Annotated in this window: 31 protein-coding genes and 2 pseudogenes; 23 read left to right on the top strand and 10 right to left on the bottom strand. The window is 70.8% G+C overall.

The features are described from left to right. The 4 genes and pseudogenes from G6045_RS11965 to pepN all read left to right on the top strand — a co-directional run. Positions 1–1,416: pseudogene (locus G6045_RS11965) on the top strand (hypothetical protein); the annotation flags it as partial. 157 nt (positions 1,417–1,573) lie between these two features. Further along, complete coding sequence (locus tag G6045_RS11970; RefSeq protein WP_165331870.1) at positions 1,574–3,064, top strand: MFS transporter; 1,491 nt, start codon at positions 1,574–1,576, stop codon at positions 3,062–3,064. A 157-nt stretch (positions 3,065–3,221) separates the two neighbouring features. Then, positions 3,222–4,241: an aspartate-semialdehyde dehydrogenase gene (locus G6045_RS11975; RefSeq protein WP_165331871.1), complete on the top strand. Its 1,020-nt coding sequence runs from the start codon at positions 3,222–3,224 to the stop codon at positions 4,239–4,241. Between the two features lie 132 nt (positions 4,242–4,373). Further along, entirely contained in the window at positions 4,374–6,950 is a 2,577-nt protein-coding gene (gene pepN / locus G6045_RS11980) for an aminopeptidase N (protein ID WP_165331872.1), read from the top strand. A gap of 115 nt (positions 6,951–7,065) precedes the next feature. Here pepN and G6045_RS11985 read toward each other — a convergent pair whose 3' ends face one another. The 8 genes from G6045_RS11985 to G6045_RS12020 all read right to left on the bottom strand — a co-directional run bounded on the left by G6045_RS11985 (position 7,066) and on the right by G6045_RS12020 (position 16,422). Then, positions 7,066–10,137: a lectin-like domain-containing protein gene (locus tag G6045_RS11985; protein WP_165331873.1), complete on the bottom strand. Its 3,072-nt coding sequence runs from the start codon at positions 10,135–10,137 to the stop codon at positions 7,066–7,068. Positions 10,138–10,400: 263 nt separating this feature from the next. Then, positions 10,401–10,958 (bottom strand): hypothetical protein, encoded by a 558-nt coding sequence (locus tag G6045_RS11990; protein ID WP_165331874.1) that lies wholly within the window; start codon positions 10,956–10,958, stop codon positions 10,401–10,403. A 320-nt stretch (positions 10,959–11,278) separates the two neighbouring features. Then, a complete protein-coding gene (locus G6045_RS11995; protein WP_165331875.1) occupies positions 11,279–12,178 on the bottom strand; it encodes a LysR family transcriptional regulator in 900 nt (299 codons plus the stop codon). Between the two features lie 30 nt (positions 12,179–12,208). Beyond that, entirely contained in the window at positions 12,209–12,568 is a 360-nt protein-coding gene (locus tag G6045_RS12000) for a VOC family protein (protein ID WP_165331876.1), read from the bottom strand. Positions 12,569–12,578: 10 nt separating this feature from the next. Beyond that, entirely contained in the window at positions 12,579–13,535 is a 957-nt protein-coding gene (locus G6045_RS12005; protein ID WP_165331877.1) for a DMT family transporter, read from the bottom strand. A gap of 212 nt (positions 13,536–13,747) precedes the next feature. Continuing rightward, the gene (locus tag G6045_RS12010; protein WP_165331878.1) at positions 13,748–13,981 is read right to left on the bottom strand and encodes a hypothetical protein; all 234 of its coding nucleotides are present in this window, start codon (positions 13,979–13,981) and stop codon (positions 13,748–13,750) included. Positions 13,982–14,082: 101 nt separating this feature from the next. Then, positions 14,083–16,134: a 4-alpha-glucanotransferase gene (gene malQ / locus G6045_RS12015; protein ID WP_165331879.1), complete on the bottom strand. Its 2,052-nt coding sequence runs from the start codon at positions 16,132–16,134 to the stop codon at positions 14,083–14,085. A 48-nt stretch (positions 16,135–16,182) separates the two neighbouring features. Beyond that, entirely contained in the window at positions 16,183–16,422 is a 240-nt protein-coding gene (locus G6045_RS12020; protein ID WP_328707736.1) for a hypothetical protein, read from the bottom strand. A gap of 346 nt (positions 16,423–16,768) precedes the next feature. Between G6045_RS12020 and G6045_RS12025 the strand changes: the two genes are divergently transcribed. The 4 genes from G6045_RS12025 to G6045_RS12040 all read left to right on the top strand — a co-directional run bounded on the left by G6045_RS12025 (position 16,769) and on the right by G6045_RS12040 (position 22,587). Beyond that, the gene (locus tag G6045_RS12025; RefSeq protein WP_328707737.1) at positions 16,769–19,756 is read left to right on the top strand and encodes a beta-N-acetylglucosaminidase domain-containing protein; all 2,988 of its coding nucleotides are present in this window, start codon (positions 16,769–16,771) and stop codon (positions 19,754–19,756) included. A 122-nt stretch (positions 19,757–19,878) separates the two neighbouring features. Next, positions 19,879–20,427 (top strand): PadR family transcriptional regulator, encoded by a 549-nt coding sequence (locus G6045_RS12030; RefSeq protein WP_165331881.1) that lies wholly within the window; start codon positions 19,879–19,881, stop codon positions 20,425–20,427. Further along, positions 20,424–21,152, top strand: coding sequence for an ABC transporter ATP-binding protein (locus G6045_RS12035; protein WP_165331882.1), 729 nt, complete (start codon positions 20,424–20,426; stop codon positions 21,150–21,152). The genes G6045_RS12030 and G6045_RS12035 overlap by 4 nt, the downstream gene beginning before the upstream one ends. Continuing rightward, positions 21,145–22,587 (top strand): ABC transporter permease, encoded by a 1,443-nt coding sequence (locus G6045_RS12040; RefSeq protein WP_235967824.1) that lies wholly within the window; start codon positions 21,145–21,147, stop codon positions 22,585–22,587. The genes G6045_RS12035 and G6045_RS12040 overlap by 8 nt, the downstream gene beginning before the upstream one ends. An 82-nt stretch (positions 22,588–22,669) precedes the next feature. On the opposite strand, the gene G6045_RS12045 is transcribed toward G6045_RS12040, so the two are convergent. Next, entirely contained in the window at positions 22,670–23,206 is a 537-nt protein-coding gene (locus G6045_RS12045; protein WP_165331883.1) for an HNH endonuclease, read from the bottom strand. A gap of 268 nt (positions 23,207–23,474) precedes the next feature. Here G6045_RS12045 and G6045_RS12050 point away from each other — a divergent pair, with 268 nt between their 5' ends. The 8 genes from G6045_RS12050 to G6045_RS12085 all read left to right on the top strand — a co-directional run bounded on the left by G6045_RS12050 (position 23,475) and on the right by G6045_RS12085 (position 32,618). Then, positions 23,475–24,536 (top strand): mechanosensitive ion channel family protein, encoded by a 1,062-nt coding sequence (locus tag G6045_RS12050; RefSeq protein ID WP_328707738.1) that lies wholly within the window; start codon positions 23,475–23,477, stop codon positions 24,534–24,536. Positions 24,537–24,789: 253 nt separating this feature from the next. After that, positions 24,790–26,010, top strand: a complete 1,221-nt coding sequence (locus tag G6045_RS12055; protein WP_165331885.1) for an ROK family transcriptional regulator — start codon at positions 24,790–24,792, stop codon at positions 26,008–26,010. A gap of 113 nt (positions 26,011–26,123) precedes the next feature. After that, a complete protein-coding gene (locus G6045_RS12060; protein ID WP_165331886.1) occupies positions 26,124–27,455 on the top strand; it encodes an ABC transporter substrate-binding protein in 1,332 nt (443 codons plus the stop codon). 5 nt (positions 27,456–27,460) lie between these two features. Then, positions 27,461–28,435 carry a carbohydrate ABC transporter permease gene (locus tag G6045_RS12065; RefSeq protein ID WP_165331887.1) on the top strand — a complete coding sequence of 325 codons (975 nt, stop codon included), beginning with the start codon at positions 27,461–27,463 and terminating at the stop codon, positions 28,433–28,435. 1 nt (position 28,436) lies between these two features. Beyond that, positions 28,437–29,342, top strand: coding sequence for a carbohydrate ABC transporter permease (locus tag G6045_RS12070; protein ID WP_165331888.1), 906 nt, complete (start codon positions 28,437–28,439; stop codon positions 29,340–29,342). Between the two features lie 5 nt (positions 29,343–29,347). Then, positions 29,348–30,613 (top strand): 6-phospho-beta-glucosidase, encoded by a 1,266-nt coding sequence (locus G6045_RS12075; protein ID WP_165331889.1) that lies wholly within the window; start codon positions 29,348–29,350, stop codon positions 30,611–30,613. Continuing rightward, entirely contained in the window at positions 30,604–31,629 is a 1,026-nt protein-coding gene (locus G6045_RS12080; protein WP_165331890.1) for an N-acetylglucosamine kinase, read from the top strand. Before G6045_RS12075 ends, G6045_RS12080 begins: the two co-directional genes overlap by 10 nt. Positions 31,630–31,796: 167 nt before the next feature. Beyond that, entirely contained in the window at positions 31,797–32,618 is an 822-nt protein-coding gene (locus tag G6045_RS12085; RefSeq protein ID WP_165331891.1) for an NAD(P)H-binding protein, read from the top strand. Positions 32,619–32,679: 61 nt separating this feature from the next. Here G6045_RS12085 and G6045_RS12090 read toward each other — a convergent pair whose 3' ends face one another. Further along, entirely contained in the window at positions 32,680–36,393 is a 3,714-nt protein-coding gene (locus G6045_RS12090) for a S8 family peptidase (RefSeq protein ID WP_165331892.1), read from the bottom strand. Between the two features lie 402 nt (positions 36,394–36,795). On the opposite strand from G6045_RS12090, the gene G6045_RS12095 reads away from it, so the two are divergent. The 7 genes and pseudogenes from G6045_RS12095 to G6045_RS41410 form a co-directional block, all read left to right on the top strand. Next, positions 36,796–38,250, top strand: coding sequence for a hypothetical protein (locus tag G6045_RS12095; protein WP_165331893.1), 1,455 nt, complete (start codon positions 36,796–36,798; stop codon positions 38,248–38,250). Positions 38,251–38,312: 62 nt separating this feature from the next. Beyond that, positions 38,313–39,359: a glutamate ABC transporter substrate-binding protein gene (locus tag G6045_RS12100; protein ID WP_165331898.1), complete on the top strand. Its 1,047-nt coding sequence runs from the start codon at positions 38,313–38,315 to the stop codon at positions 39,357–39,359. Between the two features lie 78 nt (positions 39,360–39,437). Further along, on the top strand, positions 39,438–40,757 hold the full coding sequence (locus tag G6045_RS12105) for a coiled-coil domain-containing protein (RefSeq protein WP_165331894.1): 1,320 nt from the start codon (positions 39,438–39,440) through the stop codon (positions 40,755–40,757). Positions 40,758–40,759: 2 nt separating this feature from the next. Then, a complete protein-coding gene (locus G6045_RS12110) occupies positions 40,760–43,453 on the top strand; it encodes a tetratricopeptide repeat protein (protein WP_328707739.1) in 2,694 nt (897 codons plus the stop codon). Positions 43,454–43,466: 13 nt separating this feature from the next. After that, complete coding sequence (locus tag G6045_RS12115) at positions 43,467–44,783, top strand: PP2C family protein-serine/threonine phosphatase (RefSeq protein ID WP_165331900.1); 1,317 nt, start codon at positions 43,467–43,469, stop codon at positions 44,781–44,783. Between the two features lie 124 nt (positions 44,784–44,907). Further along, positions 44,908–46,245: a vWA domain-containing protein gene (locus tag G6045_RS12120; protein ID WP_165331895.1), complete on the top strand. Its 1,338-nt coding sequence runs from the start codon at positions 44,908–44,910 to the stop codon at positions 46,243–46,245. 151 nt (positions 46,246–46,396) lie between these two features. Beyond that, positions 46,397–46,503 (top strand): annotated as a pseudogene (locus G6045_RS41410) (FHA domain-containing protein); the annotation flags it as partial.

The raw sequence follows: 46,503 nt of genomic DNA on the forward strand, positions 1-46,503 counted from the left end.
CCCCAGGACGCCCGCCCCGTCTCCTTCGGCCCGGAGTTCCCCGTGTACGTGCAGCGCGGGCGCGGGCAGGGCGTCGTGTCGGTGGACGGGCTGCCCGAGGGGCCGGTCCTGGTCGAGCTGTGGCACCAGGGCGAGGGCTACACCTGCGTCTACACGCTCAACCGCCGCAACAAGGACGACGATCTCCTCTTCAACACCACGCTCGTGGACCTGCGCGGCAGCGCCGCCGTCCACCACAAGGGCAACCGTCCGCTGCGGCTGCGGGTCGACGCCGACAACGACTGGACTGTGCAGATCCGCCCCGTGTCGGTGGCCCGTGAGCTCGGCGAGGGCCTGCAGGGACGCGGCCCCGAGGTCCTCACGTACCGCGGAATGCTCGCGGATCTCGACGTGAGCTTCGCCGGCGACGAGGACGGTGACGACGACGGCGGCTCCATGTCGATCTACACCTCACCGGCCGGCACCGTGCACGAGGACAAGCGCGACATGCTGATGTACGAGGTAGGCCGCCTGAACCAGACCTTCCCGCTCACCGAGGGCCCGCTGATCCTGCTCATCGAGGCGGACGGCGCCTGGTCGCTGCGCGCCCGCCCGGTGCCCACCCCGGATCCGGTCATCGCCCAGCGGACCGGGATGTACGAGGGGCGCGGCGAGCAGACGGTGACGCTGGTCAACCCGACCCCGGGACGGCCCTGTCTGCTCGACTACACGATCGTCTCCGAGGACAGCTGGGGATACCGGACCGAGCTGCTCGACGAGTACGACGAGGCCGAGACCTTCCTCGAGGGCTCCCAGGACGGGGACACCGGCCGGGTCGTCGCGTTCCGCGAGGGGCAGACGGAGATACGGATACGGATCAAGGGGGCGGGCGACTGGAGCCTGCGCCCGCTGCCGCTGGAGCACGCGCCGCCGTTGCAGGGCCCGGTCGCGGGCGTGGGCCGCGCGGTGTTCCGGCACACGGGTGCGCCCATGATGCTGACGCTGGAGCGCACCTCCAGGGACGAGACTCCCCTGGTGGTGAACTCGATCCAGACCGGCGGGCGTACGGCGATCACCGCACAGGCCGGCAACGGGCGGCGGCCCGTCACCGGACCGGTCTGGGTGCAGAACGGCGAGTGCTACATCAGCGTGCGCACCCCGGGTGAGACGGCCTGGAAGCTCACCCCGGCCGCCGCGCAGTCCGCCGAGCCCTTCGACCGCAAGATCGAGGGGCGTGGTTACACGCTCGTGTACTACTCCGGTCCCGGAGCGGATCTGGTCTTCAAGGGGGACGGCGGGGCGATCGGCGCGGTCTGGCGGCTCGACGCCTCGTTCGAGCCGGTGGACCGCCTCCAAGTGGGACCGGGAAAGTTCCGCGCCGCGGGCCCCGGCTTCCTACAGGTGCGGATCGCGGGCAAATGGGAGCTGTCGGTGTAGCACCGAAGTCCGCACACCCGCGGACCGGTGGACCAAAGCCCCTGGTGATCAAGGACGGACGTCCTGCTCACCAGGGGCTTTTGCCGGGAGCGTACGGCCTTTCGGATGCCTCAGCCTGGGCAGATAAGCGCCGAATAACCCTTGCTGGAGCACCCGCATGTCTGCACCGGTGGACACCCCACCCGAAGCCGAGGAGCAGCCGCTCCACTCGAACCCCGGCTCGAGCCATCACTTCCTGCGCCGCGCGGCCCTGCGCCGCCGCAACCCCAAGCTGCGCGAGACCGATGTCACCGTGACGCCCGAGCCGGCGGTGAAGCGCGCCGTGAAGGCGACGATGCTCGGCAACGCCATGGAGTGGTTCGACTTCGGCGTCTACGCGTATCTCGCCGTCACCATCGGCAAGGTCTTCTTCCCGTCCGGGAACGACACCGCGCAGGTCCTCTCGTCCCTGGCGACGTTCGCCGCGGCCTTCCTCGTCCGCCCGCTCGGCGGCATGGTGTTCGGCCCGCTCGGCGACCGGATCGGCCGCAAGAAGGTCCTCGCCCTGACGATGATCATGATGTCGACCGCGACCTTCGCGATCGGCGTGCTCCCTGGTTACGCCACGGTGGGCCTGTGGGCGCCGGCGCTGCTGATCTTCTTCCGTATGGTGCAGGGCTTCTCCACCGGTGGTGAGTACGGCGGCGCGGCCACCTTCATCGCCGAGTACGCCCCGGACAAGCGGCGCGGGTTCTTCGGCAGCTTCCTGGAGTTCGGCACGCTGATCGGCTACACGTTCGCGGCCGTGCTCGTCACCGTCCTGCAGACCGTGCTGAGCGACGCGCAGATGCTCGACTGGGGCTGGCGCATCCCGTTCATGGTCGCCGCCCCGATGGGTCTGGTCGGTCTCTATCTGCGGATGAGGCTGGAGGAGACCCCGGCGTTCCAGCAGATGGAGGACGAGTCCTCGGCGGGCGGCGGTCCGCAGGAGCGGGTGCCGTTCCTCCAGCGGTTCGCCGGTCTGTGGCCCGCGATCGCCGTGTGTATCGCGCTGGTCGCCGCGTACAACGTCGCGGACTACATCCTGCTTTCGTACATGCCGACGTATCTGCAGAACACCGTCGGCTACTCGGGGACCGCCGGCCTGATGGCGATCGTGATCGTGATGCTGATCCTGATGGCGCTGATCAACGCGGTCGGGCGGCTCTCCGACAGCATCGGCCGCAAGCCGCTGCTGCTCGCGGGGTCGATCGGCTTCCTGGTGCTGCCCGTGCCGGCCTTCCTCCTGATCGGCACCGGTCACTGGATCTCGGTCTTCGCGGGCCTCATGCTGCTCGGTCTGCCGCTGCTCTGCCTGCTCGCCACGATGTCCTCGGTGCTGCCCGCGCTGTTCCCCACGGCGCTGCGGTACGGCGCGCTCGCGATCGCCTTCAACATCTCCGTGTCCCTGTTCGGCGGTACCGCGCCGCTGGCCGTGGAGGCGCTGGTCAGCGCGACCGGGAACGATCTGATGCCCGCGTACTACGTGATGGCCTTCGCCGTGGTCGGCATCATCGCGGTGGCGACCCTGAAGGAGTCGGCGGGCAAGCCGCTCGAGGGTTCGCCGCCCTCGGTGGCCACCCGTGAGGAGGCCAGGGAGCTGGTGCAGGCGCAGTACGACCGCGCCTGAGCCCGGTGCGCGGTCCGGCGGAGATGTCCGCCGGACCGCGCACCCCGTCTCGCTTCCTGGGCAAACGATTGGACACGAGTGCCCCACGTCACCGCATGATGGGACCGTCCCCAGGGCAGGCGCACGGAGCCAGAGCGCCACAGCAGAAGGAGTCACCGTGAGGGTCGGAATCGTCGGAGCCACCGGTCAGGTCGGCACAGTCATGCGCAGGATCCTCGTGGAGCGAAAGTTCCCGGTGGACGAGCTGCGTCTGTTCGCCTCCGCCCGCAGCGCCGGCAAGACCCTCGACGGCGTCACGATCGAGGACGCCGCCACGGCCGACTACTCCGGCCTGGACATCGTGCTCTTCTCCGCGGGCGGCGCCACCTCCAAGGCCCTCGCCGAGAAGGTCGCCGGACAGGGCGCCGTCGTGATCGACAACTCCAGCGCCTGGCGCAAGGACCCCGAGGTCCCGCTCGTCGTGTCCGAGGTCAACCCGCACGCGATCGCGAACCGCCCCAAGGGCATCATCGCCAACCCGAACTGCACGACGATGGCCGCGATGCCGGTCCTCAAGCCGCTGCACGAGGAGGCGGGCCTCACCGCGCTGATCGCCACCACCTACCAGGCCGTCTCCGGCTCCGGTCTCGCCGGCGTGGCCGAGCTGCACGGCCAGGTGCAGAAGGTCGCCGCCGAGGCCGACAAGCTCACGCACGACGGCTCCGCCGTGGACTTCCCCGAGCCGGACGTCTACAAGCGCCCCATCGCCTTCAACGTGCTTCCGCTCGCCGGCAGCATCGTCGACGACGGTCTGAACGAGACCGACGAGGAGCAGAAGCTCCGCAACGAGTCCCGCAAGATCCTCGAGATCCCGGAGCTCAAGGTCTCCGGCACCTGCGTACGCGTCCCGGTCTTCTCCGGCCACTCGCTCCAGGTGAACCTCCGCTTCGAGCGCCCCCTCTCCCCCGAGCGCGCCACCGAGATCCTCGGCTCCGCCCCCGGCGTCGAACTCTCCGAGATCCCGACCCCGCTGCAGGCCGCAGGGCAGGACGTCTCGTACGTCGGCCGCATCCGGAGCGACGAGACCGCCGAGAACGCCCTCTCGCTCTTCCTCTCCGGTGACAACCTCCGCAAGGGCGCGGCGCTCAACGCCGTCCAGATCGCGGAGCTGGTCGCCGAGGAGCTCGGCGCCAAGTAGCACAGAGCGGTTCGAAAGAGGCGGTCACCCAGTGTGGTGACCGCCCTTTTCGCGTACGGCGATAACGCGATGCCCACCCCCGTATCCGCGTGGAAGGATGGCCGAAAAGTCGGATACCTAGGAGATGACCGCGTGCCAGGCACCAATCTGACCCGTGAAGAGGCGCAGCAGCGGGCCAAGCTGCTCACCGTTGACTCGTACGAGATCGATCTCGACCTCTCCGGAGCGCAGGAGGGCGGCACGTACCCGTCGGTGACGACGGTGCGTTTCGAGTGCGCCGAGCAGAACGCCGAGTCCTTCATCGACCTCGTCGCCGACGCCGTCCACGAGGTGGTCCTGAACGGCAAGTCGCTGGACGTGGCCGCCGTCTTCCGTGACTCGCGGATCGCGCTGAAGCATCTGCAGCAGGGCGGGAACGTCCTCAAGGTCGTCGCCGACTGCGCGTACACCAACACCGGTGAGGGACTGCACCGGTTCGTCGACCCGGTCGACGACCAGGCGTATCTGTACACGCAGTTCGAGGTGCCGGACGCCCGCCGGGTGTTCGCGAACTTCGAGCAGCCGGACCTCAAGGCCACCTTCCAGTTCACGGTGAAGGCGCCCAGCGGCTGGACCGTCATCTCGAACTCCCCGACGCCGGAGCCCAAGGACGACGTCTGGACGTTCGCGCCGACGCCGCGGATCTCCACGTACATCACGGCGCTGATCGTGGGCCCGTACCACGCGGTGCACGCGACCTACGAGCGCGACGGACAGTCCGTGCCGCTGGGCATCTACTGCCGGCCCTCGCTCGCCGAGTTCCTCGACGCCGACGCGATCTTCGACGTCACGCGGCAGGGCTTCGACTGGTTCCAGGAGAAGTTCGACTACGCGTACCCCTTCGAGAAGTACGACCAGCTCTTCGTGCCCGAGTTCAACGCGGGCGCGATGGAGAACGCGGGCGCGGTGACCATCCGCGACCAGTACGTGTTCCGCTCCAAGGTGACGGACGCCGCGTACGAGGTGCGGGCCGAGACGATCCTGCACGAGCTCGCCCACATGTGGTTCGGCGACCTCGTGACCATGGAGTGGTGGAACGACCTCTGGCTCAACGAGTCCTTCGCCACGTACACCTCCATCGCCTGCCAGGCGTACGCGGAGGGCTCGAAGTGGCCGCACTCGTGGACCACGTTCGCCAACTCCATGAAGACCTGGGCGTACCGGCAGGACCAGCTGCCCTCGACCCACCCGATCATGGCGGACATCCGCGACCTCGACGACGTGCTCGTGAACTTCGACGGGATCACGTACGCCAAGGGCGCCAGCGTGCTCAAGCAGCTGGTCGCGTACGTCGGGATGGACGAGTTCTTCACCGGAGTGCAGGCGTACTTCAAGCGCCACGCGTTCGGGAACACCCGGCTCAGCGATCTGCTCGGCGCCCTGGAGGAGACCAGCGGACGCGACCTGAGCGCCTGGTCGAAGCTGTGGCTGCAGACCGCGGGCATCAACATCCTGCGGCCGCAGATCGAGACCGACGCGAACGGGAACATCACCGCCTTCGCCGTACGCCAGGAGGCCCCCGCGCTGCCCGCCGGCGCCAAGGGTGAGCCCACCCTGCGTCCGCACCGGATCGCGATCGGCCTGTACGACCTCGATGACGCGTCCGGCAAGCTGGTCCGCTCCGACCGCATCGAGCTGGACGTCGACGGCGAGATCACCGAGGTGCCCGAGCTCGTCGGCCGCCACCGTCCCGCGGTGATCCTGCTCAACGACGACGACCTGTCGTACGCGAAGGTCCGTCTCGACCCCGAGTCCCTTCGCCATGTCACCCAGCACCTGGGCGACTTCGAGGCCTCGCTGCCGCGCGCCCTGTGCTGGGCCTCGGCCTGGGACATGACCCGCGACGGCGAGCTGCCGACCCGCGACTACCTGTCCCTGGTGCTCTCCGGCGTCGGCAAGGAGTCCGACATCGGCGTGGTGCAGTCGCTGCACCGGCAGGTCAAGCTGGCGCTCGACCTGTACGCGGCACCGGACTTCCGCGAGGCCGGGCTCGCCCGCTGGACCGAGGCGGCCCTCACGCACCTGCGGTCCGCCGAACCGGGCAGCGACCACCAGCTGGCGTGGGCGCGGGCATTCGCGGCGACGGCCCGTACCGAGGAGCAACTGGATCTGCTGGGGGGCCTGTTGGAGGGCACCGAGACGGTCGAGGGCCTCGCGGTCGACACCGAGCTGCGCTGGGCGTTCGTGCAGCGGCTCGCGGCCACCGGGCGGTACGAGGAGGCGGAGATCGCCGCCGAGTACGCGCGCGACAAGACCGCGGCCGGCGAGCGGCACGCCGCCAGCGCGCGGGCCTCGCGTCCGACGCCTGAGGCGAAGGCCGAGGCGTGGGCTTCGGTCGTCGACTCGGACAAGCTGCCCAACGCGCTCCAGGAAGCGGTGATCGGGGGCTTCGTGCAGAGCGACCAGCGGGAGCTGCTCGCCCCGTACACGGGGAAGTTCTTCGCGGCGGTCAAGGATGTGTGGGCGTCGCGCTCGCACGAGATGGCGCAGCAGATCGCGGTGGGCCTCTACCCGGCGTTCCAGGTCGAGCAGGCGACGCTGGACGCCACGGACGCCTGGGTCGCCGAGGCCGAGCCCAACGCGGCGCTCGGCCGGCTCGTCTCGGAGTCGCGCGCGGGTGTCGAGCGGGCCCTGAAGGCGCAGGCGGCGGACGCGCGGGCCGCGTCCTGATCGCCTAGCGCACAGCACAGCGCCCGGTCCCTCCAAGAGGGGCCGGGCGCTGCGTTGTCCGGCCGGCTCCGGCCTCCCGCGTACGGGAGACCGGAGACCGGTCAGGGGCGGTGGATCAGCCGACGCTCACGCTGTTCCAGGTGCCCGTGGCGTCCGTGTACCCGCCGAGGAAGCAGGCGGGGACGGCCGTCACCAGGTTGGACGCGATGTCCCAGTCCGCGGTGGCGTGCACCTTCATGCCCTTGTACTGGCCCGCGGTGACGATGCCGTCGAAGTTGGCGCCCGTGAGCGTCAGCTTCGAGGTGCCCATGACCGTGCTCTGGACCGTACGGCCGTTGATCAGCCAGGTCATGGTGCCGGTCATCTCGGCGTTCGGGAGGCCGAGCGAGGGCAGACACGAACCCTTGCCGGACCCCTCGAAGTTGACCTCCACATAGGCGGGGGTCCGCTTGGAGTCGACCGACTTGCAGCCGGCGCTGGTGCCGGAGCCGGTGAAGCTCTGGAGCTTGTCGCCCATGGTCAGACCCGGCTTGATGCTGAGCGACGCGAGGCCGCCGTAGCAGTGGACGCCGGGACCGCCCGCACCGTCGTTCGGGGTGATCTCGAAGGTGTGCTTGACCGGGTCGGTGGTCTTGTCACCATCGGTGACAACTCCGGCCTGGCCCTCAAGCGTGCCCTCGGCGCCTTCCGCGACCTCGGTCGTGACCTTGATCGACGGGTACTGGCTGCCGGGCTGCAGGGCGTCGGCGCCCGTACCGGGACGGGTGCAGGTGACCGTCTGGCCGGCGATCTTGCACTCCCAGCCGGGGCCGACCGCGGTCCTCGGGGTGACGCCCTCGGGGAACGTCTCCGTGACGGTGACCGTGTCATGCGTCGGACCGGCGTCGGCGGCGTTGCTGACGTCGACCAGGAACGTGGCCGGCTTGCCGGCCACCACCTCGCCCTCGGGCTTGGTGGCCACGGACAGGTCGGGCTCCTTCGTGGAGACCGGGGTGACCGTGACGGTGTCCTTGACCGGCGCCTTGGGCTCGGCGCCCGGGGTGCTCGCACCGGTGGTGCCGGTCAGGTCGCCCTTGGCGCCCTTGTCGACCTCGGTGGCGACGTGGATCGGCGGGAACTGCTCGCCCGGCTTCAGGGTGTCGGGCCGGGTGCAGGTGACCTTCTGGCCCTCGATCTTGCAGGTCCAGCCGTCGCCCGACGCCGTGACCGGCTTGATGCCGTCGGGGAAGGTCCGCTCGACCGTGGTCGGGCCCGTGGTGGGTCCGGCGTCGGGCGCGTCGGCCACCGCGATCACGAAGTTCGCGGGCTTGCCGGCGACGACATCGCCGTCGGGCTTGGTGACCACCGTCAGGTTCGGGTCCTTGACGGCCGGCTTGACCGTGGTGGTGTCCTTGACCGGAGTCGGGTTCGGCATGTCCGGCGTCGCGACGACCGTGGCACCGGTCAGGTCACCGGAGGCGTCGTCGGCGACCTCGGTCTTCACGATGATCGGCGGGGCCGACTCACCGGGCTTGAGCACCGGCTTGTCACCGGGCCTGGTGCACTTGACCTCCTGGCCCTCGACCTTGCAGTCCCAGCCGTCACCCGCGGCGGACACGGGCTTGATCCCCTCGGGGAAGCTGCGGACCAGGGCGATGGTGTCGCCGGTACGGGTCGGCCCGGCCTGGGGCTTGTTGGTGACGTCGATCTGGTACTCGGCCGGCTCGCCGGCCTGCACCTCGCCGCGGGGCTTGGTGACGACCGTCAGGTCCGGACCCTTGGCCGGGATGACGTCGACCTTGTTGGTGTCCGGCTTGGTGTTCATGTCGTTCGGCGTCGTGGCGTCCGAGATGATCGGCTGCTCGCCCTTGACCGTGGGTGCGACATCGGTGGTCACGGTGACCGGCGGAGCCGACTCACCGGGCTTGAGCACCGGGCCCGGACGTGTGCAGGTGACCGTCTGGCCCTCGACCTTGCAGTCCCAGCCGTCGCCCGACGCGGTCTTGGGCACGATGCCGGCGGGGAAGGTCTGCGTGGTCGTGATCGGGCCCGTGGTCGGACCGCCCAGCTTGTCGTTGCTGGTCGTCATCGTGAACTTGGCCGGCTCGCCGGCCTTCACGGTGCCGTCCGGCACGACCTTCGTGAACAGGTTCGGGTCCAGGGTCTCGATCTTGCCGTTCCAGATCTCGTGGATCTGGGTCGAGGCGCCGGTGGACGCGGAGAAGCCGATGCGCAGCTTGTCCGGGACGGGCGGCTGGCCCTCGATGGTGTCGAGGTCGACCGGCGGGATGACCTCACGCAGCGGCGTACCGTCGTGGAAGTCGACCTGGACGCGCATGACGCCCTCGTGCGACAGCTCGACGATGGCGGTGCGCTTGGCCTCCTCGCGGGTCTTCGCCTCCGAGAGCGCGAAGCGGCGGCCCGACTGGTACGAGGCGACGAAGGGGTTGTTGAGAGCCGCGCCCGCGGCATCCTTCTCGGCGCCGCGGATGGTGACGGAGTTGGGCTTGGCGGCGGCGGGACCGCCCTTGTGGTAGTCCGGCATCCAGTCGCGGGTGAAGTTGCCGTAGACGTCGAAGCCGATGCCGAGGTAGCCGCCCGGCAGCTTGGAGTAGCCGAGACCGGCGCCGTTCTTGCCCGCGTGCTCGGGCAGCGGCTTGCTGCCGTCCATGAGCATCAGGGCGAGGCCGTCGGCGGCCTGTGCGGTCGCCGGTTTGTACATCGCGAAGTCGACGGTCCAGCGCAGACCGGCTCGCGCGTCGAAGGTACGCGTGGTCATCACGTACCCGTTCTGCATCTTCTTGTTCGAGGTCAGCCGCAGCGCGCCCTGGCCGGGCTTGTCCGGCGTGGTGGGCATGCCCGGGTGGGTCTGGCAGCCGCGCAGCGGAGCGACCGTCGCATCGCCGACGGGTCCTGCGGGCCCTGCCGTGCCGTCGCCCTTGTCCACGGGGGTCATGGGCGCGGCGGTGAGACAGGCCCAGCCGGTCGGGTCGCCCTTGAGGTACGGGCCCGCGTACCAGAGCGACTCGTCCTTGACCCGCTCGCCCGAGAAGGGCTCACTGCCGATCTCGGCCGCCGCAGCGGGCGCGGCCGTCGTCAGGGACAGCCCTCCTGCGGCCAGTACGGCGGCGACTCCGAGCGCGGTGGCGCGCCAAGGGGGTCGGAGCCTTCCTGTCCGCCGTCTGGAGCGGACTGCGTTATCTGCCATGGTGCTCTCCTCCCGGAGCGCGGCAGATCAGTCACCCGCGCCCGGACTATCACTGTGTGTAGTTTCATGACTTCGCAACGTAGTCATGCTTGCGATCATCGGACCACCGGCCGTCGGTTTCCGCGCGCCCAAAGGGCCAACAGAATTAAGCCGTTGACGTCTGCGCACGCCAACGGCTCCCCCGTTCACGCGAGTTGGGAACGCGCAGAGGCCTGGCGCCGGTCGGACGACCGGCGCCAGGCCTCTGCGTCTCGGCTCGGAGATCAGCCGATGTTCAGGGAGTCCCAGGTACCGATGGCGTTCGTGTAGCCGCCGAGGAAGCAGCCGCCGGCAGCGGCGATGAGGTCGAAGTCCCAGCTGGCCGTGGCGTTGACCTTCTTGCCCTTGAACGGGCCGTCGGTCACGACGCCGGTGAAGTTGGCGCCGGTCCAGGTGAGCTTGGAGGTGCCGGTGACGTTGCTGACCTTGTTCTCGACGTCGGGGCCGCCGCCGTTCCACGTGATGCGGCCGTTCAGGTCGGCGTTGGGGATACCGAACTCGGGCACGCACGCACCCTTGCCGTTGCCCTCGAAGAAGACGATGGCGGAGGTGACCGCCTTGCCGGAACCGACGTTCTTGCAGCCGGTCGTGACACCCTCACCGGTCCACGTCTGCTGCTTGGAGCCGATGATCGTCAGACCCGGCTTGGCGCTGAGCTGAGCGTTGCCGCCGGTGCACCGGACGCCGAGCGGCTCGTCGGCGGAGGCCGCCGTCGGAGCGAGCGCCACCATCAGGGCGGCGGCGGGGAGGGCTACGGCGGCCTTCTTGAGAAGTGCGTGCATCAGGTTTCCTTGGTGTGTGCTGTGAAGCGTGGCGGGGTGGCCATGGCGACCACGCATCAGTGTTTGCACACGGTGACCAAAGGTTCGCGGTGTGTGATCTGAGCGGGTGACGGGCCCATGACGGGGCGGCCGTCCGCAGGGCCCGAGGGGCACCGCGGGGCGCTCGCCGGTATACCGCAACGAAATCCGGGAGCCCGTGAACACCCCGCGAAATGGGCCGGGTTGAGCCGCGGCCCCGCCGGTGCCGGACGGCCGGAGGTGACCGATCCGGGTCCGCGCGCCCGTCCGACTCCACGATCACGGTGAGTGACGGACACGCGTCACTCTCTGTGCGCCGCCTCCTTGAGCGCGTCGAGCACCCGCGCCAGCGCGGGCCCGGACTCCGCGCCCTTGCGTACGGCGGCCACGACATGGCGCCGGGGCTGGTCCCCGCCGATGCTCACGCGGACCACGCCGTCCGCCGTGGACGCCGCCATCCGCGGCACCAGGGCGACCCCCATACCGGCCGAGACCATGGCGAGGATCGCGGTCCAGCCCGCCGCGCTGTGCGCCTGCTCGGGGACAAAACCGGCTGCCTCGCAGGCCGCCGTGGTGATCTGCGACCAGGGCCCGCTGCCGCCGAAGATCCAGGCCTCACCGGACAGGTCGGCGAGACGCACGCTCTTGCGCCCCGCGAGCCGGTGGTCCTCGGGCAGCGCCACGTCGAGCGGATCGGCGAGCAGCGGGACCCGGGTGAACTTCGGGTCCCGGGCGGTCGGCGCATGCGCGGCCAGTGACAGGGCGAGATCGACCTCGCCGGTGGAGAGCAGCTCGTACGCCTCGGCGGCCTCCGCCTCCCGCACCCGTACGTCCAGAGCGGGCGCGTCCTCACGCAGCTGCCGTACGGCCGGTACGACCAGAGCGGGCACCGCGGTCGAGAACGCACCGATCCGCACCTCGCCGGCCTCGCCGCGCACATAGCCGGCCAACTCGGCGTCGGCGCGCTCCAGTTGGGCGAAGACGGCGTCCGCGTGCCGCAGCACCAGATGCGCCGCGTCGGTCAGGCGCACCCGCCGGCCCTGCGCCTCGAGCAGCGGTACGCCGACCTGCTTGGCCAGATTGGCCAGCTGCTGCGAGACGGCCGAAGGGGTCATCAGGAGCGCCTGCGCGGTCGCGGTGACGGTGCCGCGCTCGCTGAGGGTGCGCAGGATCTGCAGCTTCTTGATGTCCCACTCGGTCATGTCCCGCAACTTATCCCCGCGGCTCCCGACTCACTTGTGGTGGGTCACCACATTCACGACCTTGCCGTCCGGATCCCGGACGAAGAAGCGCCGTACGCCCCACGCTTCGTTCTGCAGCGGATGGACGATCTCCGCGCCGGCCGCGCGCATCGCCGCGTACGCGGCGTCGACGGCCGCGCCGTCCGGCAGCTCGATGCTCATGTCGGGGACCACCGGGGCGGAGGCGTCCTCGGTGATCAGGACGACCTGGGCGGTGGGATTGGAGGGCGAGGCCATGATGACGGCCCAGCCCAGGTCCATGACCTCGGCAAGGCCGAGCGTCGCATAGAACGCTCGGCTCTTGTCGGGGTCCTGGGTGCGGACATCGGGGGTGATCCGGCGAATCGTCATGCCCGGCACGTTACTTGCGGGCCCTGACACTCCGGCCGACCGAACCGAGGACCACGCCGCCCAGGATCAGGACCATGCACAGGATCTGCATCGGGCCGGTCGGCTCGCCCAGGATCGCGTAGGAGAGGATCGCGACGAAGACGGGCTGCAGGTAGTAGACGAGCCCCGCGCGGCCGGCGCCGATCAGCGAGATCGCCTTGTTCCAGGTGAAGAAGGCGATCGCGGAGGAGAAGACTCCGGCGTACAGGAGCGGCGAGACGGAGCCGACGGTCGGCGTGAAGCCGCCCTGCAGGACCAGGCTGGCGACGAAGGCGGGCGACAGGATCACGGCGCCGAGCGCGAAGCTCGTGAACAGGAAGGCCAGAGAGCCCAGTTCGGCCGGACGGCGGCGAAGCAGTGCGCTGTACGAGGCGAAGCTGAGGGCCGCGGCCAGCATCCACAGGTCCCCGGGGGCGAAGTCCGGGGCGAGCTTGCCCTTGCTGACCAGGAGCAGGACGCCGACGCAGGCGATCAGCATGCCGGCCACGCGCCGGGCGCCGAGCCGTGCGCCGCCGAGCTTCTCGTAGACCGTCATCACGACCGGCGACGCGGCCATGATCATGCCCATGTTCCCGGCCGAGGTGGAGATGCCTGCCTGGTAGACGAGGGTGTTGTAGACGGTGATGCCGAGCAGTGAGGCGAGTCCGACGAAGCGCCAGTGCTTGACGATGATGTGCCGCTCGCGCCAGGCGTGCCGGGCCGCGAAGGGGGCGGCGGCGGTCAGGGCGACGATCCAGCGCCAGTAGGCGTGCTGGATCGGAGGCACCGTGTCGGCGAGGGCCCGCGCGCCGATGAAGCTTCCCGACCAGACGACCGTCGCGACGAGCGCGAGCAGCAGCCCGAGCGTCGCGGTACCGGCCACGCGCCCCTTCGGCTTCGTCGGCGTCGCGGTCGCCTCGGGGGTGCGTACTCGGTCGAGGACTGCCATCGGTATCCCTTGCCCAACTGCCCTGGTGGGGGCGCTTGTCGTGTGCGTTCGGGATCTACAGTGGCAGGAGGGCGCTACTTAGGTCCATCGAAAAGAATCGATGGTTCTATGAAGCTGAACTGAACGTTCGGGGAGCCGGTGCGCGGGCACGCGAAAGCGCCTCCTGGTTCCGCGCGGAGGCGGAACCGGGAGGCGCTCTCGAAGGTTTCGGGTCAGCCCTGCTGCTTGCGGGACTTGTCCGTGACCATGACCAGGCCGGCGATGACCAGGAACAGGGCGACCGGGGCCACGACGAACAGTCCGAGGGTCTCCACCACGGAGAGACCGGAACCCGGGTCGTCACCGTCGTCGCGGGTCAGCGCGAGCGCGGGGGACGACATCAGCAGCATCATCAGCGTCGTACCGGCTGCTACGGCGCCGGCGCGCAGGGCGTTCTTCTTGTCCACGGTGCCAACCTAGCGAATGGGTTCGGGGCGCGCGCGCCCGGGGTGCCCACCCGCGCGCGTCGGGGTACCCCACCCGCGCGCGTACGGGGCGGCCACCAGGGTCACGACTCGGCCCGCACCGCCGCCATGAACGCGTGCAGCCGCGCCGAGGCCGCCAGCTCCTCCAGGGTGACCACCCGGCCGTCCGGCCCGGTGACCGGGATACGCCAGTTCGGGTACTCCGCCCAGGTGCCGGGCACGTTCTGCGGCCGCCGGTCCCCCACCGCGTCCGGCAGCCAGATGCCGGTCAGACGGGCGGGCGTGCGGCGCAGCAGCCGGTAGAGGGCCTGGACATCGGTCTCCTCGGGGCCTTCGGCCGGCAGTCCGAGCTCGGCGGCGAGCGCCAGCCATTCGCGGACGTCCGCGGCCTCGGCCGCGAGCTCGGCGTCGAGCGGCCCGGAGAGCAGGCCGAGGCGGTGACGGAGACGGACGTGGTCGCCCGTGAGCTTGGCCGCCGTGGACGGCAGATCGTGGGTGGTGACCGTGGCCAGGCAGTCCGCGCGCCAGCGCTCGGGCGGCAGGGGGCGGCTGCCGTGGTCCCAGTCGCGCTCGAACCAGAGCACCGAGGTGCCGAGGATGCCGCGCGCGGCCAGCTCCTCCCGTACGCCGCGCTCGACCGTGCCGAGGTCCTCGCCGATGACGACGGCGCCCGCCCGGTGCGCTTCGAGGACGAGCAGCGCGAGCAGCGCCTCGGCGTCGTAGCGGACGTACGCGCCGTCGGTGGGCGGGTGGCCCTCGGGGATCCACCAGAGCCGGAACAGACCCATGACGTGGTCGATACGGAGGGCTCCCGCGTGCGCGAACAGCCCGCGCAGGAGCGCGCGGAACGGCGCGTAGCCGCACTGCGCGAGCCGGTCGGGGCGCCAGGGCGGCAGACCCCAGTCCTGGCCGCGGGAGTTGAAGGCGTCCGGTGGTGCGCCGACCGAGGTGCCGGCCGCGTACAGGTCCCCGTGCGCCCAGGTGTCCGCGCCGTCGGGGTGCACGCCGACGGCGAGGTCGTGGATGAGGCCGAGCGCCATGCCCGCGTCGCGTGCGGCAGCGGCGGCGGCGCCGAGCTGGGTGTCGGTGAGCCAGATCAGGCGGCTGTGGTAGTCGATGCGGTCCATCAGCTCGTGCGCGGCCCGTGCGGTGGCGGCCGACCCGGGGTCGCGGAGCTCTTCGGGCCAGGCGCGCCAGTCGGGTCCGTGGCGTTCGGCGAGGGCGTACCAGGTGGCGTGCCGCTCCAGGTCGGCGCCGCCCTCGGCCAGGAACGCACAGTACGCGGCGCGCCGTCCCGGTCCGAGCGGTACGGCCCGGATCAGTTCCAGGGCCTGGGACTTGAGATCCCACACGGCGTCCCGGTCGATCAGCGCGCCCTTGCCGAGCACCGACTCCCGTAATTGCGCGGCCTGTTGAGCCAGAGCCGCGGCCCGTTCGCGGTCCTCGGGTGCGAGATGGGCGTACTCCGGTATGTCCTCGATCCGCAGATGGACGGGGTCGGGGAAGCGCCGCGATGAGGGCCGGTACGGGGAGGGGTCCGTGGAGCCGCCGGGCGCGCCGGGGACGGCGGCGTGCAGGGGGTTGACCTGGAGGAAGTCGACGCCCAGGTCGCGGCCCGACCATGCGGCGAGCTCGGCGAGGTCGCCGAGGTCGCCCATCCCCCAGGAGCGCTGCGAGAGCAGGGAGTAGAGCTGGACGAGCAGGCCGTGACTGCGCCCCGGCGGTGCGGGGGCGCGGCCGGGGGCGACGATCAGGTGACTGGCGGAGGCGCGGCGGCCGTCGGGGGTCTCCGCGTACAACCGATGGACGCCGTACGGGAGTTGGGGCAGCTCGCCGGACCAGGACCACTCGAGGGACTCACCGCCCTCCTCGGGGGTGAGCACCATCCGTGTGCCGTGCGGCAGCGATCCGAAGGCCTGCGAACCGGCGACGACGGTGTCGGGCAGAGCGCGCTTCTGCCGCCGTTGCTGCGCCTCGAAGACCGCGCCGTCGATCGCCGCGCCAGTGGAGGTGTCCACGCCGAACGCCGTGAGCGCCGCCCGTAGCGCCGCCGGGGACACCGGCCGGCGCTCACCGGGCGCGGGCTCGTAGAAGGAGTCGATGCCGTACAGCACTGCGAGCTGGGCCAGGGACATCGGCTCCCCTTCGGTCGTATGCGGCCGGATACGAAGAGGTGCGGGGGTTCAGAGGAAGGAGGCCGTGCCGAACGCGGTGGGTTCGCTGGTCAACGGGGCCTCGTCGGCGAGCGGCGGCTCGCTGGTCAGCGGCGCCTCGTCGGCCAGGGGTGGTTCGCTGGTGAGGGGGGCTTCCACGGAGAACGAGCCGTAGAGCACGGAGTCCGGGTCGGAGACCCGCGACAGGTCCGGCAGGTCCGGCAGTTCCGCGTGTTTGGACAGGGCGTCGAACAACAGCTGAGCGCTCACCCAGAGCCTCCTTGTGTGGGGGACGGTCCCCGTCGATCCACCGCTCGGGTCGTACCCGGCCGGTGTGATCGGCAGACGGACAGCCCTACCCAGCGTTTTCGGTGCCATGCGCCGAACGTGGCGCTGCTCACATTCTGCGGATCGACGGCGAGTTGACCAGCCCATGAGCGCCGACTGCGACAGAACGGAAAAACCCGGCGGGGCAAAACCGGCACAACGGCCACTCGCATTGACACTGTCACCACTGCGGTGGTGGGCTCGACACCATCCGGAATCCCCGCGTCGAGGGCCGTGCGAAGCGGCTGTCGGGGTCGTGTGGGAACCAAGGAGAAGGGCGGGAGAAGCCGTGCTGGTCCGGGGTCGTAAGCGTGCGGCCGCGCTCGCTGCCGCGGTCATCGGGGGTCTGCTCGGCGGTGCGCCGGGTGCCTACGCCGAGCCGCCCGAGCCGGGTCTCACCGCACCCGAGCGCGAGAACGACGGGGCGCTCCCTTCCGTATGGCCCCGTCCGCAGTCGTTGCGGTCCGCCGGAGCTCCCGTGCCCGTGGGCGAGCGGGTGTTCCTGCTCGTGGACGAAGCCGCCGATCCGTATGCGGTCGAGGCGCTGCGCACCCTGCTGCGGGACGCCGGCGCGCGGCAGATCAGCGAGGTGCGTGACGCGGCCGAGGTGTCAGGGCCGGGGCTGCTCGTGCGCGCCGGCCAGGAGCAGGGGCGCACCACCCCGCCCGCCGCTCTGCCCTCGCGCTCGCCCCGTTCCGGAACGGACGGCGCGCTGCGGGCCCTGAAGGTGGCCGAGCGCGGCGATCTGCCGTCCGGCGGCTATCGCATCGGGGTCGGCCGGGTCGACGGCCGGGACACGGTGGCGCTCGCGGGCGTCGGCGAGGACGGCCTCTTCCACGCCGTACAGACCCTGCGGCAGCTCGTGGTGGACGGGCAGTTCGCGGGGGTGCGCGTACGGGACTGGCCGGCTTCGGCGGTGCGGGGCACCACCGAGGGCTTCTACGGCACCCCGTGGACCGCCCAGGAGCGCCTGGAACAGCTCGACTTCATGGGCCGCACCAAGCAGAACCGGTACGTGTACGCGCCCGGCGACGACCTCTACCGGCAGGCGAAGTGGCGCGAGCCCTATCCGGCGGCGCAGCGCGCGGAGTTCAGGAAGCTGGCCGAGCGCGCCCGCGCCAACCATGTGACGCTCGCGTGGGCGGTCGCGCCCGGCCAGGCGATGTGTCTGTCATCGGACGGCGACCTCAAGGCGCTCATCAAGAAGATCGACTCGATGTGGGCGCTCGGCGCCCGGGCCTTCCAACTCCACTTCCAGGACGTCTCGTACAGCGAGTGGCACTGCGACGAGGACGCCGACGCCTTCGGTTCAGGACCCGAGGCCGCGGCGAAGGCACAGGCCCGCGTGGCGAACGCGGTCGCGAAGCATCTGGCCGGGCGCCACCCCCAGGCGGCTCCGCTGACCTTGATGCCCACCGAGTACTACCAGGAGGGCTCGACCGACTACCGCGACCGGCTCGCGAAGGAGCTGAACGACGGGGTGCAGGTCGCCTGGACCGGTGTCGGTGTCGTACCGAAGACCATCACCGGGCGTGAACTGGCCGGCGCACGCCGGGTGTTCAACGGCCATGACCTGGTGACCATGGACAACTACCCGGTCAACGACTACGCCGAGGACCGGATTTTCCTCGGCCCGTACACCGGACGCGAACCCGCTGTCGCCACCGGTTCGGCGGCGCTGCTCGCCAATGCGATGCAGCAGCCCACGGCCTCGCGCATCCCGCTGTTCACGGCCGCCGACTACGCGTGGAACCCGAGGGCGTACCGGCCCGGGGAGTCCTGGCGGGCGGCGATCGCCGACCTCGCGGGCACCGACACCGAGGAGCGCGAGGCGGTGGCCGCCCTGGCCGGCCATGACGCCTCGTCCGTGCTCGGCGGCCGGGAGTCGGCGTATCTGCGGCCGCTGATCGAGGAGTTCTTCCAGGCGCGCTCCACGGCGGACGAGCGTCGCCTCGACGAGGCGGCCCGCCGGCTCTCCGCAGCGTTCTCCGTCATGCGGCAGACCCCCGGCCGCCTCGGCGACACGGATCTCGGGCGCGAAGTGCGGCCGTGGACCGAGCAGTTGGGGCGCTACGGCGAGGCCGGCGAACTGGCCGTCGAGCTGCTGCTCGCGCAGGCGCGCGGACAGGGCGAGGACGCCTGGCGCTCGGCGCGGCGGCTCGAGTCCCTGCGCACCGCCCTGAAGTCCGGGCAGGTGACGGTCGGCGAGGGTGTGCTCGACGCGTTCCTCGGCCGGGCCCAGGAGGAGGCCGCGGCCTGGACCGGCGCCGACCGCGCGACCCCGCGCAAGGACGCGAAGGACTCCAAGGCCCCGGTGGAGCGCCCGGACAAGGACCGCCTGGACCTCTCCCGGCCGCGCCCGCTCGACGCGGTGACCGTCATGACGGTGCCGGGTACGCGCGGCACCCTGCAGGCCCATGTCCCGGGCAAGGGCTGGCGTTCGCTCGGCGAGGTGTCACCGAGCGGCTGGACGGAGGCGCGCGGGCTTCCCCAGGAGCACGTGGACTCGCTGCGTGTGCTCTGGCAGGGCGAGGCGGGCCGGGTGGAACACCTCGTCCCCTGGTACGCCGACGGCCCGTCCGCCGCCCTGGAGCTCTCCCGCGGCGAACTCGACGTGGAGATCGGCGGCGCTCCCCAGCGCATCGCGGCCCGTCTCACCTCCCGGCGCCCGGACGCGGTGAGCGGCCGGGTCACGGCGGAGCCCCCGGCCGGCGTCGAGGTGCGCACCCCGGTCTCCTCGACACTGCCGCGGGGCACTCGGCGGGACGTGCCGGTGGAGATCAAGGTGCCGGCCGGCACACCCTCGGGGACGTACGAGATTCCGGTGAAGTTCGGCTCGCAGACCAGGACGTTGACCGTACGGGCGCATCCTCGCGTGGCCGGCCAGGATCTGGCCCGCACCGCGAAGGCCACGTCCTCGGGCGACGAGACCCCCGACTTCCCCGCGGCGGACGCCAACGACGGTGATCCGGGGACCCGTTGGTCCTCGCTCGTCGAGGACGGCCAGTGGTGGCAGATGGAACTCGCCTCGCCGGCCCGCGTCGGCCAGGTGGTCCTCACCTGGCAGGACGCCCACGCCTCCCGCTACCGGATCCAGGTCTCCTCCGACGGCCGCGTCTGGCGTACGGCCGCGACCGTGCGCGAGGGGCGGGGCGGGCGCGAGGCGGTGGGGCTCGATGCGCGGGATGCGCGCTTCGTGCGGGTGCAGATGGATGAGCGGGCCACCGAGTACGGGGTGTCGCTGTGGTCGGTGGAGGCGTACGCGGCCGCCGAGTAGCCGACGCCTCACCCCGAATCGCCCTTGTTTGTCCCGGACATGAGCGGAACGCCGTCTCTCACTTCGCGCTTCCCGCCCGCCAGCTATTCACTGAGTACATATAGCCGGTACATAGTGGAGCCATGAGCACCCGCCACGTCCTGCTCGGCCTGCTCACCGCGGGCCCGAGTCACGGCTACGACCTCAAGCGACGCCATGACGAGCGCTTCCCGCAGGCGCGTCCGCTGGCGTACGGGCAGGTCTACACAACGCTCCAGCGGCTCGTACGGGACGGTCTCGCGGAGGTCGAGGGCACGGACGCCGACGGCGGTCCGGAGCGCACGCACTACCGCTCGACCGACAAGGGCTCCGTCGAACTCGCCCACTGGCTGGGCGAGATCGCACCGCCCGCCCCGTTCGTCACCAACGACATCTTCGCCAAGGTCGTCGTCGCGATCCTCGCCGAGGCGGCCGGCGAACCGGCCGACCCGGCCGCGTATCTGCGCGCCCAGCGCACCGCCCACATGGCGCGGATGCGGGAGCTGACGGCCCTGAAGACCGCACCGGGGGCGGATCTCGCGACGGTGCTCTCCGCCGATTACGCGCTCAGCCATCTCGACGCCGATCTGCGCTGGATGACCACCACCGCCGGCCGGCTCGCCGCTCTCACCGAGGAGATCAGGAACGTATGACCCCATCGACAGCGCCCTTGATCACCGCACGCGGACTCGAGAAGGCGTACGGAAGGACCGACGCCCTGCGCGGCGCCTCGCTCACCCTCGGCGCCGGCGAGATCCTCGCCGTCACCGGCGCGAGCGGAAGCGGCAAGTCGACGCTCCTGCACTGCCTCGCGGGGATCGTCACGCCCGACTCGGGCAGCGTGCGCTATGACGGGAAGCAGGTGGAGAACCTGTCCGAGGCGCAGCGGACCGAGCTGCGCCGGACCGACTTCGGGATCCTCTTCCAGTTCGGCCAGTTGATCCCCGAGCTGTCGGCTATGGACAACGTCGCGCTGCCGCTGCTGCTCGCGGGGGTACGCCGGGCCGCCGCGCATCAGCAGGCCGCCGACTGGCTCGGGAAGTTCGGGGTGTACGGGCAGGCCCGGCTGCGGCCCGGCGAGATGAGCGGCGGACAGGCGCAACGCGTCTCCCTGGCACGGGCGTTGGTGACCGGGCCGAAGGTGGTCTTCGCCGACGAGCCGACGGGCGCCCTGGACACGCTGACCGGGGAGCAGGTGATGACCACCCTGGTGCAGTCGGCCCGCGAGAGCGGCTGCGCGGTCGTGCTCATCACCCATGACGCCCAGGTGGCCGCGTACGCGGACCGTGAAGTGGTGCTGCGCGACGGTGTGGTGAAGGCCGACGAGCCGTGGGCCGCGGAGCACTTCAGCAGGGCGGAGGTGCGCGGCAATGACTGAACTCACCCCCGTACGCGACCTCCTGATGAAACCCGTGCGAGCGGGGCTGCTCGGCAACACCCGGCTCGCGGCGACTCTGCTGCGCGGTTCCAACCGCCGGGAGTGGTGGCGGATCGGGCTGACCGGGCTCGCGTCGCTGTTGGCCACGGTGTTCGCGCTCATGGCGATCCTGGTGGCGTCGATCACCTGGGACACCCGCTTGCAGAGCGGCACCGAGGCGATGCCCGTGGCGGACCGCTACAGCATCGCCGTTCTGAACGACCCCGGTGTGCGCCCCGGTTTCGCCTTCGCCATCGCCATGCTGCTCGTGCCGGTGCTCGGCTTCCTGGCCCAGACCACGCGGGTCGGCGCCGTCCATCGCGACCGCAGGTTCGCGAACCTGCGGCTCGCGGGCGCCACGCCCCGGCAGGTCCGTTCGCTCGCGGCCGTCGAGGCCGGGCTGACCTGTCTGGCCGGGGCGGTGGCGGGGCTGCTGCTCTTCCTCGGCGTGCACGCCCTGTTCGGACGGCTCCAGTCGGGCCGCGTGCTGCACTGGCCCAGCGACGTGGCCGTGGCCTGGCCCGCCGCCCTCGCCGTGGTCCTCGCCGTCCCGCTGGCCGTCACGCTCCTGAGCGTCCTGGTGCTTCACCGCGTCGTGACATCACCGCTCGGGGTGGTGCGCCGGGCACGCAAGCAGCGCAGCCGCGGCTTCTACGTGGTGTTCGTGCTGTGCACGGCAGGCGCGTACGTGACAGTGCAGGTCGGCCTGCAGGCGGACCTCGTGAGCGCGGTCTTCCCGGTGCTCGCCCTGGTGGCCGTCGTCCTCGTGGGCGTCGGCGCGGTGGCGTCCGCGTCCGCCTTCGCCCGGTCGATGGGCGGCGCCCTGCTCAAGCGCGCCCAGCGGCCCGATGTGCTGATCGCGGCCGGCCGGCTCAAGGCCGACCCCTGGGCCTCGGCCCGTATCCACGGCACCCTGCTCCTGGTCACCGTGGCCGGCGTGATCCTCGTCGGGGTCCGCGCCCTGATCCTGAGCGAGGTCGATGCTTACGGCGCCAACGACGACGGCTACTACTCCAGCGGCATCAACCTGATCGCCGCCGCCCTCCTTGTCGCCACCGTCATCGCGCTGCTCGCCCTGCTCACGGGGACCGCGGAGTCGCTGATCACCCGGCGCCGCGCGCTCGCCGCGCAGTCCGCGGCGGGAGTCCCGCAGGCGGTGCTGCGCCGGGCGGTGCTCCTGGAGACCGCGCTGCCGCTCGCCCCCGCGATGCTGGTCGCGGGCGTCGGCGGAGTGGCCCTCTACGTCGCGTACGGCGGCCTGATGGGACGGCCGCTGCCGCTGCTCTCGTCGCTGCTCGTGCCGGTCGGTGTGTACGCCGCGTGCCTGCTGGCCACCGCCTGCACCCTGCCGTTGCTGCGGCGGGCGCTGCATCCGGCGGAGCTGCGCTACGAGTAGACGAGGACGTGTGCCCTCTCCGTACAGCATGTGTGTGCCCTCTCCGTGCCGGGAGAGGGCACACAAAAACCCGGATCGAAGATCAGGCAGAGATGCCGTCGATCCGGGCCATCGCATCGTCCGCGCCATAGGGCTGCAGGTACGGCAGCCAGCGCGGATCCCTATGCCCGGTGCCGATGATGCGCCAGGCGAGACCGGTGGGCGGGGCCGGTTTGTGGCGCAGCCGCCAGCCGATCTCGACCAGGTGGCGGTCCGCTTTGACGTGGTTGCAGCGCCGGCAGGACGCCACCACGTTGTCCCAGGCGTGGCGGCCGCCGCGGCTTTTGGGGATCACGTGGTCGACGCTGGTTGCGACGCCACCGCAGTAGACACAGCGTCCGCCGTCACGGGCGAACAGAGCGCGCCGGGTGAGCGGAACGGGCCCCCGATAGGGGACCCGGACGAAGCGCTTCAGCCGGACGACGCTGGGGGCTGGGATGGTGCGCGTGGCACTGTGCAGGAAAGCGCCGGATTCCTCGAGGCACATGGCCTTGTTCTCAAGCACGAGGATGAGCGCGCGGCGGAGCGGTACGACGCCGAGCGGCTCGTACGACGCGTTGAGGACCAGGACATGCGGCACCGATGCCTCCTAATACGCCGGCGGCGCGTGGCTCGCGCCGGGACGATCTGTAGCCAGTCTCCCCTCATGGCTGGTCGAAGCGCCACCATGTCCCGGTAACGGGCTCGGAGTGTTTTCGACCACACCGAGTACATCCCCAGGTGAGGCACGTCTCTCCCCTCCGCATGGCAACGATCCAGGCGCAATGCCCCGTTAGTGTTATTGGTCTGCCCGCGCACACCGCCGACGCTGTCCGGCGGGCAGACCGCTATACGTGGAGGTTCCTGCCGTGCTCTTGTCCGCTCTCGCGGCCGCCGACCCCAGCGCGCCACCGTCGATCCAGGACGCCCAGGAGAAGGCGGAGAACGCCGCCGGCTGGGTGGAGGAGAACTGGTCGACCTGGCTGGCCGTCGGGCTGCGGGTGCTGCTGATCGTGGTGATCGCGACCGTGCTGCGGCATTTCATCCGCAAGGCGATCACCAAGTTCATAGAACGGATGAACCGCGCCACCCCGGCCCTCGACGGCACCGCGCTCGGCGGTCTCCTGGTGAACGCCGAGCGGCGGCGGCAGCGGTCCGAGGCGATCGGCTCCGTGCTGCGGTCGGTGGCGTCCTTCGTGATCCTCGGGACCGCGGCGCTGATGATCCTCGGCGCGTTCGAGATCGATCTCGCGCCGCTGCTCGCCTCGGCGGGTGTCGCGGGTGTGGCGCTCGGCTTCGGTGCGCGCAACCTCGTGACCGACTTCCTGTCCGGCGTCTTCATGATCATCGAGGATCAGTACGGGGTCGGTGACTCCATCGACGCGGGCGTGGCCTCCGGCGAGGTCATCGAGGTCGGCCTGCGGGTGACCAAGCTGCGCGGTGACAACGGCGAGATCTGGTACGTGCGCAACGGCGAGGTCAAGCGGATCGGGAACCTGTCGCAGGGCTGGGCCACCGCCATGGTCGATGTGTCGGTGCGGCCGGACGAGGACCTGGAGAAGGTACGCGCCACGCTGGTCGAGGTCGGCGAGGAGCTGGCGAAGGACGAGCCCTGGAACGAGCGGCTCTGGGGGCCGGTCGAGGTGCTCGGGCTCGATGCCGTGTATCTGGACTCGATGGTCGTACGGGTCTCCGCGAAGACCATGCCGGGCAAGGCGCTCGGGGTCGAGCGGGAGCTGCGCTGGCGGATCAAGCAGGCCTTCGACGCGGCCGGGATCAGGATCGTGGGCGGGGTGCCGCCGGTCGCCGTGGACGACGCGGGTCCCGACCCGGCCGCGGGTGTCGCGGCGCCGTCCGCCTATGCGTCGCCCACGTCGCCGCAGTCGGTCGCGGCGACGCCGATCGCTCCGCCGGCCAACTTGGCCAAGTAACTCGCAGCAACCGAAGGGGCCGTGCCGGAAGGCGCGGCCCCTTTCGCGTTGCCCGTAACGAGTTGCCGTAACGAGTTGCCGTAACGAGTCGCCGTAACGAGTCGCCGTAACGAGTTGGTCTCCCCGCCGGCCGCGACCCTTGACGTCCCCCGGCCCTGCGCTGCTAACTTCCCCATAAGCAATAGGAAACCTTCCTAACAGACAGCCGGGTACCGTCCCTGCCGTCACGAGCAGGGCTGTACGAGGGGGCACCATGGCCGGGACCACACCGGGGACTCCGCGCGTGCTGCGGGCGATGAACGACCGTGCCGCACTCGATCTGCTCCTGGAGCACGGCCCGCTGTCCCGTACGAAGATCGGCAAGCTGACCGGCCTGTCCAAGCCCACCGCGTCCCAGCTCCTCGCACGGCTCGAGGCCTCGGGCCTCGTCGTGCAGACCGGCACGAGCGAGGGCCGCCCGGGCCCCAACGCCCAGCTGTACGCCGTGCACGCGGGCGCCGCCCACGTCGCCGGACTCGATGTCACCCCCGGCCGGATCCTCGCCGGGATCGCCGACATCACCGGCGCCACCGTCGGGCAGTTCGAGCTGGCCACCCCCGGCCGCGCCGGCCGTTCCGAACCGGGCGGGGTGCGGCAGCAGGTGCTCAAGGCCCTCGACGGCGCCGTGAAGGCCGCCGGACTCGCCCGCTCGGACCTGCACCGCGTCGTCATCGGCACCCCCGGCGCCTTCGACCCCAACACCGGCCGCCTTCGCTACGCCCACCACCTGCCGGGCTGGCACTCCCCCGACCTCCTCGACGAGCTCGCGGCCGCGCTGCCGATGCCCGTCGAGTACGAGAACGACGTGAATCTCGCGGCCGTCGCCGAGCAGCGGCTCGGCGCGGCGCGGGAGCACGAGAACTTCGTGCTCCTGTGGAACGAGGAGGGCATCGGCGCCGCCCTCGTCATCAACGGCCGCCTGCACCGCGGCTGGACCGGCGGCGCCGGCGAGCTCGGCTTCCTGCCCGTGCCCGGCACGCCGCTGGTACGCCAGGTCGCCAAGACCGGCAGCGGCGGCTACCAGGAGCTGGCCGGTGCGCAGGCCGTCCCCCGTATCGCCAAATCGCTCGGCATCGAAGGGGCTTCCGAGCGCACCCCGCACGCACGGGCCGCGGCCGAGCTCCTGACCCGCGCGTCCGCCGACCCCACCGACGCACGCCACGCCGAACTGCTGCACCAAACGGCTCACCGGATCGCCACCGGTCTGTCCTCGGTCGTGGCCGTGCTCGACCCCGAACTCATCGTCCTGTCCGGCGGGTTGATGACCGCCGGCGGTGAGGCGCTGCGTGCGCTGATCCAGGCCGAACTCGCCGAGCTGGCCGCGTCACGGCCGCAGCTCGTGCTCGGCGAGGTGCAGCAACAGCCCGTTCTGCGCGGGGCGTTGGAGAGCGCGCTCGCCGACACCCGCGACGAGGTCTTCGACACCGCCCGCTGACCACAGAGCACAGAGCACAGAGCACAGAGCACACTGCAGCACCCCACAGCACCCCGCTCCACAGCACAGCACCCACACCTCCGGCACTCAGCCCTGCCCTGGGAGACACCGTCATGCCCAAAAACCGGAAGATCACCGCTGCCGCAGCGGTGGCCTCGATATCCCTGCTCGCCTCCGCCTGCGTCGGCTCGTCCGACAACGGAGCGAACGACGACCCGGACGCCAAGACCACGCTGACCTTCTGGCACGGCTGGACCGCGCCCAGCGAGGTGAAGGCGATCGCCGAGAACGTGAAGGCGTTCGAGAAGGCGCACCCGAACATCAAGGTCAAGGTCGTCAAGGGACTGACCGACGACAAGATCAACCAGGCGCTCAGGGCCGGTGGTTCGAACGCCCCCGACGTCGTCTCGTCCTTCACCACGGACAACGTGGGCCGCTTCTGCTCCTCCAACGCCTTCGCCGATCTGAAGCCCTTCCTCGACAAGGCGAAGATCGACCCGGCGAAGACCTTCCTGCCGCAGATGGCCAAGTACACCGAGCACAACGGCAAGCGCTGCGCGGTGCCGCTGCTCGGGGACGCGTACGGGCTCTACTACAACAAGGACGCGTTCGAGGAGGCCGGCATCACCGAGCCGCCGAAGACGCTCTCCGAGTTCGACAAGGTGGTCAAGAAGCTCACCAAGACCAAGGGCGACGGCTTCGAGCGGCTCGGCTTCATGCCCAGCTACCTCGGCTACGAGACGACCGTCGAGCACTACGGTTCGCAGTTCGGCGTGCAGTACCTGGACGGCGCGGGCAAGTCCAACACCGCCAAGGACCCGGCCGTGAAGGCCATGCTGAAGTGGCAGAAGAACCTGGTCGACGACCTGGGCGGCGCCGCGAAGCTGAACAAGTTCCGCACCTCGCTCGGTGACGAGTGGGGCCCCAAGCACCCCTTCCACACCGGCCAGGTCGCGATGCAGCTGGACGGTGAGTGGCGCGGCAAGATGGCCGCCGACGCGGACCTGGACTTCGAGATCGGCGCGGCACCGTTCCCGGTCCCGGACGACCAGGTCGCCGACTACGGCAAGGGCTATCTGTCCGGCACGATCCTCGGCATCGCCAACACCAGCGCGAAGAAGAACGCCGCCTGGGAGCTGGTGAAGTACCTGTCCACGGACACCGACGCGGTGGTCTCCTTCGCCAACGCGATCCACAACGTGCCCTCCACACAGGAGGCCATCAAGTCGCCGAAGCTCAACAACGACCCGGTCTACCGCACGTTCGTCGACATCGCCCAGCACCCGGGGTCCTCCCACGCCCCCTCGTCGGTCAACGGCGGCGCGTTCCTGCTGACGTTGCAGGACTACGCGCTGAAGTACGAGAAGGGCACGGAGAAGGACATGGACGCGCTGCTGGGGAACAACGACCAGCAGGTCGACAAGGACAACGAGCAGGCCGGCTGACGCAGATGAGCACCGTCCCGTACGGGCTGAGGGCGAAGCGCAGGCGTGCTGCCCCGCGCGCGAAGCGCGCCAAGCAAGCACTGCGTACCCTCGGCTTCCTCTCCCCCTGGCTCATCGGCCTCACGGTCTTCTTCCTCTACCCCCTGCTCTCCACCGTCTACTTCTCCTTCATGAAGTACGACGGGTTCACGGCCCCGACCTGGGTGGGCCTGAAGAACTGGGCGTACGTCCTCCAGGACAACCCGTTCTTCTGGCCGGCCCTGCGCAACACCCTGTGGCTGATGGTCGTCATGGTCTCGCTGCGGGTGGTCTTCGGCCTGGGCGTCGGCCTGCTCATCACGAAGATCAAGACGGGCGCGGGCTTCTTCCGCACCCTGTTCTTCCTGCCGTTCCTGGCCCCGCCGGTCGCGGCGACGATGTCCTTCGTCTTCCTGCTCAACCCGGGTACGGGACCGGTGAACACGCTCCTCGACACGATCGGGATCGAGGGCCCGCAGTGGTTCAACGACCCGTCCTGGTCGAAGCCTTCGCTGACCATCCTGGCGCTGTGGTGCGTCGGCGACCTCATGGTCATCTTCATGGCCGCGCTGCTCGACGTACCGAAGGAGCAGTACGAGGCGGCGGATCTCGACGGCGCGAACGCCTGGCACCGCTTCCGGTACGTGACGCTGCCGAACATCTCGCCGATCGTGCTGTTCTCGGTGGTCTGCGGCGTGATCGCGACGATGCAGTACTACACGGAGCCGCTGGTCGCCGCGAAGGTCGCGAGCGGCGTGATCGGCGGTTCGGGGCAGCAGTTCGAGCCCGGCTACCCGGAGAAGTCCACGCTCACGGTGCCGCAGGTGATCTACAACCTGGGATTCCAGCGCTTCGACACCGGCGCGGCCTGTGTGGTGGCGCTCGTGCTCTTCGTGCTCGCCATGGCGTTCACGGCCCTGTTGATGCGCCGGCGCAGCGGCTTCCTTTCGGCGGAGGACTGAGATGACCGACACGACCCTCGCCCCCGTGAAGGCACCGGCGCCCACGCCCCGTACCGAAACCCCGGCGCACCGAACGGCCAAGCGCAAAGCGGCACTTGAGTGGGTCGCCGTGCACTCGCTCGCGATCGCGGTCGGGCTGTTCTTCCTGCTCCCGTTCGTCTTCGTCTTCCTGACCGCGGTGATGAGCGACGACCAGGCGCTCACCCGCGATCTGTGGCCGAAGACCTGGGAGTGGGGCAACTTCGGCACGGTCTGGGAGACGCCGGGCTTTCTGACCTGGTGGAAGAACACCCTCCTGTACGCGGGCCTCGGCACCCTGCTCGCGATCTGCAGCAGCCTGCCGGTCGCGTACGCGCTCGCCAAGTTCCGCTTCCGCGGGCGCAACGTGATGATGATGGCCGTGATCGCGGCGATGATGCTGCCGCCGCAGGTGGTCATCGTGCCGATGTACCTGTTCTGGGCCAAGCAGCTCGATCTGGCGGGCACGCTGTGGCCGCTGATCATCCCGATGGGCTTCGGCAACGCCTTCACGATCTTCCTGCTCCGGCAGTTCCTGCTCACGATCCCGCGTGAGTACACGGAGGCCGCGAAGATCGACGGCTGCGGCGAGTTCCGGACGCTGATCCGTGTGGTGGTGCCGATGTGCAAGCCCGCCATCTCGGCGGCCGCGCTCTTCCACTTCTTCTACTCGTGGAACGACTACTTCGGACCGCAGATCTACGCCTCCGAGAACCCGGCCGCGTGGACCCTCAGTTACGGCCTGGAGTCCTTCAAGGGCGCGCACCAGACGGACTGGAACCTCACCATGGCGGCGACCGTTCTCGTCATGGCGCCCGTGATCTTCCTCTTCTTCTTCGCCCAGAAGGCATTCGTCGAGGGCGTCACCTTGACCGGAGTGAAAGGCTGAATGCTGTGAAGCTCGCAGTAGTGGGGGGCGGCTCCACGTACACCCCCGAACTGATCGATGGATTCGCCCGGTTGAGGGAGGTCCTGCCGATCGAGGAGCTCGTGCTGGTCGACCCGGCTGCCGAGCGTCTGGAGCTGGTCGGGGGCCTCGCGCGCCGGATCTTCGCCAAGCTGGGTCATCCCGGCCGGATCGTCACCACCTCCGACCTGGACGCGGGCGTCGAGGGCGCCGACGCGGTGCTGCTCCAGCTGCGCGTCGGCGGGCAGGCGGCCCGCAACCAGGACGAGACCTGGCCGCTGGAATGCGGCTGTGTCGGCCAGGAGACCACGGGCGCGGGCGGCCTCGCGAAGGCGCTGCGAACCGTGCCGGTGGTGCTCGACATCGCCGAACGCGTCCGCCGCACCAACCCGGACGCCTGGATCATCGACTTCACCAACCCGGTGGGGATCGTGACCCGCGCCCTGCTCCAGGCCGGCCACAAGGCGGTCGGGCTGTGCAATGTGGCGATCGGGTTCCAGCGGCGCTGGGCCTCGGCGCTCGGCGTCACGCCCTCCCAAGTCCATCTGGACCATGTGGGCCTGAACCACCTCACCTGGGAGTTCGGTGTACGCATCGGGGGCCCCGAGGGCGAGAACGTGCTGCCGAAGATCCTGGCCGAGGGCGGCGACGAGCTCGCGGACATGCTGAAGCTGCCGCGCTCGGTCCTCGACCGCCTCGGCGTCGTGCCCTCGTACTATCTGCGCTACTTCTACGCGCACGACGAGGTCGTACGGGAGCTGGGGACCAAACCGTCCCGGGCGGCCGAAGTCGCCGAGATGGAACGGCAGTTGCTCGCGATGTACGGCGACCCGGCGCTCGACGAGAAGCCCGAGCTGCTCGCCAAGCGCGGCGGCGCCTACTACTCGGAGGCGGCCGTGGACCTCGCGGCCTCGCTGCTCGGCGGGGGCGGTTCGCCGCACCAGGTGGTCAACACGTACAACAACGGGACGCTGCCCTTCCTGCCGGACGACGCGGTGATCGAGGTGCAGGCCCGGGTGGGCCGCGACGGTGCCACGCCACTCGCGGTGCCGAAGCTCGACCCGCTGTACTCGGGCCTGATCGCGCATGTCACCGCGTACGAGGATCTGGCCCTCGAAGCCGCCCTGCACGGCGGCCGCGACCGGGTGTTCAAGGCGCTCCTCTCCCATCCCCTCATCGGCCAGTACGACGCGGCCGAAGGCCTCACGGACCGGCTGATCGCACACAACCGGGAGCATCTCGCGTGGGCCTGACGGCAAGTGTGCTCGCCATCGACGCGGGCAACAGCAAGACCGATGTCGCGGTGGTCGGCGAGGACGGCACGGTCCTCGGGACCGCACGCGGCGGAGGGTTCCAGCCGCCCCGGGTGGGTGTCGAGGCCGCGATGGACGCCCTGTCCGTGCCGGTCACGAAGGCCCTGGACGAGGCCGGCGTGACATCGGTGTCACTGGTGTCCGCCTGCCTGGCGAACGCCGATCTCCCGGTCGAGGAACGGGAGTTGACCGCGGCCGTCGCCGCTCGCGGCTGGGGGGATGCGGCCGTGGTCCGCAACGACACCTTCGCGATCCTGCGGGCGGGCGTGGACGCGCCGCTCGGCGTGGCGGTGGTCTGCGGCGCGGGCATGAACTGCGTGGGCATGACCCCGGACGGCCGCACCGCCCGCTTCCCCGCGATCGGCCGTATCTCCGGTGACTGGGGCGGCGGTTGGGGCCTCGCGGAGGAGGCCCTGTGGTTCGCGGCGCGCGCCGAGGACGGCCGGGGCGACCCGACGGACCTGGCCCGCACGCTCCCCGGGCACTTCGGGCTTCCGACGATGTACGCGCTGATCGAGGCGCTGCACTTGGACCGGATCCCGCCGGCGCGCCGCCATGAGCTGACGCCGGTGCTCTTCGCGACGGCGGCGGAGGGCGACGCGGTGGCCCGGTCGGTCGTGGACCATCTGGCCGACGAGGTCCTCGCGATGGTGAAGGTGGCCCTGCGCCGCCTCGACCTGCTGTCGACACCGGTGCCGGTGGTCCTTGGCGGGAGCGTGCTGGCGGCCCGGCACCCACTCCTGGACACGGGGATCCGCGAACGCCTGGCCGCGGCGGCCCCGCTCGCCGAGGCCCATGTGGTGACCGCCCGGCCGGTGTTGGGGGCGGCGTTGCTGGGCCTCGATCAGGTGGGGGCGCCGGCCGAAGTGGCGGCCCGGGTGCGGCAGTTCTACGAGGGGCCCGGCTCCAGGCCCGCCGCTGCGGTGCCTGTGCCGCAACCCGTATCGACGGATTGAGCGGGAGGGTCCATGCTCGAGCCACGTCGCAGCGGCCCGGGACGGACCCTCGCGGCGGTCCCTCGAAGCGGTTCCGAATTGTTTGCTCGCACCGCCCGAACTAGGACAGAAGCTGTCCGCAAGGGGTTCTACGTTGGTCTCATCAACCGAACGAAGGAGCTCGAACCATGACCTTTCTGGTCGCAGGCGCAAGCGGTTCCGTAGGCCGTCAGATCGTCGAGCAGCTGCTGGCGAAGGGCGTGCGGGTACGCGCCCTGACCCGTGACCCGGCGCGGACGTCCTTTCCGGAGGGTGTCGAGGTCGTACGGGGCGACCTCACCGACCCGGACAGCCTGGCCCCGGCCTTCGAGGGCGTCACCGGAGTGCACCTGATCACCTTCGGCGGCGCCGCGTTCGCGCCCCTGGAGACCGGCCCGCAGATCGTGGCGCTCGCCGAGAAGGCGGGCGTGCGGCGGATCACCGTGCTGCACGGCGGCGGCCCGACGCCGCTGGAGGAGACGGTCAAGGCGTCCGGCATCGACTGGACGGTCGTGATGCCGGTCGAGTTCATGTCCAACGCCCTGGAGTGGGCGGACGCCATCCGCACCTCCGACGAGGTACGCGAGCCCTTCGTCGGCCGGCTCAGCGCGATGGTGCACGAGGCGGACATCGGCGCGGTGGCGGCCGAGGCACTGGTCTCGCCCGGGCATGCCGGACAGTCGTATGTGGTCACCGGGCCGCAGGTCCTCACCCTCCAGGACAAGGTGTCGGCCCTCGCGGCGGCCCGAGGGCGCGCCATCGAACTGGTGGAGCTGAGCGAGGCGCAGGCGCGGGAGCAGTGGGCCGCGCAGGGGCTGCCGGCGGAGACGATCGAGTTCCTGGTGATGGTGTACGGGAACACGCCCGAGGAGGGGCGGACGGTGACCGACGTCGTGCAGCGGGTCACGGGCCGCCCGGCCCGGACGTTCGCCGCGTGGGCGGCGGAGCACGCGGACGCGTTCCGCGCCTGAGGACGGAGCGAGGGGTGCCCTTACGGATATCCGTAAGGGCACCCCTCAGCCGTTTCCTTCCCTAGTCGTTCCAGCCCGGCCACGGCGGCGCGTAGGAGCACCAGTCCTCAGGGCAGCCCACCTTGAACGCCCGCGTCACCGTCTCCGTGACGGACGTGCCGTCCGAAGCCGTGCCCGTCACGCGCAGCGACACACGGGACTGTGCCAGGCCCGGGACCTCGACATCCCAGGCGCCGGCGCCGGCGCGGGAGACGGCGGCCTGCGACCAGGTCGCGCCGTCGTCCGTGGAGTACTCCACGGTGACCCGGCCGACCGGCGCCCCGCGCGACCCCGCCTGGTACGGGAAGGACACCCCGAACCCGAACGGCCGCTCGGGGACGAAGGAGTTGTCGCCGTCCATGGCGGACATGTCGTACCGCACATCGAGCAGCGGCACCGCCCGCGACGAGGCCGTACGCCCCGACCGGAACGTCCAGGTGTCGCTGACCTTCGTGCCGAGGAACCACGAGGGGTCGTCCCGTTCGGCCGTCGCGGTCAGCGTGTACCGGTCCGAGCGGGCCGGCAGGTCGAACAGACCGCGCCCTCCGTAGCCGTTGCGCCCGATCAAGTCGCCGTCGGAGTCCCGCAGTTCGGTGCTGCCGGAGTCGATCACGGCCGGCGAGTCGCTGCGGTGTCCGGCCGCGTCCGAGAACATCGGCACGTCCACCCGCAGCTTGTCCCGGTCACGTGCGACGGGCGTGCGGCCTTCGAGGGTGGTGACTCCGAGCGCGGGCCCGAACGGCCCGGACAGCCAGTGGTCGGCGCCCTTGCTCCCCGCCTCGTACACGGTCGGCGCGGAGTACTGGGCCCCGAGCGCACCCGCCTCGTCGCTGGCGTACTCGAAGGTCGCCGTCGTCCAGGGCAGTCCGGGTGTGTAGTGCCCGGTGAACCGGTGCGGCGCCCGCACGATCGTCTGCTGCTGCGCGAGCACGACGCCCTCGTAAGTGACCCAGCCGTACACGCCCTTGGGGTCGTTGGGATACCCGGTGGTGCGCTGGCTGTGCGCGACGGAGGCGAGGTCCCGCTTGCGGTCCGTCCACCGCGCGCCGCCCGGCACGCCGTCGTCGGAGTGGTGGAAGGTGAAGTAGACGTCGTCGGCGTTGCGCTTGCCGACGATCTCCATCCGCACCGGTCCGTCCGCGAGCCGCTCCCGAAGGAGCGTCGGTCCGGGCTCCTGCGTGACCAGGAGGTTGTCGCCCTCCTCGCCGTCGATCCACGTACCGGAGAAGATCACCGCGGCCGGCTTCTCGGCCATGATCGCCTGGTAGCGGCGGGTGCGTTCGGCGCCCGGCGCCTCGCGCTCCGGGGTGAACAGCACGATCTTGTCCGTGAGTTCGAGCCCGGTGAGGTCCTTGCCCGTGCCGGCGTCCGCGACCTCGCCCTCTACATCCCAGTCGATACGGGCGTAGAAGTACGGGTTGACGCGGATGTTCAGCGGCTTGTCGCCGAGGGTCGTGGCGCGAAGGAGCGGCTCCGCCCAGGTCCCGCCCGCGAAGTACGTCAGTCCGTCCATCCGCGCGCTCTGCACGGTGTACGCCTTGAACTGGCCGTCGAAGATCGGCGTGAGCAGTCCCGTGGGGCCTGTGCCGGTGTCGGACACCAGACCCTGTGTGGAACCGCCCGGCACCACCTGCATCTTGGGATCGTCGACGCCGAGGTCCACCGGCTTCGCGTCCGAGACGTCGACGGTCAGCGCCTTGTCGCCGTCGAGCTCCACGTGCTCGGCGAGCGTGACGGTGGACATGGCGGTGGTCTCGCCGTTGCCGGCGTTGCGGTACTCCCAGACGTCCGCGAGCAGCCGGTAGCTGCCCTTGGGCAGCGTGACCTGCTCGCTGCCGGTGGTGAAGCCCACGATGTCGGAGGCGCCGGTCTGCTCGTTCTGCCACACGACGTGGGTGTACGTACGGCTCACACCGTCGCGCAGGTCGCCCGGCGCGAGCGTCAGGGTCGCGCTGTCGGGCTCGGCCTGGACGCCGACGGGGGTGCGCACCCGGCTGCCGTCGCTGCCGCGCGCGGTGATCCAGGCGCTGTGCGGGCCGGCATCGGCGCGGTCGGCGTCGATACGGAGCGTGGCCTTCGCGCTGCCGCCGGCGGGCACGGTCAGCCGGCGCTCGGCGAGGCTCACGGGTGCCCGGCCCTCGACATCGAGGCTCAGACGGACGTCCCTCGTACCGGAGTTGCGGTACGTCACCTCACGCGTGACGTCCTCGGCCGCATCGCCGGCCAGCTTCGCGGAGACGGCGGCCGGGGACGCCGTGACGCGCGCGTCGAGCGCGTCCGGGATGTCCACACGGCCCGCGCCCTGCTCGTACACGGAGGCCTCGCGCACCGCGTCCGCGCTGCCGACGAGCGCCGCCTTCAGCTGCTGCGCGTCCCATCCGGGGTGCTTCTGCTTGAGGATGGCCGCGGCGCCCGCGACGTGCGGGGTGGCCATCGACGTACCGCTCAGGGTGACGTAGCTGTCGTTGCCGGAGGCGTCCTCGTGGGTGCCCTTGGCGCGCGCGGCCAGGATCTCGCTGCCGGGCGCGGTGATCTCGGGCTTCACGCCGGCGTCGATCAGCGAGGGGCCCTGGGAGGAGAACTCCGACATCCCGCCCTGCTTGGTGATCGAGCCGACCGTCAGGGCGCTCGGCGCGGCGCCCGGGGAGCCGACGGTGCCGGGCTTGCCCGCGTTGCCCGCGGCGATCACGAACAGCGGTCCGCCGTCGGCGCTCAGCTGCTCGACCGCCTGGGACAACGGGTCGGTGCCGTCGCTCGGCACGTCGGAGCCAAGGGACATGGACACGATGTCGGCGCCCTGGTCCTTGGCCCACTGCATGCCGTCGAGGATCCAGGAGATGTAGCCGCTGCCGCCGCCGTCGAGCACCTTGCCGTTGATCAGCTCGGCGCCCGGCGCGACACCCTTGTAGCGGCCGCCGGAGGCCTGGCCGCCGCCCGCGACGGTCGAGGCCACATGCGTGCCGTGGCCGTTGAAGTCCTCGGGGCTCTCGTCCCAGGTGAAGTCCTTCTGGGCGACGACCCGTTCCGCGAGGTCCGGATGCGTGGCATCGGCGCCCGAGTCGAGCACGGCGACCTGCACGCCCTTGCCGTCGAGGCCGCTCTTCCATGCCTCGGGCGCACCGGTCATCGGCACGCTCGCATCGAGGCTCGCCTCGACCTTGGCGTCCAGCCACAGCTTGGTGGCCTCGGCGCTGCGGCTCTTGCCGGCCGCTTCCTTGACGAAGTCCCGCCACACCTCGGCGGCTTCGGACTTCTTGACCGTACGAGCGGTCAGACCGAGTCCGCCGAAGGTGGCCTCGCGGGCCGCACCCGCGAGCGCGGTCCGCTCCGTCGCGATCAGCGGAATCGTCGTGCGCGAGGCGTCGTCGTACCCCTCGGCGGCGAGCGAAGTGACGTCGAACAGTGCCCGGTCAAGGCGCCCTTGGGCCAGCGCGTCGGTCGCGTCCACGGGGATGACGTACTCGTGCCCCTCGATCCGCGCCCGCGAGAACGCGATGTGCTCCCGCCCCTCGCCCGGCTTCACCGCCGTGACCTGGAGCCCCTCACCGCTCCCCGTGAGCGAGACCTTGTCGCCGCTCAGAAGCGTCACCGTCCTGGTGGCGGGCGGCAGGAAGTCCCGCGGGTTCACCGCGGCCCCTTCGCCGCCCGGTGCCGCCCCCGCCTGGGGCAGCCCGGTCGCGAGCAGCGCGACGGCTATGGCCGCCACCACCCCCGCGTAACGTGTCCGTCTTGCCATCCCGACCCCTCACACGCGCCGTGGCCTTCGCATCCGGCCTCGAGGACCATTGGTGCGGCTGGGGCGGGAGTTGCGCCAGGGTCGGGAGTGGCGACTACCTGCCATGGCACTTTTGTGCCGTTCGGGACAGGAACTCCCTTATCCGGGACAGGAGCTCTCGTACGGGGAGCGCTTCGGCGGCATTCGCAGGGCCCGCGAGGGAACCGAACCCCTCCTCGCGGCGTATTAATGGCGGGGGCCGGTGCGGCACTTCGGGCTGCGCCTGATACACAGCTCTCAGCCGACTTGGTGCACAGCTCTCCACCGATTCGAACAAGATCGTGTAAACGATGGCGCGGATGTCAGTCCCTGCGGCCATACTTGCGCGTGGAAGACCACGGATGACCAAGGGGGAGGTCAAGCGTGACATACCTGCCGAGCGGCAGCGCGGCGCCGCCGAGCCCGGCCGCGCCCACGCTGCCCGCCGTGCCGCCTCAGGGGACGCCACCGCCGGGACCTGCGGTGATGCCGGAACGGCGCAGCGCGCGAGCCGAGTTGACCGACCGGCTGCGCAGCGCGTCGACCACGGAGCCGGGGCGGCTGCGGATCATCGGGGCCGTGATCGCGGTTCTGGTGATCGCGTTCGGGGCGGTGACGGCCTGGCAGATGGCCGAGCGGTCCTCGGCCGCGGATGACGTGCTGCACCGCAGTGCGCCGCTGTCCTCCGACGCGGCCGCCATCTACCGGTCGCTCGCCGATGCCAACACGGCGGCGGCCAGCGGGTTCCTGGCGGCGAACGAGGAGTCGCCGAAGCTGCGCCAGCGCTATCAGGACGATCTCGACATGGCGGCGGAGAAGCTGAGCACGGCGGCGGGGGCCAGCCGTGGTTCGGGCCAGTCCGCCCGCTACATCGAGAAGTTGAACAAGCTGCTGCCCGAGTTCGCCGAACGCATCGAGTCGGCCCGTACGTACAACCGCCAGGGCCTGCCGCTGGGCGGCGCGTATCTGCGCAATGCCAACGACCTGATGCAGAACGAGATGCTGCCCGCCGCCGAGGATCTCTACGAAGCGGAGAAGAAGCAGCTCAACGCGGATTACGCGGACGCCAAGGCCTACCCCTGGGGGGCGATCGCGCTCGGCGTGGTCGCGATCGGCGGTCTGGTGTGGGCGCAGCGGCGCAACTACCGGCGCACGAACCGGGTGTTCAACCACGGCATGGTGGTCGCCACCGCGGCCGGCACGGTGGTGCTCCTGTGGCTCGCGGTCGGGCACACCTTCGCCTACAGCGGTCTGTCCGGGTCGTACGACGACGGGGTCCGCTCGCTCAACGCGCTCAACGACGCGCGGATCTCCATCCTCCAGGCGCGCAGCAGCGAAAACCTGACCCTGGTCTCGCGCGGTGCCGTGACGGTGCCCGAAGGAAAGCCGAAGGCCGGCGAGGACTTCTACGACGTGGAGTTCCAAAAGCAGATGGCGGCCCTCGGCGACAAGACGAAGGGCACCCTCGGGGCGGCCTGGAAGCTCTCCGAGGACGAGGCCGGCGACGCTCCTGTGGACAGGACCGTGTTCGCGGTGACCGAGTGGAAGAAGCGCCACACGGCCGCCCGCACCCTGGACAACCAGGGCAATTACGATGCGGCCCTTGCCGGCGTGATCGGTGAGAACGGGGACCAGAGCAAGGCCACCGGTGACTGCTTCGACCTCGCCGACAAGTCGCTCGACAAGGCCATCGCGCATGAGCAGCAGGACTTCAGGAGCGCCGCCGAGGACGGCCGCGGCGCGATGACCGGACTGCCGGTCGGCGCCGCCGTGCTCGCGGTGCTCGGAGCGACGGGTGCCGTGCTCGGTATCGGGCGCAGGCTGTCGGAGTACCGGTGAGAGGGGGCGACGAGATCATGAGCGCTACAGACCGCCAGAGGTATGCGGCCCGCATCCGGGCGATGGCCGTGGCAGGACCGCTCTCCCGCCTGCGGGGCTGGGGCGGGGTGGCCGCCATGGCGCTCGCGTGTGTGCTGACCGCGGCCTTCGCGCTGCTGCCGCTGCACCACGTGAGCGAGGGGCCCTCCGGTACGGGGAGCCAGGGCGTCGCGGACGCCCGGCAGGCGCTCGCCCCCGCGGCACCGGCGTGTGACGAAGCACAGCCGGACGCGAGCCTGGGGGCCCGCGACATCGACGACGGCCCGAAGATCGAGGAGATCCGCGACCGTACGGACAAGCCCAAGAACAAGCTGGTCGTCGGCATCGACCAGAACAGCTACCTGTGGGGCTACCGCAACCCCAACAACGGGAACCTGGAAGGCTTCGACATCGATCTGGCCAACGCGATCGCGAAGGCCATCTTCGGCACGTACACGGACGACAACGGTGACGAGAAGGTCAACATCGTCTTCCGTGCCGTACCGACCAACCAGCGCATCCCGATGATCAAGTCGGGCCAGGTCGACATGATCGTGCGCACCATGACCATCAGCTGCAAGCGCAAGGCCGATGTGGCCTTCTCCACCGCGTACTTCGCCACGGGGCAGCAGGTCCTGGCCCCGGACAACTCGAAGATCACCGGCTTCGACGCGTCGCTCGAGAACAAGAAGCTCTGTGTCGCCGCGGGATCCACCGCCCAGGGAGCACTTGAGGACAAGGACTACGGTGCCGATACACCTCTCGTGGTCCCCAACCAACTCGACTGCCTGGTAAGGCTCCAGCTCGGTGAGGTGGACGGCGTGGTCACGGACAGCGCGCTCGCCGCGGGCCAGGCCGCGCAGGATCCGACGGTCGAGCTGAAGGGCGACCCGCTGGCCACCGAGTACTACGGCATCGCGATGAGCAAGGACCCGAAGGCGGAGGACCTGGTGCGCCGGGTCAACCACGAACTCGACCAGTGGCGCAAGGACCCCGCCGGCTGGAAGAAGTCGTACGCGAAGTGGCTCGCGGTCCCGCTGGGTGACCCCGGCGCCAAGGCCAAGCCGCCGGCCCCCAACTACAGCGACTGACAGGGTATTTGACGGGGCAGAGGCGGAGCAGAACACAGACGGCCGGCCACACCGGCACAGCAGAGAGGCGACACACGGATGGGCGTCACGGGAGCCGCCGGTCCCGTCATGGACCGGGACGAGGTGGACCGTGCGCTGGCACGTCTTGGCGCCGAGCACGAGGCGATCGAGACCTCACTGCTCGCGCTGCAGGACCACGCGGGGCGCAGACTCCTCGAAGGTGCCGAACTGACCGGCACCACCAAGGAGCGCTGGGCCGCCGCGGAGCAGGAGATCACCCGTCTGTGGGCGTACTTCGACGCCTACACCGACGCCCTCACCAGCGCCCGCGAGCTGCGCGCCCGCCGGCGCTGGCCGAGCCGTGAGGAGCTGGTGGAGCTCACCGAGCTCCTGCGCGGCGAGTCCGTCACCCTCGCAGGGGGCGCCCCGGCCACCGGGGCGCCCGCTTCGCTGACCGGCCCGACCAGGCTCTCCGAGCAGTTCACGCTGAGCGCGCTCGTGGAGCGGATGAACGGTCTGTACGCCTCCTCGCTCGACATGGTCGTCGCCGCGGACGCCGTCTGGTCCGCGCTGCCCGCCCGTATCGACATGCTCTCTGCCGAGCTGGCCCGCACCCGCCAGCTCGCCCAGTCCGTGGGCGTACGCCCGGGCGAGCACCCGGCGGGCGACGATCTCGACCGGATCACCAGCGAGTTGACGGCGCTGCGCGCCCAGGTGGTCTCCGACCCGCTGACGTTCTGGCGGCCCACGCCGGGCTCCTCGGCGCCCGGCGGCGGCAGACCCGACACCGAGCGTTACGACCGCGAGGCCCGCGCCCTCGAGGAGGTGCGCCGCGAGATCGACGCGGTGCTCGGCGTACGCCAGGACGCGGAGCTCAGGCTCGGCAAGCTGCGCGATCTGCTCTCGCGCGCGGACCGTACGCTCGCCGAGGCGCGCGCCGCCCGCGGCGAGGTGCTCGCGAAGATCGCCGCATCGGAGGTGCCCGCGGTCAGCGGACCGCCCACCGTGCTCCAGGAGCAGCTGGCGACCGCCGCCGAGTACCGCAGAAGCGCCCAGTGGCACCGGCTCTCGCCGCTGCTCGAATCCCTGGAGCAGAAGGCCGAGTCCGAACTCCTGCGCGCCCGCGAGTCGTTGGAGAAGGTGACCCAGCCACTCGCCGTACGCGCCGAGCTGCGCGGCCGGCTCGACGCGTATCGCGCGAAGGTGGCCCGGCACGGAGCCGCCGAGGACCCGCTGCTCATCGAGCGCTATGACGCCGCGCGCCGGATGCTGTGGAGCGCGCCCTGCGATCTGCGCGTGGCCGAGCAGGCGGTGCTGCGCTATCAGCATGCGGCGGCCGAGGTGCTCGCACCGCGCGTGCCGTACCAGGGACAGCCGACGGACCGTAGGGGGGACTGACCGTGGACACCAAGTGCCAGCGACCGAACTGCACCGGCTCGTACGAGGACATGGGCGGCGGCGAGCTGTACTGCGACATGTGCGGGCTCGCCCCTGTCGTCTCGCCGAACGGCATGGTGTCCTCGCCGCCGACCGGGATCACCGGGGGCGGCAAGGGCAGCAGTTCCTCGTCCAGTTCGCGCTCCTCCAGCCGTTCGTCGTCCCGCTCCTCGCGTTCGTCGCAGTCGCGCCGCTCCGTCTCGGGCCGGCTCTCGCGCAGCCTGTCCCGCGGCAGTACGTCGACCCGCAGCGTCTCCGTACGGTCGACCGGTGCGACGGGCGGGTCCTCGGGGCGCGGCCGGCTTGGCGTCGGTCTGGTCACGGTCCCGCAGGTGCCGCGGCCCGATCCGCGCGCGATGGTGCAGGACAACCCCGAGGTTCCGGAGAGGAAGCGATTCTGCTCCCGCTCCGACTGCGGCGCCCCGGTGGGCCGCGCGCGCGGTGAGCGGCCCGGACGCACGGAGGGCTTCTGCACGAAGTGCGGACACCCGTACTCCTTCGTGCCGAAGCTGGAGGCCGGCAACATCGTGCACGGCCAGTACGAGGTGGTCGGCTGTCTCGCGCACGGCGGACTCGGCTGGGTCTATCTCGCGGTCGACCGCGCGGTCTCCGACCGCTGGGTGGTCCTCAAGGGCCTGCTCGACACCGGCGACCAGGACGCGATGGAGGCGGCGATCTCGGAGCGGCGCTTCCTCGCCGAGATCGAGCACTCCAACATCGTCCGTATCTACAACTTCGTCGAGCATCTCGACCAGCGCACCGGCTCCCTCGACGGTTACATCGTCATGGAGTACGTGGGCGGCAAGTCCCTCAAGGAGATCGCCAACGAGCGGCGTACGCCCCAGGGCAAGCGCGATCCGCTGCCGGTCGAGCAGGCCTGCGCGTTCGGCATCGAAGCCCTCGAGGCCCTCGGCCACCTGCACAGCCGCAATCTGCTCTACTGCGACTTCAAGGTCGACAACGCGATCCAGACCGAGGACCAGCTCAAGCTGATCGACATGGGCGCGGTCCGGCGGATGGACGACGACGAGTCGGCGATCTACGGCACGGTCGGCTACCAGGCACCCGAGGTCGCCGAGGTCGGCCCGTCGGTCGCCTCCGACCTGTACACGGTGGCGCGCACGCTCGCGGTCCTGACCTTCGACTTCCAGGGCTATACGAACGTCTTCGTGGACTCGCTGCCCGACCCGGACAACATCGAGGTCTTCCGCAAGTACGAGTCCTTCTACCGGCTCCTCGTACGGGCCACCGACCCCGACCCCGCCCGCCGGTTCTCCTCGGCTCAGGAGATGGCCGAGCAGCTGACGGGCGTGCTGCGCGAGGTCGTGTCGCTGCAGACGGGCCGGCCGCGGCCCGCCCTGTCCACGCTGTTCGGGTCCGAAGTGCGCGTCACGGACACGGAGTTGTTCCGCGAGCAGGACGGCGAGGTCTCCAGGCTGGGGACGCGGGCCGAGCCTGTGGGCCGCAAGGCACGGCGCAACGGAACGGCCGCGCTCGGCGCGGCCAACGGTTCGGGGGCGGCCGCCAACGGCTCGGGCGCGGCGCTCGCCCCGGGCGCGGCGCTCGGCCCGGGTGGGATGCCCGCGATCCCCTCACAGCCCGCGCCCCTGTCCCCGACGGGGCCCGCACCTGTGCCGCCCGGCCAGTACGCCTCGGCCCCCGGCGCCCCACCGCCCTCCACCCTGCCCGCCCCCGCGTCCCGCGGCTCGATCGTCAAGCCGCTCGCGCACGCCGCGACCGCCCTGGCGCTGCCCGTACCGCGGGTCGACCCGGGCGACCCCAACGCGGGCTTCCTCGCGGGCCTGATGGCAGCGGCTCCGGCCGAGCTGATCACGGCCCTGCACGCGGCACCGGCCACCTCCCTGGAGCTGCGCCTGCGCGAGCTGCGCGCGCTCCTGGAGATGAACGAACAGGCGCCCGCCACCCAGCTCCTGGAGAACCTGGAACGGGCACACGCCGACGACTGGCGCGTGGTCTGGTACCGCGGTGTGGTGTCGCTCACCACCGGCGACTTCGAGACGGCGGCGCTGTCCTTCGACGCGATCTACGACGCGTTCCCGGGCGAACCCGCCCCCAAGCTGGCGCTCGGCGTCTGCGCGGAGGTCCTCGACCAGCTGGACAACGCGGCCGAGTACTACCGCCTCGTATGGACCACGGATCCCAGCTACGTGAGCACGGCCTTCGGGCTCGCCCGGGTTCAGCTGGCCGCCGGGGACCGGCGCGGTGCGGTGCGTACCCTGGAGTCCGTACCGGAGGCATCCATTCACTACACGGCGGCGCGGGTCGCGGCCGTACGGGCCCGGCTCCGGGACCAGGCGGTGCACGAACCGCTGCTCGACGATCTGACCGCGGCCGCGGGACAGGTCGAGGCGCTGCAGCAGTTCGGGCTCGACGCCGTACGCCGCGAGCAGTTGTCGGCCGAGGTCCTGGGTACCGCGCTCGACTGGGTACTCTCCGGTAGCCGCGGTGCCGCGCCACCGCAGGGGACCGCGCAGTCGTCGGAATCCCTGCTGCTCGGCAGCACCCTGGACGAGCGGGGCCTCAGGTTCGGCCTCGAACGCTCGTACCGGATGCTGGCCCGGCTGGCACAGCGTGGTGACGAGAGGATCGAACTGGTGGAGCGGGCCAACCGTTTCCGCCCCCGGACGTGGGTGTGAATTGATGTCGCAGATGCGCCAGCTGACCGAGGGGGCAGAGATGTCGTCGTGCCCGAGCTGCGAGGAGCCGCTGGAGACCGGCGACCTCTACTGCGGCGCGTGCGGGTTCGATCTGTCGGCCGCCCCCGAGCCGGCCGCCGCCGAGGACCACCCGACGATCGCCATCAACGGGGCGTCCGCACAAGGCGGTTCCCCCGCCGAGGAGCCGGCGGGACCGGTCGAGTGGCCCGAGGCCCCGGACATCAGCACGGACACCTCCCACCCGGGTGAGCTGCGCGGCACCGACTCCTCGGGCGGCGACCTGACCGGCGAGGTGCGGTTCGACCACCCGCCGGGCCCTGACGAGTACGCGCTGCAGGCCCCCGACCCGCGCACGGTCGTGCCCCCGGCGGCCACTCCCCCGGCCGGTACCAAACTCTGCGTCGCCTGCCGTACGGGCACGGTCGACCAGGACGGCTACTGCGAGCACTGCGGCCACGCACAGCCGCGCGAACGCGACCACATGGAACGGGAGTTGGACGCGGTCGCCGCGGTCAGCGACCGGGGCCTGCGCCATCACCGCAACGAGGACGCGTTCGCCGTCTCCGCGACCGCGCTGCCCGACGGTTCGCCCGCGGTCGTCGCGATCGTCTGCGACGGCGTGTCCTCGGCGACCCGGCCCGACGAGGCCTCGGCCGCGGCCTCACAGGCCGCCAACGAGTCGCTGCTCGCCTCGCTGCCGCGCGGCACCCACCCGCAGCAGGCCATGCACGACGCGATCATCGCGGCGTCCGACGCGGTCAACTCCCTTGCGCAGGACCCCGCGCACGCCCGCGAGCACGACCCGCACCGCCATCAGAACGCCCCGGCCTGCACCATCGTGGGCTCGGTGATCGCCGGCGGACTCCTGGTGGTGGGCTGGGTCGGGGACTCGCGCGTGTACTGGGTGCCCGAGGACCGCACCTCCCCCGCGGCCCGGCTCACCGAGGACGACTCCTGGGCCGCGCAGATGGTGGCCGCGGGTCTGATGAACGAGGCGGAGGCGTACGCGGACGAGCGCGCCCATGCCATCACGGGCTGGCTCGGCGCCGACGCGTACGAACTGGAGCCGCACACCGCTTCCTTCAAGCCGGACCGTGCGGGTGTAGTGGTGGTGTGCACCGACGGACTGTGGAATTACGCGGAGGGCGCGGCCGAGATGGCCGCCGTCGTGCCGGCCGATGCGGCCGAGCGTCCGCTGCACTGCGCGCAGGTCCTGGTCGGTCACGCTCTGGACGGCGGGGGCCACGACAACGTAACAGTGGCGGTACTGCCGTTCTCCCTTGCACCGCAAGGGGCAGGATCGGCCTGAGACGGGACACCGCGCCGGGGGTGCGGTACCCACACAACTCGGTTACGTCAGCACAAAGTGCCGCCCAGCCCTGCTCGCGAGGGGCAGGGACCGCACGGCGCTGCTGAGGGGGGAGCACACCAGCATGGCGAATTTCTCGAAGTCGAACGTTCCGCAGTTCTCGGTGGACGTCTATCAGAACGAGTACCTGCCCGAGGGCGGTCGTGAAGTCAATGCGATCGTCACCGTGACCTCGACCGGCGGCGGCACCGTCGGCGGCACAGCCGTGCGCGCGTACGCGACGGGCAGCACACCGGACGCGGCGGTGGCGATCATGGTGGACTGCTCGGGCTCGATGGACTATCCGCCGACCAAGATGCGCAATGCCCGCGACGCCACGGCCGCGGCGGTCGACACCCTGCGCGACGGCGTGCACTTCGCGATCATCGGCGGTACGCATGTGGCCAAGGAGGTCTATCCGGGCGGCGGTCAGCTCGCCGTGGCCGACGCGACCACCCGCGACCAGGCCAAGCAGGCGCTGCGCAAGCTGAGCGCGGGCGGCGGTACGGCGATCGGCACCTGGCTGAAGCTGGCGGACCGGCTGCTCGCCTCGGCCGATGTCTCCATACGGCACGGGATCCTGCTCACCGACGGACGCAACGAGCATGAGTCGCCCGAGGACCTGAAGGCCGCACTCGACGCCTGCGCGGGCCGCTACACCTGTGACGCCCGTGGCGTGGGGACGGACTGGGAGGTCAAGGAGGTCACCGCGATCGCCTCGGCGCTGCTCGGGACCGCCGATATCGTCGCCGACCCGGCCGGGCTCGCCGCCGACTTCACGCAGATGATGGAGGCGGCCATGGGCAAGGAGGTCGCCGATGTGGCGCTCCGGCTCTGGACACCCGTGGGCACAGAGATCAAGTTCGTGAAGCAAGTCGCCCCGACCGTCGAGGAGTTGACGAGCCGGCGCACCGAGGCGGGCCCGCGGGCCGGCGACTATCCGACCGGCTCCTGGGGTGACGAGTCCCGGGACTATCACGTCTGCGTTCAGGTCCCGAACGCCGATCTGGGTCAGGAGATGCTGGCGGCCCGGGTCTCCCTGGTGGTGCCGCAGGGTGACGGCAGCGTCCAGACGCTGTCGCAGGGGCTGGTACGCGCCGTATGGACCGACGACATGGCGGCGTCCACGTCGATCAACCCGCAGGTGGCCCACTACACCGGGCAGGCCGAGCTGGCCCAGGTCATCCAGCAGGGTCTCGAGGCGCGCAAGGCCGGCGATATGGACGGCGCAACGGCCAAGCTGGGCAGGGCAGTTCAGCTCGCGGCGGCCTCCGGGAACGAGGACACTGCGAAACTGCTTGCGAAGGTGGTCGACGTCGAGGATGCCGCGACAGGTACTGTGCGATTGAAGGCGAAGGTCGAGGACGCCGACGAGATGACTCTCGAAACCCGGTCGACCAAGACGGTTCGCGTCAAGAAGTGAACACAGCGCGACGGCATGGCAACGGGCCGTGACGGTAAGGCTCTTGGGCACGCCCCGCGGTATGCCCTGAGTGACGCGCCGAGTACCGAACGTACCGAAAGGTACCGACTCAGCGGCCCAGCGCCGTAGAAGGAGAGGGGGAAGCGCCGACATGCCGACCTGCCCGAACGGACACCAGTCGGGTTCCGACGACTGGTGCGAGGTCTGCGGCCACCGCATGACCGGTGCGAGCGCGCCCCCCGGCGCCGTCCCCCCGCC

This window comes from Streptomyces mesophilus, assembly GCF_011044995.1.
Lineage (GTDB): Bacteria > Actinomycetota > Actinomycetes > Streptomycetales > Streptomycetaceae > Streptomyces > Streptomyces mesophilus.

Coding starts and splice junctions, on each gene's coding strand:
- G6045_RS12115 (WP_165331900.1), top strand. CDS start 43,467: ATGCGCCAGCTGACCGAGGGGGCAGAGATGTCGTCGTGCCCGAGCTGC.
- G6045_RS12065 (WP_165331887.1), top strand. CDS start 27,461: ATGAGCACCGTCCCGTACGGGCTGAGGGCGAAGCGCAGGCGTGCTGCC.
- G6045_RS12120 (WP_165331895.1), top strand. CDS start 44,908: ATGGCGAATTTCTCGAAGTCGAACGTTCCGCAGTTCTCGGTGGACGTC.
- G6045_RS11970 (WP_165331870.1), top strand. CDS start 1,574: ATGTCTGCACCGGTGGACACCCCACCCGAAGCCGAGGAGCAGCCGCTC.
- G6045_RS12055 (WP_165331885.1), top strand. CDS start 24,790: ATGGCCGGGACCACACCGGGGACTCCGCGCGTGCTGCGGGCGATGAAC.
- G6045_RS11985 (WP_165331873.1), bottom strand. CDS start 10,137: ATGGCAGATAACGCAGTCCGCTCCAGACGGCGGACAGGAAGGCTCCGA.
- G6045_RS12040 (WP_235967824.1), top strand. CDS start 21,145: ATGACTGAACTCACCCCCGTACGCGACCTCCTGATGAAACCCGTGCGA.
- G6045_RS11995 (WP_165331875.1), bottom strand. CDS start 12,178: ATGACCGAGTGGGACATCAAGAAGCTGCAGATCCTGCGCACCCTCAGC.
- G6045_RS12030 (WP_165331881.1), top strand. CDS start 19,879: ATGAGCACCCGCCACGTCCTGCTCGGCCTGCTCACCGCGGGCCCGAGT.
- G6045_RS11990 (WP_165331874.1), bottom strand. CDS start 10,958: ATGCACGCACTTCTCAAGAAGGCCGCCGTAGCCCTCCCCGCCGCCGCC.
- G6045_RS12100 (WP_165331898.1), top strand. CDS start 38,313: ATGGCCGTGGCAGGACCGCTCTCCCGCCTGCGGGGCTGGGGCGGGGTG.
- malQ (WP_165331879.1), bottom strand. CDS start 16,134: ATGTCCCTGGCCCAGCTCGCAGTGCTGTACGGCATCGACTCCTTCTAC.
- G6045_RS12000 (WP_165331876.1), bottom strand. CDS start 12,568: ATGACGATTCGCCGGATCACCCCCGATGTCCGCACCCAGGACCCCGAC.
- G6045_RS12105 (WP_165331894.1), top strand. CDS start 39,438: ATGGGCGTCACGGGAGCCGCCGGTCCCGTCATGGACCGGGACGAGGTG.
- G6045_RS12085 (WP_165331891.1), top strand. CDS start 31,797: ATGACCTTTCTGGTCGCAGGCGCAAGCGGTTCCGTAGGCCGTCAGATC.
- G6045_RS12070 (WP_165331888.1), top strand. CDS start 28,437: ATGACCGACACGACCCTCGCCCCCGTGAAGGCACCGGCGCCCACGCCC.
- G6045_RS12060 (WP_165331886.1), top strand. CDS start 26,124: ATGCCCAAAAACCGGAAGATCACCGCTGCCGCAGCGGTGGCCTCGATA.
- G6045_RS12090 (WP_165331892.1), bottom strand. CDS start 36,393: ATGGCAAGACGGACACGTTACGCGGGGGTGGTGGCGGCCATAGCCGTC.
- G6045_RS12035 (WP_165331882.1), top strand. CDS start 20,424: ATGACCCCATCGACAGCGCCCTTGATCACCGCACGCGGACTCGAGAAG.
- G6045_RS12005 (WP_165331877.1), bottom strand. CDS start 13,535: ATGGCAGTCCTCGACCGAGTACGCACCCCCGAGGCGACCGCGACGCCG.